Genomic DNA, 57671 nt, shown 5'->3' with positions numbered 1-57671 from the left:
CCACACCCTGGCCGCCGGCCTGCTCAGCACCACCACTTGTGCCCTGCTAAAAACTATAGGCACACTCACAGACGTGGGTCGCAACTCCCTTACGGTCGGTGGCAGGTTCAACGCTCGTAACGACCTCGTCAGTGTAGGAGGTTCGCTATGCTGCCCGTCGCTGTCGAATTCGCACTGCTGCTCGGATGCGTCTGGGGACTCGCCGCCTGGCGTGTGCCCGGGTGGGTCTGGCTGACGGCGGGCGCGCTCTACCTGCTGAGCTGGGGCCTGTGGCGTGATGGCAATGCCGTGCTGCTCACCTTCGCGTGGGTCGCCTTCCTGCCCGTGGCCTGTCTGCTCGGCATCCCCCCCTTGCGACGGCGCTTCATCAGCGGACATCTGCGGTCCTGGTTCGCGCGCGTCAGCCCCGAGATGTCGATCACCGAGCGGCAGGCGCTGGAGGCCGGCACGGTCTGGTGGGACGGGGATCTCTTCAGCGGCGCCCCGGACTGGCAGCGTCTGCTCGGGTTTCCCGCCCCGGTTCGCAACGCGCAGGAGCAGGCGTTCATCGACGGTCCGGTCGATGCACTCTGCCGCATGCTGGATGACTGGCAGATCACCCATGAACTGCACGACCTGCCACCGCCGGTGTGGCAGTTCATCAAGGACAACGGTTTCTTCGGCATGATCATCCCACGCCGCTACGGCGGCCTGGAGTTCAGTGCGCTGGCGCATTCCGATGTGGTGATGAAGATCGCCAGCCGCAGCATTACTGCGGCCGTCACCGTGATGGTGCCCAACTCGCTGGGACCGGCCAAGCTCCTGCTCCACTACGGCACCGACGCGCAGAAGGAACATTATCTGCCACGCCTGGCGCGCGGCCAGGAGGTGCCCTGCTTTGCGCTGACCGGGCCCGAGGCCGGCTCGGATGCCGGCGCGATGCCGGATACGGGCAGTGTCTGCCGCGGTGAGTTTCAGGGGCGTCCGGATGTGCTGGGCATTCGTCTCGATTGGGACAAGCGCTATATCACCCTGGGACCGGTGGCGACGGTGCTGGGCCTCGCCTTCAAGCTCTACGATCCCGATCATCTGCTGGGGGAACGCGAGGAACTCGGCATCACGCTGGCACTGATCCCCACCGACACGCCGGGTATTCGCATCGGGCGTCGGCATTTCCCGCTGAACGCGGCGTTCCAGAACGGTCCCACGCAGGGGCACAATGTATTCATCCCGCTGAATTGGATCATCGGGGGGCCGGAACGCATCGGCCAGGGCTGGATCATGCTGATGGAGTGTCTGGCCGATGGCCGCTCGATCTCCCTGCCGGCGTTGAGCACGGGCGCCGGCAAACTCGCCAGCCGGGCGACCGGCGCCTACGCCGCGGTGCGCAAGCAGTTCAAGCTGCCGATCGGCCGCTTCGAGGGCGTGCGCGAGCCGCTGGCGCGGATCGCCGGCAACACCTATCTGATGGATGCCGCGCGGGAACTGACCTGTACGGCCGTGGATCTCGGCGAACGCCCGTCGGTCGCCTCCGCCATCGTCAAGTATCATCTCACCGAACGCATGCGCAGCCTCATCAACGATGCCATGGACGTGCAGGGCGGCAGTGGGATCTGCCTGGGACCGCGCAATTTCCTCGGCCGGGTCTACCAGGCCCTGCCCATCAGCATCACCGTCGAGGGCGCGAACATCCTCACCCGCAACTTGATTATTTTTGGTCAGGGCGCGCTGCGCTGTCATCCCTATGTACTGCAGGAGATCCAGGCCGCCGCGGATGCCGATCCCGTCCGCGGCGTGCGCAATTTCGACCGCGCCCTGTTCGGCCATGCACGGCTGCTGCTCAGCAATGCCAGTCGCACCCTCTGGCATGGCCTGACCGGCGCGCGCCTGGTCCGGGCGCCTGATAAAAACCATGCAACGAAATGGTATCGTGAGTTCGGCCGTATGAGCACGGTGTTCGCCCTGTTCGCCGATGTGTCCATGTTGCTACTGGGCGGCGATCTGAAGCGCCGGGAGCGCCTCTCCGCGCGGCTGGGGGATGGGCTGAGTTTTCTCTATCTGGGCTCGGCCGCACTGAAACGATTTCATGACCAGGGCGCGCCGGCGGGTGATCATGCCTTGCTGGACTGGAGTTGCCAGACCTGCCTGTTCGACATGCAGCAGAGCCTGCTCGCGTTGCTGGAGAACTTTCCGTCGCGGGCCGTCGCCCATCTCCTGCGGCTCTGGGCCTTTCCATTCGGCCGGCCCTATCAGCGCCCGAGCGACCGGCTCACGGACGCCGTCGCGGCCTCGATTCTGCAACCCGGCGAGGTCCGCGAGCGTCTGACGCGTGGCCTGTTCGTGCCGACGGATCCACTCGATCCTCTGATCCGCCTGGAGGATGCGCTGGTGCAGACCCTGGCGGCCGAGCCCATACTCGTGCGCATCCGCGCTGCCATGCGCGCGGGGCGGCTGCCCCCCGGAGATCCCGAAGCGAGTGTCGATGCCGCGGTGCAGGCCGGCCTCGTCAACGCCGACGAGGCCACGATCGTGCAAGCGGCCATCGCGGTGCGCCGCCAGGTCATCGCAGTCGATGATTTTCCGCCGGAATACCTCAGCCCGGAGATGTCACCATGGAACAGCGACCCGCAGGATACGGCTTCGGCCGCCCGGTCTATGTAGTCGATGGCGCACGCACGCCCTGTCTCAAGGCGCGTGGTGTGCCGGGGCCGTTCAGCGCGGCCGAACTGGCCACCCAGGCCGCCCGCAGCCTGCTGCTCCGGCAGCCGTTTGCGCCGACCGCCTTCGATGAAGTGATCGCGGGCTGTGTCATGCCGGGCCCGGACGAGGCCAACATCACCCGCGTCGTGGCGCTGCGTCTTGGCTGCGGCGAACGCGTCCCTGCCTTCACGGTGCAGCGCAATTGCGCCTCGGGCATGCAGGCCCTCGACAGCGCGGCGCGCAATATCGGCAGTGGCCGCGCCGAGCTGGTGCTCGCCGGTGGCATCGAGGCCATGAGCCATGCACCGGTACTGCTCGGCAACGCCATGGTGGCCTGGCTCGCCGGCTGGTCCCGCGCCAAGGGCATGGCCGCCCGCGCCAAGGCACTCGCGCGACTGCGCCCGGCGTACTTCACGCCCGTCATCGGGCTGCTCCGTGGGCTGACGGATCCCGTGGTCGGTCTCTCCATGGGCCAGACGGCCGAGATCCTCGCCCACCGCTTCGACATCGGCCGCGAACAGATGGACGCATACGCCCTGGCCAGCCATCAGCGGTTGGCGGCCGCCCAGGACCAGGGTCATCTCGACGAGATCGAAGTCATCTACGCCCGGGACGGTACCTGCTACGGTGCCGATGACGGGCTGCGCCGCGAGACGGACATGGCCGCGCTCGGAAGGCTCAAGCCGGTGTTCGACCGGCCGTTCGGCAAGGTCACGGCCGGCAACAGTGCGCAGGTGACCGACGGTGCGGCCTGGCTCATCCTCGCGTCCGAGGAGGCGGTTCAACGCCATGGATTGCCGGTGCTGGCGCGCTTGGTCGACAGCGAATGGGCGGGGCTCGATCCGGCCCAGATGGGGTTGGGCCCGGTGCATGCGATGGCGCCCCTGCTCATGCGGCATGGGTATGACAGCGGCGACATCGACTACTGGGAGATCAACGAGGCCTTTGCGGCCCAGGTGCTGGCCTGCCTGGCGGCGTGGAACGATGCCGCGTATTGCCGCGAGCAGTTCGCCCGTGAGGCACCCTTCGCGCCCATCGATCGGGCCCGGCTGAATATCGATGGCGGGGGTATGAGCCTCGGCCATCCGGTCGGCGCCAGCGGCGCGCGCATCACCTTGCATCTCATCCATGTCCTGCGCCGGCATAACGCGCGGCGGGGCATCGCCAGCCTGTGCATCGGCGGTGGACAGGGCGGCGCCCTCCTGGTGGAAAACGTCGGGGGTGGGGTATGAACGATCCTCACACTCCAACGCACTGGCAGCTCGACACCGATGCCGACGGACTGGCCTGGCTGACGCTCGACCGACAGGATGCCAGCACCAACGTGCTGACCGAGGAGGTGCTCGATCAGCTCGTTGCGCTTCTCGAACAGCTCGAGCACAGCCCACCGCGCGGACTGGTAATCCGTTCCGGCAAGACCAACGGCTTCATCGCCGGGGCGGATGTGCATGCCTTCACGTCGCTGGAATCCCGGGAGCAGGCCCTGGCACTGATTCAGCGGGGGCAGGGCATCTTCGACCGTCTCGACGCCCTGCCCTTCCCCACCCTCGCGCTGATCCACGGTTTCTGTCTCGGCGGCGGACTGGAACTGGCGCTGGCCTGCCGCTACCGCATCGCCCGCGAGGACGATGGCACGCGACTGGGGCTGCCCGAGGTGCGCCTCGGTATCCATCCGGGATTTGGCGGCAGCCTGCGCGCGGTGCGCCTGCTGGGCGGCCTGAAGGCCCTGGACCTGATGCTGAGCGGCCGCAGCGTCTCGGCGCGGCAGGCGCGGCGTCTGGGGCTGGTCGACTACGCCGTGCCGGAGCGGCACCTGCAGACCGCCGCACGGCAGACCTTGCTCGATCTGCCGGCCCCGCACCGCCCGGCACGACTGGATCGCCTGTCCAACCATGCCTGGGCCCGGCCGCTGCTCGCGTCCATGCTGCAACGCCGGGTCGCACAGCGTGCGCGCCGCGATCACTATCCGGCGCCGTATGCACTGATCGATGTATGGCACCGGCATGCGGACGATCCACGCGGCATGCTCGATGCCGAAGCGGCGTCGGTGGCGGATCTCATCATCGGGCCGACTGCCCAGAATCTCGTCCGGGTATTTTCCCTGCAGGAGCGCCTCAAGGCGCTGGCACGCGCGACCGACAGCGGCATCCGGCATGTGCATGTGATCGGTGCCGGCGTCATGGGGGGCGACATCGCCGCCTGGTGTGCGTTGTCCGGCCTCACAGTGTCGCTGCAGGATCAGACACCGGAGCGCATTGCCCCGGCGATGGGGCGGGCAGCGCAGCTCTATGCGCGCAAATTCAAGGATCCGCGACGCATTACCGCGGCCTGGGACCGATTGATCCCCGACCATCGCGGGCGCTGCGTGGCGCGCGCCGATCTGGTCATCGAGGCCGTCTTCGAAGACATCGAGGTCAAACAGACGCTCTACCGCGACCTCGAGCCGCGGCTGCGGGCCGATGCCCTGCTGGCGAGCAATACGTCGAGTATCCCGCTCGAGGAACTCGCCCCGGCATTGGAACGCCCGGAACGCCTGGTCGGCCTGCACTTCTTCAACCCGGTGGCCAAGATGCAACTGGTCGAGATCGTCCGTGGCAACAACAGCTCGGAACAGGCCGTGCAGCAGGCCATGGCCTTCACGCGTGCCATCGACCGGCTGCCCTTGCCGGTGACCAGCACACCGGGGTTTCTGGTCAACCGCGTGCTCATGCCCTATCTGCTGGAGGCCGTGCTGCTCGAGACCGAGGGTGTACCGGCCACGCTCATCGACCGGGCGGCGGTGGAATTCGGCATGCCTATGGGACCGATCGAACTGGCCGACACCGTCGGCCTGGATGTCTGTCTGCACGTGGCGCGGATCCTGTCCGCGGATGGGCCTGTCGAGTTGCCCGAACGCCTGGAGGAACTGGTCACGGAGGGGCGTCTCGGCCGCAAGAGCGGGATCGGCTTTTATCCCTGGCGCAAGGGCAAACCCGTCAAGCCCCGCCCTGACGCCGACTATCGTACACCGCCCGACCTGACGGACCGGATGGTGCTGCGTCTGCTGAACGAGGCGCAGGCCTGTCTGCGTGAAGCTGTGGTCGCGGATGCGGACCTGCTCGATGCCGGCATGATCTTCGGGACCGGTTTCGCGCCGTTCCGCGGCGGGCCACTGCACCATGTCCATACGCAAGGCGAGATGACGCTCTACCGGAGACTGCAGGAATTGACCACGCGCTACGGTTCGCGCTTTACTCCGGACCTGGGATGGAACGACAACACGGAATAGCCTATGTCCAATCACTCCGCCGGTCGATCGACCGACATCATTCTCCCCGAGCAGGCGCAGACGCTCGCCGGCCTGTTGCGCGAGCGGGTGCGGCGCAGCCCCGATGCGGTGGCCTACCGCCAGTTCAATCCACAGACACAGCAGTGGGAGGATATGCGCTGGGGTGAACTGGGGCAGATGGTGGCGCGTTGGCAGGCGGCCTTGGTGCGCGAGGGCCTGGAGCGCGGCGACCGCGTGGCGGTCATGCTGCGCAACTGCCGCGAGTGGGTCATGTTCGATCAGGCGGCAGCAGGTATGGGCCTGGTGGTGGTCCCCCTGTACACCGACGATCGACCGGAGAATATCGCCTATATCCTGCAGAATGCCGGCGCGCGGCTGCTGCTCATCGGTGGCAAAGACCATTGGGCACGCATCGCGCAGGTGCGCGATCAGCTCGGTTTTCTGCTGCGTATCGTCAGCGTCACGCCGGTGCCGGATGCGAGCGATCCCCGCCTGCTGTCGCTGGACGCATGGCTGCCCGCCGGTGACTATGCATTGCAGGTGGAGGACGGCGGGGGGGATGCCCTGGCCACGATCGTCTACACATCCGGGACCACGGGGCGCCCGAAGGGCGTCATGCTCAGTCACCGCAACATCCTCTGGAATGCCTACGCGGCACAACTCAAGATCAGTGTGTATCCGGATGATCTGTTTCTGTCGTTTCTGCCGCTGTCGCATACCTTCGAGCGGACCGTGGGCTATTACGTGCCCATGATGTGCGGCGCAACCATCGCCTACAACCGTTCCATACCGGAACTCGCCACGGACCTCCTCACCATTCGACCGACCATCCTGGTGTCCGTACCGCGCATCTTCGAGCGCATCTACAACAAGATCCAGGCCGGCCTGACGAAGAAAACGCCACTGGCACGCCGCTTGTTCACCACCGCTGCCGATATCGGTTGGCAGCGCTTCGAGTGCCAGCAGGGTCGTGCCGCGCGCAGTGCTGGCCTGCTGCTGTGGCCTCTGCTGAACAAGCTGGTGGCTGCGAAGGTCATGGCCAGGCTCGGCGGCCGGTTGCGGTTTGCGGTCTGCGGCGGCGCACCGCTGCCTCCCGCCATCGCCCGTCTGTTCATCGGCCTGGGCCTGCCGCTGGTGCAAGGCTATGGACTGACGGAGACCAGCCCGGTGCTCGCCGCCAACAGCATCGAGGACAATCAGCCGTTCAGCGTGGGGACGCCGCTGGCCGACGTGGAGGTGCGCATCGGTGCGGAGGATGAACTCCTGGTCCGCAGTCCGGGCGTCATGGTGGGCTACTGGGATGATGCCGGGGCGACCGCGGCGATGATCGATGCCGAGGGTTGGTTGCACACTGGCGACCAGGTACGCATCGATGACCAGCGGCATGTCTTCATCACCGGCCGGCTCAAGGAGATCCTGGTGCTGGCCAACGGCGAGAAGGTCCCGCCCGCCGACATGGAAATGGCCATTCTGATGGACCCCTGGTTCGAGCAGGTCATGGTGATCGGCGACAACCGACCGTTTCTCAGTGCGCTGATCGTGTTCAATGCGGAACGCTGGCCGCTGGAGGCCGCGCGCCTGGGGCTCGACCCGGAGGCAGAAGACGCCCTCAACGACGAGCGCGTCTGCGCCGCGGTGCTGCGCCGTGTGGCCGAGTGCATCCGCGAATTTCCCGGCTACGCGCAGATCCGCCGGGTGGCCTGTTACCGCGAACCGTGGAGCGTAGACGCCGACTTGATGACCCCGACTTTGAAACTGCGCCGTGCGCGGGTGCTCGAGCACTGCCGCGACGACATCGAGCGGCTGTACGCCGGCCATTGAGCGATGACGACGGCCTCGAGGGATGATCGCCAGCCCACCATCCGGCTCGTCGCGCGGCCGGCGGACACCAATGCCGGCGGCGATATCTTCGGCGGCTGGATCATGTCCCAGGTGGACATCGCCGGCAGCATCGCGGCCTATCGGCGCGCCCAGGGCCGGGTCGTCACCGTCGCGGTCGATTCGCTGCAGTTCCATCAGCCGGTGCTGGTGGGCGACCTCATCAGTTGCTACGCTGAGGTGATCCGGGTGGGACGTACCTCCATCACCGTGCAGGTGGAGGTCTTCGCCGAACGTGACTGGGACGGGATTCAGCACCTGAAGGTCACGGAGGCACGCGTCACCTACGTCGCCATCGATGAGGCACGCCGGCCGCGGCCGGTACCGCCGCTATGAGATAAAGGTACCGTGAGTCTGTGTTGCAGAATCACGCCCAGCAGTTGCCTCTCAAGCACACAAACAACGCTGTGTACTCCCTGATCGAGGCAAACATCCTATCCTGGAACTGCAGATAGTGGGGCAATCCGCTGCCTAGCGCGCAGGCAAGCGAGTCGTGCTCCGCAAGGAGGAGGGGTGGCCGAACAACCGGAAGTAATTCTCGGTGGTCGTCCGGGCCAATTCCTCGAACGGTTCCTTGCACAGCTCGGCCATGAATTCGGCCACATAGCGGACGTAGGCCGGTTGGTTGGGACGGCCGCGCTTGGGTACCGGGGCCAGGTAGGGGGAATCGGTCTCCACCAGCAGGCGGTCGGCGGGCACCTTTTGCGCGACCGCACGCAGGGCGTCGGCGTTACGGAAGGTGACGATGCCGGAAAAGGAGATATAAAAACCGAGATCCAGGGCCGCCCGGGCGGTGTCCCAATCCTCGGTGAAGCAGTGCATCACCCCACCGACGTCGGCTGCACCCTCCTCCCGCAGGATGCTCAGCGTATCGGCACGCGCGTCGCGGGTATGCACGATGAGGGGTTTACCGACTTGGTGTGCCACCTGGACATGGGTGCGGAACTCGGCCTGCTGGTGCTGTTTGTGCTCGGCCCCGTAGTAGTAATCGAGCCCGGTCTCGCCGAGTGCCACCACCTGCGGATCGGAGGCCAGCACGGCCAGTGTCTCGGGATCGGTGGCCTGCCCGTCCCCGCCGGTCGGATGCACGCCCACCGAGACGGCGACTTCAGGGAAAGGGTCCACCAGCGCGCGCATGGCCGGATAGGCGTCAAGGTTTATCGCGACGCAGAGAAAATGCTCGACACCGACGGCATGCGCCTCACGCAGGGCGCCGGCCAGTCCGTCCGGGGTCTGGCTGAAGTCCAGGCGGTCGAGATGACAATGGGAGTCGACGAGCATCGGTATCGCAGCAGTGGTATGCAGGGCCGCCAGCTTACGGAACCCGGAACGGCCTGCCAACCATCTCCGGATGAATCATCCTGAAAAACTCATCTCAGCCACGGAAGTACACGGACGGAATCTTATTGGCCACGGAAATGCTTATCAGGATGAAGAACTTCATTTGCCACGGAAGCACACGGAAATACACGGAATGTAAAAATCCACCGCATCCCCATCTTCCGTGTATTTCCGTGTGCTTCCATGGCTAAAAAAGGGTTTTCAGAATAAAAATCTTTCGTATGTTTCGTGGCTGACAAGGTCTTGTGCGTGTTTCCCGCACGCTTCCGTGGCAACTGTGCTTTTTTGGAATAATTACCCCGGCCAGGCCAGAGGATTCACATCGTGTGGGTCGGTCTTTCGGCCTGCAGGGCGCCCGCGAGGTAGGTCTCGATCTTGCGTCGGGCGTTGCCGCCGTCCTGATCGCTGAACTGCACGCCGATGCCGGCCGCGCGGCTGCCCTGGGCGCCCTTCGGGGTGATCCAGACAATCTTGCCGGCGACCGGGAGCTTGTCGGTCTCCTCCATCAGGGTGAGGAGCATGAACACCTCGTCACCGAGCTGATAGACCTTGTTGGTGGGGATGAACAAGCCGCCATTCTTCACGAAAGGCATGTAGGCCGCGTACAGGGCCCCCTTGTCCTTGATCGTCAGAGAAAGGATCCCCTGTCGTGCGCCCTTCATGGGTTGATTCATCATGTACCTCGTGTATTTCCGTGTTCTCTAGGCGGAGTGCCGTTGCCGGCGTCCCGCCCGAAACCAGGGAATCAACAGTTCTTCCAGCAAGAGCTGCCGGTTGACACTCGACCGCCCCGCCAGGATCCGAGCGTGCTGGATCCGTTCCAGGCGCAGATGCAGATCCGGTTCGGACACGAGTCTATGTGTATTCTCAAGAATATCTTCCAGATCAATGTTTTTGATGAAGTCTTTCGAGCCATTACACAAGCGGATCAAGTCCGCGACGAAACTGCCCAGCCAGTATAGCGGCCGCAACTCGGGATCGCCCACCCAACGCTGCGCCACCGCAGACGGGGTTGATTGCCCGCGCAAGACCGCCACCCATTCCTCCAGCCAGCGCCGCCGTTCTGTCAGGATATCCTGCCGGGCCAGGTCCAGGGCGCGTAGCGGGGCGCCATCGGCAAGCCGTAGCAGCAGGCCCGCGTGTTCTCCTCCACCCTGCCCTGCCAGCCACTGTTCAGAGGCAGCGGCGCCCGGGATCGGGAAACGCAGCTGTTGGCAGCGGCTGCGGATCGTCGCCGGCAGGCGGCCCGGCTGTTCGGTGATCAGCATCAGCAGGGTATTAGCGGAGGGCTCTTCGAGGGTCTTGAGGAGGCTGTTGGCCGCGGCAGCGTTCATCTGCTCCGCGGGTACGATGATCACCACCTGATAGCCACCGGCATGGCTTTTCAGGGCCAGGCTGGCACACAGATCCCGGATCTGATCCACCACGATATGCTGCTTCTCCGGCAACGGACCCACCTGGAGAAGGTCCGGATGGGTGCCCGCCTGAATCAGCCGACAGGCCTCGCACGCGCCGCAGGCCTGCCCATCCCCTGCGGGCCGGCGGCACAGCAGCGCGGTAGCGAAGGTCGTCGCGAGCTGGCGTTTGCCGATACCGGCGGGACCGCTGAACAACATCCCATGCGGCAACTGGCCGCGTGATCTGCGGGCCTGGAGTTGCGCCCAGTGTGGTTCAAGCCAGGGGTAGATCATTTATATAAACCCAAAAACTGCCTTTGCCACGGAAGTGTGCGGGAAACACGAACAAGACCTTGTTAGCCACGAAACATACGAAAGATTTTTATCCTGAAAATCCTTTTTAGCCACGGAAGCACACGGAAATACACGGAAGATGGGGGTGCGGTGGATTTTTACATTCCGTGTATTTCCGTGTGCTTCCGTGGTGAATGAAGTTCTTTTATCCTGAAAAGTATTTTCGTGGTTAACAAGATTCAGTCCGTTTGCTTCCGTGGCTTAGGTGGTGTTTTTAAGTAAATTCAGATAATTACACTATATTACTTATCCAGAATCATAGATAAGGTGTGGTCGATCTGCTCCTGCACCTCGGACAATGGGCGGTCTGCGTCGATCACGGCATAACGCTGCGGGGCCGCGGCGGCGCGCTCGAGGTAGGCCGCACGCACCCGTTCGAAAAAAGCCGCCTCCTCCTGCTCGAAACGATCCAAGGCGCTGCGTGCCTCGGCCCGCGCCAGACCGATGTCCACCGGCACGTCCAACAGCAGGGTGAGATCGGGGCGCAGATCGCCCTGGACCAGTTGTTCCAAGGCCTCGATCTGCCGCCGTGGCAGGCCACGTCCGCCACCTTGATAGGCGTAGGTCGCGTCCGTGAAACGATCGCACAGCACCCACTCCCCGGTCGCCAGGGCCGGTTCGATGACCTTGGTCAGGTGCTGGGCGCGGGCGGCGAACACCAGCAACAGCTCGCAGTCCGCGGCCATGCCTTGATGGGTGGGGTCGAGCAACAGCTCGCGGATGCGTTCGCCCAGCGGGGTGCCGCCGGGCTCGCGGGTGACGTGGACGGTTTTACCGGCACGTTCCAGGGCGCAGCGGATGTAGTCGAGGTTGGTGGTCTTTCCCACCCCTTCCCCGCCTTCTACAGTGATGAAACGTCCGCGCATTATCCTCGCCCAAGTCCGACAGGTTCCTAGTGTAGCGGCGGGCGACACAGGGTGCACCCCGCTTCAGATATGCTCCAGAATCCGGCAGGCGCCGCTGGGAAGACCCTCAAGCGTCCAGTCGTCGATACGCCAGCGGACCAGCCGCAGGGTCGGAAAGCCGATGTGGGCGGTCATGCGCCGCACCTGACGGTTACGGCCCTCGGTGATCACCAGCCGCAACCAGTGGGTCGGGATCGCCTGGCGGAAGCGCACCGGCGGGTCGCGCGCCCAGAGCGCGGGCGGCTCGATCAACGCAACGCGGGCCGGACGCGTCGGGCCGTCCGGCAGCGAGACGCCGTGCCGCAACCGGTCGAGATCGGCCTCGGTCGGCAGGCCCTCGACCTGGACGAGATACTCCTTTTCCTTTTCGAAGCGCGGATGGGCGATGCGCTGCTGCAAGCGACCGTCGTCGGTGAGCAGCAGCAGACCCTCGCTGTCGTAGTCCAGCCGCCCGGCCGGATACACCCCGGGTAGATCGATGTAGTCCTGGAGCGTGCGCTTATCGCCTTCCCGGCTGAACTGTGACAGCACCCGGAAGGGTTTGTTGAAGAGGATGAGCATGAGGAAGCGGGAGATTGCCGCGCGCGTCAGCGCTTGAGCTGATATTGACGCACGGCACGGTTGTGCTCCTCCAGCGTCGCGGAGAAGACATGGCTGCCATCACCCTTGGAGACGAAATAGAGTGCCTTGCCATCGGCCGGATGCAGCGCTGCATGGATAGCGTCCGTGCCTGGCAGGGCGATCGGCGTCGGCGGCAGGCCGCCGCGGGTATAGGTGTTGTAGGGTGTGTCACGGCGCAGGTCGGCGGAGCGGATGTTGCCGTCGAAATCGGTGCCGATACCGTAAATCACCGTCGGGTCGGTCTGCAAGCGCATGCCCTTCTGCAGACGGCGTACGAACACACCGGCGATGCGCGCCCGCTCCTCGGCGACGCCGGTCTCCTTTTCGATGATCGAGGCGAGAACCAGCGCCTCGTACGGTGACTCCAAGGGTAGCCCCGGGGCCCTGGACGCCCATTCGCGCGTCAGGGTCTCCTGCATGGCGGCGTAGGCGCGCTTCAGGAAGGCGGTATCGGTGGTGCCGCGGGGGAAATGGTAGGTGTCTGGCAGGAAGCGCCCTTCGGGATGCTCGCCGGGCTGCCCCAGCGCCATCATGATGGCCTCGTCGGATTGATCCTGCAGCGTGTGCTGCAGTGCGTCGTTGCTGTGCATCGCCTCGAGCAGCTGTCGAAACGTCCAGCCCTCCACGATCGTCAGCCCATACTGCACCACGCGGCCCGCGATGAGCTGCTGCAGAAAGGCCTCCGGCAGCAGGCCCGGTTCGATGCGGTATTCGCCGGCCTGAAGTCTTGCCGCCGCGCCGGAGTGTCGCGCCATCCATTCCAGAAACTGTGGCTGCCCGATCAGCCCGCGGCGTTTCAGGTCGCGGGCGATAGCGCGCACCGACCGGCCGGCGGGGATGTCGATGACCAGCCCTGTGGCCGGAACGGTCAGCGGTGTCTGAGTGAAACTGCGGTATTCCATGAACATCCAGGCGGCCGCCACGCTCGCGATGATGATCAGCAGTCCGGCGAATCGGAACAGCCGACCCGCGAGGCCGCGCCGTGGGCGTGAGACGGGTGAAGGTTCGTTGCTCATAAGATCTCGGGGCCAGAGTCGAATGGCGCTTACTGAAGCCGATGTGTTGGATAAATGGTCACGGAATCGCCGGAATGATACGGAAGGAATTTACTATACAAGCCCAGGATCATCACTTCCGCGATTCGGTTCCCGGGCTTTAGACAAGCATGCCTTTTTCCGTGTCATTCCGTGGATTCCGTGGCCAAAAATGGTTTAGGTAAGTGCCAAAGGGTCAGCGGTGGCCCTGTAACGTATCCAGGACGGCCTGCAGGCGGCGCGTGACCGGTCCTGGCGGGCGTTGCCAAGCCTCCAGTCGACGCACCGGCCAGATGCCGATCAGACTGTTGGTGAGGAAGATCTCGTCGGCGGTGTACAGGGCATCCGCATCGATCGGTGCCACTTCACAGACTATACCTGCGTCACGCGCGATCTCCATGACGACGGCGCGCATGATGCCGGCGACGCCGCAGTGCTCCAGAGACGGTGTGCGCAGGCGTCCCGCCTGGACGCTGAACAGGTTGGTCGAGATGCCTTCGATGACATGGCCCTGCGGATCACACAGCAGGCCCTCGGCGATGTCGGCATCGTCCCATTCCAGGCGAGCCAGCACCTGTTCCAGCCGGTTCAGATGTTTGATACCCGCGAGCGCCGGCTGGCTGCCGAGACGCTGTGCACACAGCCGCACTGCGACACCGGCAGCCTGCCAGTCAGCGGGATAGTCCGGCCATTCTGACAGTGTCAGGATACGTGTCGGTACCACGGCCTGTGGTGGCCGGTAGCCGCGGCCGCCGCTCCCGCGGGTGACGATGATCTTCAGAACGCCCTGCCGCACGTCGCGCACGAGCCTGTCCGCCTCCTCTGCCAGCAAGTCCATCGGAGGGGCGGGCAGGTGCAAGGCGGCGCAGCCCATCATCAGGCGTTGCAGATGCCGGTCCCAGAACTCGCAGCGGCCTGCGCGCACGGCCAGCGTCTCGAACACGCCGTCACCAAACTGCAGACCCCGATCGGTGATCGCGATGCTGTCGCCGGGGGCTCCGTTGATGAGGCAGCGGTTGTACATGCGGCGTATTCTAGTGTATCTGCGCTAATAGCCCTTCCACGCGAAGGCGCGTGAAAAGGATCTTATTGGCCACGGAAGTACACGGACAAGATCATATGCTTCACACAACAGCCCACGTCACCCGCGAGGCGCTGAGGCGAGGTCTCGCGACGCGGTTTCACTTCGGTGTACTTCCGTGTATTTCCGTGTATTTCCGTGGCTGACGGGTTTTGTAGCCAATAAGGTTCATCCCGCGTCCTGCGCATTCCCCGCTGATCCGCAGTCCGACGGTTACTGCAGCCGCCGCAGGACGATGGTGCCGTTGGTGCCGCCGAAGCCGAAGGAATTGGACAGGGCGATATCAATCTTCATCTCGCGCGCCGTGTTGGGCACGTAGTCGAGATCGCAGTCCGGGTCCGGCGTCGTGTAATTGATCGTTGGTGGGGCGACCTGATCACGTACGGCCAAGGCGGTGAACACCGCCTCGATGCCACCGGCGGCACCAAGCAGGTGGCCCGTCATGGACTTGGTGGAACTCATTGCGACCGCTGTGGCCTGGCTACCCAGCGCGGCTTTGACGGCCATCGTCTCGGCCTTGTCACCCGCCGGCGTCGAGGTGCCGTGGGCATTGATGTAGTGCACCTGAGCGGGGGTAGCGCCGGCGTCCCGCAGCGCATTCAACATGCAGCGCTTGGCGCCCTCGCCGCCGGGGGACGGCTGAGTCATGTGGTGGGCATCGCCGCTCATGCCGTAGCCGACGACCTCGGCGTAGATCTTCGCGCCGCGCTTACGCGCATGCTCGTATTCTTCGAGGACCAGCACGCCGGCACCGTCACCGAGTACGAAGCCATCACGGTCCTTGTCCCATGGCCGGCTGGCTGTGGCCGGATCGTCGTTGCGGGTGGATAGCGCACGGGCTGCGGCGAAGCCGCCCAGGCCCAACGGCGTGGTGGCCATCTCGGCACCACCGGCGACCATCACATCGGCATCGCCGTAGGCAATGATGCGTGCGGCGTCGCCGATGTTGTGCGTCCCGGTCGTGCAGGCGGTGACGATGGCGATGTTCGGGCCCTTCAGTCCATGCATGATGGACAGATTTCCCGAGATCATATTGATGATGCTGGCCGGTACGAAGAACGGCGAGATCTTGCGGGCACCGCCATCCAGCAGTTGTGTATGTTGCTTCTCGATGGTGTACAGCCCACCGATGCCTGAACCGATGGCCACGCCGATGCGCTCGGCATTGGTCTCCGTCACCTCCAGCCCGGCGTCCGCGATTGCCTGGCAGCCGGCAGCGATGCCGTAGTGGATGAAGGGGTCCATCTTTTTCACATCTTTGGGAGGGATGTACTGGGCCGGATCGAAGCCGACGACCGTACCACCGAAGCGTACCGGGAAGGCCGATACATCGAAGTCCTCGATCGGCCGGATGCCGCCCCGCCCCGCGAGGATGTTCTGCCAGGCCTCGGCCACAGTGTTGCCGACCGGCGAAATAATACCTAATCCCGTGATGACGACGCGCCGCTTAGACACCGTTCAGTCCCTCTGTTGCCAGAATCCACTCAGAATCCCTGCTGGCCCATTACTTTTACCCTGAAAACACTCATCTCAGCCACGGAAGCACACAGAAGACATTGAAATGAAACTACGTCACGAAGTTCTACCTCAGCACTGGGCGGGTGACGTGGGATGTCGTGTGAAGCCTATAATCTTGTCTATGTTTTATCGTGTGCTTCCGTGGCAAATGCAGTTTTTGGGCTTACGGGACAGCAGTGACTCAGAATCCACCTGGAATCCGGGCTCCGCCCGGACCTTCCAGAAAAAGAAAAGGCCGCGACCACGGGCGTGGTTGCGGCTTCTTTTTGCAGGCCGAAAGGTTCAGCCCTGGTGTGCGTTGATATAGTCGATCGCCTGCTGGACGGTGGTGATCTTCTCGGCCTCTTCGTCCGGGATCTCACACTCGAACTCTTCTTCGAGGGCCATCACCAGTTCGACCGTATCCAGTGAGTCGGCGCCGAGATCGTCGACGAAGGATGCCGCATTCGTGACTTCTCCTTCTTTGACACCCAACTGTTCCACAACGATCTTCTTGACGCGTTCTTCGACATTACTCATGACGGGTATTTCCTCCAGAAATCAGGCCGCACAGGCTGCGGGCGGTATTGTAGTGAAAAGCCAGGGGGCGTGCCAGCGAAAGTCGGGCCGCCAATGGAGCCAGACAGGTCTGGCATTCGACATAAAAATATATTCCATTACAAATAGCTACGAAGTATTTCCAAAAATAACATCAAGCCATGTACATACCGCCGTTGATGTGCAATGTCTCACCCGTGACATAGGTCGCGGCGTCGGAGGCCAGGAAGGCGACGGCGTGGGCGATGTCCTGGGCGGTGCCGAGACGTCCCAGTGGAATATTCGTCAGCAATGCGGCGCGCTGTTCCTCTGCGAGTGCGCGGGTCATGTCGGTGTCGATGAAGCCGGGCGCGACCGTATTCACGGTGATGCCGCGCGAGCCGACCTCACGGGCCAGCGACTTGGCGAACCCGATCATACCCGCCTTCGCCGCCGCGTAGTTGGCCTGGCCGGGATTGCCAGTTGCACCGACCACCGAGGCGATGTTGATGATCCGCCCCTTGCGGGCCTTCATCATGCCGCGCAGACAGGCCTTGGACAGGCGGAACACCGAACTGAGATTGGTATCGATGACGGTGTTCCAGTCCTCGTCCTTCATGCGCATCAGGAGCGTGTCACGCGTGATGCCGGCGTTGTTGACCAAGATGGACAGCGTGCCGAACTCGGTCTCGATGGCCTTGATGAGCGTCTCCACGGAGTCCGCTTCGGTGACGTTCAACACCTTGCCCGCGCCCTTGATGGATGCCGCGGCCAGTGCCTCGCCGATAGCCTGGGCGCCGCCCTCGGTGGTGGCGGTGCCGATCACCGTTGCGCCCTGACGGCCGAGCTCCAACGCAATGGCCTGGCCGATGCCACGGCTCGCGCCGGTGACAAGAACAATTTCGTTGCTCAGTGACATAGCTTCCTCCCGAAAATCTCAGCCACGAAATCCATCTTCAGCCGACTAGCGCCGCAGCCAGCGATGCGCTATCGAAGGCCGCCAGTGAGGCGATGTGCTTGTCGATGCGCTTGTTCAGCCCGGTCAGCACCTTGCCGGGGCCGGCCTCGATGATGTGCGTGATGCCCTGCCCAGACAGATACTGGATGGTCTCGACCCAGCGCACCGGAGTATAGATCTGGCGGATGAGCGCGTCGCGGATGGCGGCGGGGTCGGTGTAGGCCGCGACATCCGCGTTGTGGATCACCGGGATCCGCGGCGCCTCGATGCCGGTGGTCGCGAGCGTCGCCGCAAAGGCCTCCGCCGCGGGTTGCATGAGACTGCTGTGTGACGGCACGCTCACCGTCAGCGGTACGGCCCGTTTGGCACCCATCGCCTTGGCACCCGTGCAGGCGCGCTCCACCGCAGCCTTATGGCCGGCGATGACCACCTGCCCGGGCGAATTGAAATTCACCGCCTGCACGACCTCGCCCTGCGCGGCCGCACTGCAGGCCGCGCGCACCTGGTCATCATCGAGTCCGAGGATCGCGGCCATGGCGCCGATACCCGCCGGGACCGCCACCTGCATGCGGCGGCCACGCTCGGCGACCAGACGGATGCCGTCACTGAACGCGAGGCTGCCGGCGCACACCAGTGCCGTGTACTCACCAAGGCTGTGCCCGGCCAGGAAGGCCGGTGCCGCCCCGCCCTGTCTGGTCCAGATGCGCCATACGGCGACACCGGCGGCGAGCATGGCCGGTTGCGTGCGATCGGTCTGATTGAGATCGGCCTCCGGGCCATCCTGCACGAGCGCCCAGAGATCATATCCGAGGACCGTAGACGCCTCGGCGAAGGTAGCCTCCACCTCGGAGTGCGCACCGGCAAGTTCCGCCAGCATGCCGACAGATTGCGAGCCCTGACCGGGAAAGACGATTGCGAGTTGTTTGTTCATGGATGTCTGTGTTTGCAAAAAATGAACTTTAACCACGAAGGACACGAAGGCGCACAAAGGAAATCATCAATAAGTATTAAACCTAAAACATTCATTTCAGCCACGGAAACACACGGAAGCACACGGAATGCAGAACCCGCCGTACCCCCATCTTCCGTGTATTTCCGTGTGTTTCCGTGGCACATGCAGTCTTTGGGCTTTTTTCAAGATTTCCTTTGCGCGCCTTCGCGTCCTTTGCGGTAAAAGTGCCTTGCGGTTTCCTTTGTGCGCCTTCGTGTCCTTCGTGGTTAAAAAATCCCTGAAGTCCGTATCTGTTAAAACTTGACCAGCGCCGAGCCCCAGGTGAAGCCGCCGCCGAAGGCCTCCATCAGCAGTATTTCACCACGTTGAATACGGCCGTCGCGGACGGCGGTGTCGAGTGCCAGCGGTACGGAGGCGGCCGACGTGTTGCCGTGCTGGGCGACGGTCATGACCACACGCTCGGTCGGCAGTTTCAGCTTCTTGGCGGTCGCCTGGATGATACGGATGTTGGCCTGGTGCGGGATCAGCCAATCGACATCGGACTTCTTCATATGATTGGCGGCGAGCGTCTCGTCGACGATGCGGCCGAGGGTGTTGACCGCCATCTTGAACACCTCGTTGCCCTTCATCTCGATGAAGCCACCGCTGCTCGCCAGACGATCATAGCCTTGTGACACGCCGGCATTCACTGTCAGGAGGCTCTCGTAGCGGCCGTCGGCGTGCAAATGGGTAGAGAGGATGCCGGGCTCCCCGCTCGCCTCCAACACCACCGCACCGGCGCCGTCGCCGAACAGTACACAGGTACTGCGGTCGCTCCAGTCGACGATGCGCGACAGCGTCTCCGCACCGACTACCAGTGCGCATTTCGCCGCACCGGTACGGATGAACTTGTCGGCTATCCCCAGGGCATAGATGAAACCGGTACATACTGCCTGCACATCGAAGGCGGCGCAGCCGTGGATGTCGAGACGCTGCTGCAGCAGACAGGCGGTGCTGGGGAAGATACGGTCGGGGGTGGTCGTCGCGACGATGATCAGATCAACATCCTGAGGTGTGCGGCCGGCCGCCTCCAGTGCATGGCGTGACGCCTGTTCGGCGAGGTCGCAGGTCGTCTGATCAGCGGCCGCGATGTGGCGCTTCTCGATGCCGGTGCGTTCGCGGATCCAGGCGTCGCTGGTGTTGACCATGCGTTCCAGATCATGGTTGGTCAGCACCTTGTCAGGTAGATAGCTGCCGGTCCCCGTGATTCGTGCATGCATCAGTCGGCACACCTTTCAGTCAGCACAGATTCCAGAAGATGATCGATGCGATCCGGAACGGCCTTCTGCACCTCGAGGACGGCCACATTGATCGCGTTTTCGAATGCCAGTGCATCGGCACCACCGTGGCTCTTGATCACGATGCCGCGCAGTCCCAGCAGGCTCGCACCATTATACCGCCGAGGATCGATGCGCTGGCGGAATGCCCCCAGCACCGGCATGGCGATCAGGCCAGCCAGCCGGGTCAAGAGGTTGCGTTTGAATTCCTCGCGGATGAAATGGCCGATCATTTTCGCAACACCTTCGCTGGTCTTCAGAGCGACATTACCGACGAAGCCGTCACAAACCACCACGTCGACCCCGCCCTTGTAAACGTCATCGCCTTCCACGAAGCCGGTGTAGTTCAGCGAGCTGGCCGCCAGCAGCCGCGCGGCCTCCTTGACCTGGTCGTTGCCCTTGATCTCCTCCTCACCGATGTTGAGCAGGCCGACACGCGGGCGCTCGAGACCATGTACCGCGTTCGCCAGCACCGAGCCCATCACCGCGAATTGGAACAGGTGCTCGGCACTGCAGTCGATATTGGCGCCGAGATCGAGCATCAAGGTATGGCCTTTGACGTTGGGGATGGAGGTCGAGATCGCCGGCCGATCGATGCCCGGGAGGGTTTTCAGTACGTAGCGGGCGGTGGCCATGAGCGCGCCGGTGTTGCCCGCACTGACACAGGCCTGAGCGGTACCACGCTTGACCAGATCGATGGCCACGCGCAGGGAGGAATCTTTCTTCAATCGCAGGGCGCGTGACGGCGATTCGTCCATGCCCACGACCTCTGCTGCATGGTGGATGTGCAGGCGGTCAGCCACCGCCTGATGGTCTGTTTGCTGCAGGCGCTGCTGCAGCTTTGCCTGATCGCCGACCAGGATCAAGTGGAGATCGGGCCGGTGCTTGAGGGTGTTCAGTGCTGCAGGGACGACCGTATCGATACCTTGGTCACCACCCATCGCATCCAAAGCGATCGTTATATCCGAACTCATTTGGGTCAGGTGCAGGAGGTCCGTGAAGCCACTATCGATCGGTAGCCACTGCTATCGATTGGCATGAATAAAAAACATCCACCGCTGCACCGAGCCCGTGGAAAGGCTCGTTGCAGCGGTGGATGTCGGGTGTCGGCCTCAGTCCTCGTTACGGGACAGGACCTTGCGGCCGCGATAGTAACCATCCGCGCTGATATGGTGACGCAGATGGGTCTCACCCGTGGTGGGTTCGATCGACAACGTGGGGTTTTCCAGGCGGTCGTGTGCCCGGCGCATGCCACGCTTGGAAGGGGTTTTACGGTTCTGTTGAACGGCCATGGACTAGACTCCTGACACAAAAGCTATTTACGTTTCAAAGTGGCCAGCACCGCGAACGGGTTGGGTTGGTCTTCCGTATGCGCGCCGGCCTCCTGTTCCGAATAGGCCGGCAGGGCGCAGCGCGTATCCGCATGCTGCGGGAAATCTGGCAGCGTCAGCAGCAGTTCATCCTCGATCAGGTCGCGAACCGCGATGCGCTCGCTGCCGATCAGCAGCGGCTCATACTCCCCGCCGAGACGATCGGCCTCGGTCTCGCTCTCCACCAGCGCTAGGCTGAAGTCCAGTAGCAGCGGAAAATCCAGTGCCGCGAGACAGCGTTGACAGCGCAGATGCAAGAGCCCGTCGATGTGGCCGGCAACATACCGTCGCCCCTCCGCATCGCGTCCGGCGAACAGCCGCACATCGAGATCCGGCACCTCATTATCGTGCACCAGTGCAGCGAGCCGTTGCATCCCCGCCGTTGCCAGCCTGCCGCGATATTCACGGCCTGCGGACGTCAGGGATTCCGGGTCCAACAAATCCGGCAGCCGATCTCGCATAAGCCGCGCATAATAACCGTGACAAGCATTTGTGTCAAAACAAAAAATGGGGAAATGCCACGCTCGGCGACCGCCCCTGCGGCGATTGACAGCGGGGCGGATATTCCGTAGAAATCAGCCTCATTCCGGTCTCTAACTACTTGCCGGAAAGGACTTTCCGTTGTGCCGCTGCCCCATCGGGACAGCGGCCCTCTCGTGGACTGCCGGTGATCAAGAAGATCCTCATCGCCAACCGTGGCGAAATCGCAGTGCGTATCGGCCGGGCCTGTCGTGAGATGGGCATCCGCTCCGTGGCCATTTTCACCGCGGCCGACCGCCATGCCCTGCACGTAAAAAAAGCCGACGAGGCCTATAATATCGGTCCCGATTCCGTGGCCGGCTATCTGAATGCTCACCGCATCGTGAATCTGGCCGTGGCGACCGGCTGCGATGCCCTGCATCCGGGTTACGGCTTCCTGTCCGAGAATCCGCTGCTGGCGGAGATCTGCGCCCGCCGTAACATTCGCTTCATCGGTCCCAATGCCGAGGTTATCCGGCGCATGGGCGACAAGACCGAGGCACGCCGCTGCATGCAGGCCGCCGGCGTACCGGTCATCCCGGGCAGCGACGGCAACCTCGCGGGGCTGGACGAGGCGCGGGCCCTCGCCCGGGAGATCGGTTATCCCATCATGCTCAAGGCCACCTCAGGTGGCGGTGGTCGTGGCATCCGCCGCTGTGCCGATGAAGAGGCCCTGCAGCGCAGCTATGAGCGGGTACTGTCCGAGGCGACCAAGGCCTTCGGCAGCGCCGACGTGTTTCTGGAGAGATGTGTCACCCAGCCGCGGCACATCGAAATACAGGTGCTGGCCGATCGTCATGGCAATGTCGTGCAGCTGTTCGAGCGTGATTGCTCCATCCAGCGCCGTCATCAGAAACTCATTGAGATCGCGCCGTCACCACAACTGAACGATGCCCAGCGGGATCTGCTCGGTGACTACGCGATCCGTGCCGCGCGCGCCGTCGGCTACGAAAACGCCGGGACCGTGGAATTTCTCATGGATGCGGACGGGAACTTCTATTTCATGGAAATGAATACCCGCCTGCAGGTGGAACACACCGTGACTGAAACGATCACCGGTGTGGACATCGTACAGGAACAGATCCGTATCGCTGCCGGCCTGCCGTTGCGCTACCGCCAGGACGAGATTGCCCGGCGTGGCTTCGCCATCGAGTTCCGCATCAATGCGGAAGATCCCAAGAACGATTTCCTGCCGAGCTTCGGCCGGATCACCCATTACTTTTCCCCCGGTGGTCCGGGCGTACGTACCGATGCGGCCATTTACACCGGCTACCCGATTCCGCCCTACTACGATTCCATGTGCGCCAAATTGACGGTATGGGCACTGGATTGGGAACAGTTGCTCAACCGGGCGGCGCGCGCGCTCGAAGACATGGCCATTTATGGCGTGAAAACGACGATCCCCTACTATCTGGAGATCCTCAAGACGGAGGAATTCCGGTCCGGGCGGTTCAACACAGGCTTCGTCGAGACGCACCCGGAACTGGTGGAATACCCTGCCAGCCGCCCCACCCGTGAACTGGCCGCGGTGATCGCCGCGGCGGTGGCGGCGCATCTGGGGAACTGAATGTTCAGTGGCTAGTATAATTTCAGGAAGCCAAGCGATGTCGAAGGTCAATATCACTGAACTGGTTCTGCGCGACGCGCATCAGTCGCTTATCGCCACCCGCATGCGTACCGCGGACATGCTGCCGATCTGCGAGCGGCTGGACCGGGTCGGCTACTGGTCGCTGGAGGTCTGGGGTGGCGCCACCTTCGATGCCTGCCTGCGCTTTCTGAAGGAGGATCCCTGGGAACGCCTGCGCACCCTGCGCAAGGCACTGCCGAACAGCCGCCTGCAGATGTTGCTCCGGGGGCAGAATCTGCTCGGTTACCGCAACTACTCGGACGACGTCGTGCGGGCCTTCGTCGCCCGGGCTGCGGACAATGGCATCGACGTATTTCGGATCTTCGACGCCCTCAACGACAGCCGTAATCTCCAGGTCGCCATCGATGCCGTCAAACAGGCCGGCAAGCATGCCCAGGGTACGATCTGTTACACCACCAGTCCCGTGCACGGTATCGAGCAGTTCGCGGCCATGGCGCGGGAACTCGTGGCGCTGGGCTGCGACAGCATCGCCATCAAGGATATGGCAGGATTGCTTACGCCCATGATCGCCGGCGAGCTGGTCCGGCGGTTGCGTGCCGAGGCGGATCTGCCCATCCATCTGCACATGCATGCCACGGCCGGTGTGGCCGAGATGTGCCAGCTCAAGGCCATCGAAAATGGCTGTATGCATATCGATACCGCCATCTCCGCGTTCGCCGGCGGTGCCAGCCATCCACCGACCGAAAGCATGGTCGCCGCCCTGGCAGGCACCGAATATGACACCAGGCTGGACCTGCATCTCCTGCAGGAGATCGGCTTTTATTTCCGCGAGGTGCGCAGGAAGTATCACCAGTTCGAAAGCGAATTCACCGGTCTGGATACGCGGGTGCAGATCTATCAGGTCCCCGGCGGCATGATCTCCAACCTCTATACCCAGCTGCGTGAACAGGGCGCGCTTGGCCGTATGCAGGAGGTGCTGCTGGAGATTCCCCGGGTGCGGGAGGACCTCGGCTATCCACCGCTGGTTACGCCGACCTCGCAGATCGTCGGCACGCAAGCGGTGTTGAACGTGCTCACCGGCCAGCGTTACAAGACCATCACCAATGAGGTGAAGCTGTACCTGCAGGGCCGCTATGGTCGCGCACCGGGCGAGGTGAATTCCATTGTGCGCCAGCAGGCCATCGGTAACGCGGACGTGATCGATGTGCGTCCTGCCGACTTCCTGGACCCGGAAATGGAGCATCTGCGCGGCGAGATCGGCAAACTCGCCATGAGCGAGGAAGACGTTCTGACATTTGCGATGTTCCCGGAGATCGGTCGAGATTTCCTGGCCAAACGTGCCGCCAACGCGCTGGTACCCGAGCCGCTGGAGCCGCCCGAGTCGACCCAGCCCGCGGCCCTGGGCCGACTGACGGAATTCAATGTCACGCTGCATGGCGAGACCTATCACATCCGTGTCACCGGGTCGGGGCATCCGCAGCAGGACCAGCGACCCTTCTATCTCACCGTCGACGGCATGCCCGAGGAGATCCTGGTCGAATCGCTGGAGGAGATTCCGGCCGTTGCACCCGGGGACAACGCCGGTCCACGGCCACACAAGGGCAGCAAGCGGCCGCGTGCCAGTCAGCCGGGCCACGTGACGACCTCCATGCCGGGGACCATCGTCGATGTACTGGTCGGGGTCGGGGCAGCCGTGCAGGCCGGGGATCCGCTGCTGGTCGCCGAGGCGATGAAGATGGAGACAGAGATCCAGGCGCCCATCACCGGGACCATCATCGCCATCCACGTCGCCAAGGGTGACAGCGTCAATCCGGACGAGACGCTGATGGAGATCGGTTAACCCCGGCCTCTACCCGATCCGGCCCACTGCACCCGCGATACTGTACGGATACTGTACGGAGATATTCCCATGACGACTGCCCTGCCCCTCATTCTTGCCTCCACATCGCCCTACCGACAGAGCTTGCTGGAGCGGCTGGGCTTGGAATTCTCCGTCTGTTCACCGGCGGTCGATGAGACGCCGTTGCCGGGTGAGGCACCCACTGCCCTTGTCCATCGTCTCTCGGAGGCCAAGGCACGTGCCGGCGCTACGCGGGCAGGCCAGGGGCTGGTCATTGGATCGGATCAGGTCGCAGTGGTAGGTGATGAGGTTCTGGGCAAGCCGGGCGATGCCGAACATGCCTGCGCGCAGCTTACGCGCCTGTCTGGTCAGCGCGTGGACTTTCTGACCGGGTTGTGTCTGTTCAACAGCGCGGATGATCGCATCCAGCTGGACGTAGTGCCTTTCAGTGTGATCTTCCGGCACCTGTCTCCGGCGCAGATCGAAGACTATGTCGGTCGCGAACGACCCTTCAACTGCGCGGGCAGCTTCAAATCCGAAGGACTCGGCATCGCGCTGTTCGAGCGCATGGAAGGTGATGATCCCAGCGCGCTCATCGGTCTGCCGTTGATCCGGCTAGTGGATATGCTGGAGACAGAAGGCGTCACCGTGCTGGGCTGAGCACTGCAATACCATGCAGAAGAACCACTGGATTCTCAGCCTCCGTAGACGGTCGCGATGACCTCATCCGAATTGCCACTGCGGTTACCATAGAAGTCTTCCGCCTGCAGGGTAATGTACCAGGAGGCCGAGGTCAGTGTCTCGATGGTATAGCTGCACCGTTGAATTGCCCCGCATGCGTTGGAATCTGCCGTCGTTGTACAACTCACCTGTGGGGTGTCGACCTGCAGGCTGGTCGAATACAAACCGGGCGCCAGTCCCATATTGATACGGTAACCTCGCAGGCCCGCTGTACAGCTGCCATCGACGTTTGTCGGATTTGTCGACCAGGCAAGGGTCACACGCCCTGTCCCGCCCAGATCCGGTGCATCGCTCTGCCCGCTCACGACAGCCGGAGAAGCCGCCGGTGCAGAGGCATCGGTACTACCGCCCCCTCCTCCTCCGCAACCTCCCAGCATCAAACCAGCCCCAACTACAACCCACACAGCACCTTTTGCGATTTTCACGTTGAACTGTCGCTCCCTTCAGAAATGGCGATGAGCCGACCGGTCCTGACGGCCTGGCCTGGCTCTCCTTCCGATCCGCGGATAAGGATACGGATTGAGCCAGCCCAAAATGCGCGACGAGTCACAGATTTCAGCATGCATCCAAAGCCAACGAAGCACATTATCTGAGCTTTTTAGAGGCATTTTCCTTACCAGCGACACACATCTCCGAAGCCTCGTAAATGGCCATCCAGAGGTTTTCGGCCTAAAGGGAATTTTCTTTTGGGCCACCGAAAGAGCGCGGTATCTCCATGAGGCTCAGATCCATCACCAAGCCTGCAGGCGTGTTGTGACCGGTTTACGGGTTTGCCCCATTCATTCTCAATACTATTGCCAATTGTCAGGCCTCCACTGTCGGCACGTAGTTCTTTTCTTAATGTGTGAATGCAGTCGCACCCCTTCTGCGACGGGGACCCCGAACGGTTTCACTCATGTCGCCGATGCTATGTACAGCCGGACACGAAGTGCAGGGAGCCTTTTCAGTGATGGATACACACGAGTTCGATTTGCAGGTAATGATCGGGGACTCCTAATGCGGAATCATGTGCGGAATCACGTAGCAACGCTCGCCACCTTCTCGAAGCTCGCCCTGGGGGGCGCCATCCTCTCGATGCTCGCGGCCTGCGGTGGGGGGGGCGATAGCACCGACGCCACGGCCAGCACGAGTGATGAATTCGTATATGTGGGCAGTGTCGGCGATGGGCCCATCGTCAATGCCGAAATCTTCATCTATGATGCAAACGGTGGGTTGATGGCGACTCAGCGCAGTGACGCCTTCGCCAACTACGAGGTGACGGTCAAACCTGGCAAGAACCCGTTTCCAATCATGCTCGAGGCTATCCGTGGTACCGACCTGGTGACCGGATTGCGGCCTGACTTCACACTCAAGGCCGTTTCCCTGTCGCGGAGCAATACACAAGTGAACCTCAACCCGTATTCGACATTGATCGTTGAGGCAGCACGGGCCATGCCGGAAGGTCTGACGGCAGCCAATGTCGACGCGGCAACCGAGATAGTTCTACGGGAGATGAACTTCGGCCTCGATACTGCGGGTGTCCCCAACCCGGTAACGACCAGCATCGACGAGAAAAATATTGCCAACATCGTGCGTGGCTCAGAGGCACTCGGTGAAATGATCCGCCGTACGCGTACAGGTCTTACCAACGCCGGCTTTATCCGTTCACATAATGACATCGTTAGTGCGATCGCACGTGATCTCGTGGACGGACGTCTGGATGGTCGTGGCGCCGCCGGTACAGATGCACGGATCAGCGCAGTGGCGGGCACCGTTGCTGCCCAGGTTCTGGTTGAGCAGTTCACCAACAGCCTGCATGTGAACGGCACGCCGGCTACCACCGCCATGGATAGCGCAATCAATACCACCCTTCCGACTACACCTGCCAATGCATTGACCGGTAGTGTGGCCATCCCGCAGGCCATGATCAGCCAGACGGAGCGCCTTTTGAATGCCCTGCAATCCGTGGATGCCCGGCCTGAGATTGCGGCGCTCGCACAGACGGTCACCAGAATCCCGGCTGGCAGCACAACTCGGGCCGCCGGCGCCACCCTGGGTACCAGCCAGAGTCGCTTGCTGGATGTCACGATAACCAATGTGGCACAGGCGAGCACGGAGACGATTGAGGCGCTGACGGGAACCCTGGCTGGAGATGTTGCTGCACCTACGCCCGCCGAGCCCACCGATCCCGCCACACCAGCGAATCGGGCGCCATCCATCCGTGGTAGCGCCATGACCAGCGTCACTGCCGGTACTGCATATGCATTCACGCCGGTGGCAGCCGATGTGGACGGCGATCAACTGACCTTCAGGATCGCAAACCGTCCCGTGTGGGCCGCCTTCGATGCCCGGACGGGTCGTTTGTCCGGCACCCCAGGCACGTCCCACATCGGAAGCCATGGCAATATCGTGATATCCGTCTCCGACGGTACCGCCTCCGCCTCACTAAATGCCTTCAGCATCCGAGTGGTTGCGGGCAACGCTACGCCGAGTATCAGTGGCCAGCCACAGACTGCGGTGATCGCGACGAATGCCTACAGCTTTACGCCGTCGGCCAGCGATTCCAACGGTGACACGCTGACGTTCAGCATCCGCAACCAACCATCCTGGGCCACCTTCAGTGCCACGACCGGCCGCCTCTACGGCACCCCGAGCAACAGCGATGTCGGCAACCATGGCAATATCGTCATCACTGTGAGCGATGGTACGGCCACGGCGTCCCTGCCCGCCTTCGGTATCACGGTGTCCCAGTATGTCGCCCCCAACAGAGCGCCCGTGATCAGTGGCTCCCCGCCGACCACGGTGGCCCAGGGCTCGGCCTACTCCTTCCGGCCAACGGCTAGTGATCCAGACGGCAATCCGCTGACATTCAGCGTTTCCAATAAGCCGGCATGGTTGAACTTCAACAACGGCACCGGCCAACTGTCCGGCACGCCCACCAACAGTGATGTCAGGACCTACAGCAACATCATCATTCGCGTGAGTGACGGCACGGCCACTGCCGCTTTGCCGGCCTTCAGTCTCACCGTTACAAACGTCAATGATGCACCTACCATCACGGGTTCACCCATCACGAGTGTTGGCGCCGGAGCGGCCTACAGTTTCGCGCCGACTGCCATGGATATCGATGGTGATACGCTGACTTTCAATGTCTCCAATCTGCCTTCGTGGGCAACTTTCAACAACACGACGGGCCGCATCAGCGGGACTCCCAGTGAATCGAATGTCGGCACCTACGAGAATATCATTGTCAGGGTGAGTGATGGACGAGCGAGTGCTCAGCTCGCACCGTTCAGTATCACCGTCAACAGCACTCAGCCTGCAAACCGTGATGTAACACTGCGCTGGGTTGCACCGACGACCCGCAGCGATGGCAGTGCCATTCCGCTGAGTCAGATCGCTGGTTTCCGTATCCACTACGGTACGGCGCCGGGCAACTACACCAGCACCCTCAATATCAACGATGGCAGCACGACCAGCTATACCGTCCGCAATATGACGCCCGCGACCTACCACTTCGTGGTCACTACGATCGATGCGAACGGCCAGGAGAGCGCCCACTCGAGCGCGGTATCCACCCAGGTTCGATAAGGGAGGCAGTGTTGATCCCGGCGCTTGAACGCGCCGGGATTATTGTTTTCTTGAGAATATTGCCGAAGGCTGCCGCCGGTGCCCAGAGATAGCGGACTGGGAGCGGATTTGAAGGGTTCGCTATTTCACTTGCTGTGTGATAGTTGTCGCCACATCCATCGTGGATCTCATACTCCTGCAAGAAGTGTTAGGCAGCGTTCGCCGTGTTGTTCGTCATACTAGCCACCCGTTTGGTATGTTGTCCAGCCGCTATGTCGCGACATTGAATCGTTCGCGCCAGATGAGGAAATTCATCGCAGTCCATAGCAGTTCCGCATGGTTTTTAGCGCCACTTCGGTGTTCTAGCCAAAGCCTACGCAGTTGTTTCTCGTTAAAAACGCCGTCGTCCACATCGGAATTAAATACTTTTTTAGCGAGCCCTCCGAGGCCTTCATCATCCTTCAGCCAGGACCCGAGCGGTACTCCAAATCCGGATTTTCGCCGGTACACAACCTCATCCGGGAGATATTTACGGGCAACGCGCTTTACCAGTTCCTTGCCACGCAGCCGTCGTGTTCGGCATGACGACGGCATCGAATTAGCAAATTCCGCAATTCGATAGTCTAGAAAAGGAACACGTGCCTCGATGCTTGCGCCCATGCTCATCTTGTCCTGACGATTCAAGATAGAGACGAGGTAGGTATGTTGATCTTGAAACGACAGACGTACTCCTATATCAGAAATATCGCGATATTGATTCAGCACCTCTTCCCGGTATCGCTGTATCTGCGGGATTCCCGGAGCAAGTAACGAGTCGACGTTCTCCCGTTCATTGGTTGCAGAATTGGTACATATGGCGCTGTCCATATCCTGGTCCAGAAAGTATTCCAATTTTTGAATACGATGGTCCCCGCTTGCGCGTCCGATTACCCCTGCCAGAGGTTTGAAAAGTGTTCTCACATACCGTAGGCGGTTTAATATTTGTGGAATTTGATATCTGGGATAGCCAAGAAAAAGCTCGTCGGCGCCTTCGCCTGTCAACACTACTGTGACGAATTGTTTGGCGAGCCGGCTTATGGCATAAATTTGTACTGAATTAGCGAAATGTAACGGTTCGTCGTTTAGCCAGATCAAGTCTCCGAGATGCTCGGCAAACTCCTTATTTTCAACGACGAGTTCATGGTGCTGCGTACCATACTGCCGGGCAACCAGGCGTGCGTAGTGGGTTTCATCATAAGCCACCTCACTGAAGCCGACAGAAAACGTGTTGACACCCTCGCCTAGATGACGTGCGGCGAGTGCTGTCACCAGGCTAGAATCGACACCTCCTGAGCAGAATGTACCGAGTGGAACCTCGCTCATCAGGCGGATCCGTACTGCATCTGTCAATAGCTCCTCGAGTTTGGTTACGCTGTGGTCGAGCGAGCACGGCACTGGGAACTCGGGGTGCCTATGCGGCCAGAATCGGTGGCTTTCCGTCCGGTCCTGACTGATACGCATCCAGTGTCCGGGTAATAACGATCGGATACCTGAGAATAATGTATTTTCGCCGCTTATACCGCGATACAGGAAATACTCCCATATGCGATCTTGATCGAGTTTGGCGACTACCTGACCGCTGGCGAGGATTGCTTTTATTTCAGATGCGAACACGAACCCATCCGGTCCGTCGTAATAATACAGCGGTTTGATGCCCAGGCGGTCACGTGCCATGAACATACTGTTTGTCAGGCCATCCCAGATGGCGAAGGCAAACATCCCGTTCAGTCGTTGTACGCACTGCTCGCCATATTCAGCATAGGCATTGACGATCACTTCTGTATCGGATTCCGTGTGGAACTGATGCCCGCACCGCTCAAGATCGTGTCGAAGCTCCCGGTAATTGTAAATTTCACCATTAAAGACGATCCAGTGGTGCGGGTTGCTTCCATGCATTGGCTGATGGCCGGTACTCACACCGATGATGCTGAGGCGTCGATGGGCCAGGCCAACGGGGCCATCGGTATATATGCCCTCATCATCCGGTCCGCGGTGCACCATGGTGTCACGCATGCGGGCGAGCATGCCGATCTCGATCCGCGTGTCTGCCATCTTGAGCAGTAGTCCTGCTATTCCGCACATAGGTGATGTCACTGTCCAAGCAGAGTGATAGTTACGGTGTCTTGATGGACACCGATCTCGACTACGTGGTGACGCTTTTTAACTCGAGCCTGTGGAAACGGCACTGCCGCCTGGCTGTCTCTGGGTCACGATATGTTGATACAGGCTCTGAAGATCCTCGCCGATGGCTGACCAATCGTAGCGCGATACGGCAAGTTGACGGGCAGCAAGGCCCAATTTCCGGCGCATTTCAGAATCCGAGAACAGCGTACTTATCTGCGCAGAAAAACGGGCGGGTTCATCCTCGATCAGAATATCTTTTCCGGGCGTTACAGCTATACCTTCGCACCCTACGGTGGTGGATACTATCGCCTTTCCCTGTGCCAGCGCATCCAAAACCTTCAAGCGCGTTCCGCCGCCCACCCGAAGCGGGACTACGTAGACGGCACACTTACGAACATAAGGGCGTATGTCATCAACAAATCCCGTCACGACGATGCTCGAGTCACGCGCCGCATGATCCCGAAGCTCTCGTGGTGGATCCTGTCCGATCGCATAGAACTTTGCACCAGGGTGATCGCGCAAGACCGCTGGCCATATTTCGTGTATGAAGTACAGTACAGCATCTTTATTGGCGTACATGTTCATCCCACCCGTGTAGATAGCCGCGATCTCATGGTCATCCACGCCAGGCAAAAAATAGGACACATCCACACCATTTGGGATGACTGCTGTGGCAACGCCCGGCGCGATCTGACACAGATCGGCCTGATCATTCAGGGAGACCATGATATTCGTATCGAATGATGGGCTCTGCTCTGCTTCATAGCTACGCAGCCGCCTGGCCTGAAGATCGGTGTAGAATTTCCGCACCAGATTGTCTTCTGTCTCCGCACGCCGCTCCATCAATCGGGACTCTATATTGTGGTGAGTCAACACGCTAGAGATGTTCGGAGCGAGCCGTCGGTACGGTGCCAAACCAATGGTATCGACATGCAGCAGATCGATAGTCTCACGCTCGAGCGTTGCACGGACGGCATTGCGATATGCCGCCGAACGATGAGCCATAACGCTGAATGGTAATGGGTACAGTACACCGGCACCGAAAGCGGCAAGCTTGTGGGCGAGGGATTGCTTCGGCCAGAGAGGAAAATATTGGATCGTAGCGCAGTATTTCCCGAGTTCCTGTCGGCTCTCATGGATGAGCTCCGGAGTGCTTTGTGTGTCGGGATGAATGAAGGCCAGCAAGTGCACACGGTTATATCGCCCAATTTCGCGCAGAATGTTGTAGCCGCGCTGAAGCACCCCACCATGTGGTGGATAAGGAACAATCTGGGATAGAAAAAGTATATTCATGCGGGTTTGTACCCAAGTGCGAAGCGGTTACGCTTCCGACGTGCGAGCACATTGTCATAGAGTTCCATATAATTGTTCGCCATGACTTGGGCGGTGAACTCGGATTGGTAACGTTTCGCCGCCGCGGCACCTAGCAAGGCGCGCAAACCAGAATTAGCCAGCAACCTAGTTATTGCCGACGCCATCGAAGCGACATCGCCCGTATCCACCAGCAATCCCGACATTTCATTTTGGATCACCAATGGCGCTTCTCCTACGCGAGTGGCGACAATGGCGCGCCCTGCCGCCATGGCTTCCAGGAGCACCATGGACATAGCCTCCCAGAGAGAAGGCTGAAAGAATATATCGATATGATTCATCATGACTCGGGGTGCATCCTGTATCCACCCGAGGAAAATCACATCTTCGTCGACGCCAAGCGCGTGCCGCCGTTCCTCCAAGGCCGGCCTCAGGTGGCCTTCACCGGCAACCAGGAAGACATGATCTTTAAGACCCTGCCGCTTTAGCAGGGCCGCAGTCTCCAGCAGATGAAACATGCCCTTCTGTTCTATAAGCGTGTTTATACAGCCGATGATCGTCTTGCCTTGTTCCCGATATTGTCGTATGAAAAGCGGCTCAGTCCCAGAGGCTTGCCGGTCGACACCGTTTCTTATGACTGCGAGCCGCCCTTTCGGGATACGATAAAAATCACTGATCTTATCCTTCTGAATACTTGAGACGGCGACTGGCTGATCCACAAATCGCCAACACAGCGATTCAATTGTCCGCGCCGTTTTGTCACGACTTGGATACCCACCATAATGAAAGGTATGGACCGTACGTGTATCAGATGTCATCAGGCGGCAGATCGTGGTATCGGATAATGCATGAACATCATGTGAGTGCAGAAGCCTAATCTGGCGCTTTCGAACTGCTCCACACAATGCGAGGGAAGTGAAGTAATCAGCCTTGAATCGGCGACTGTGCGGGATCGTGAACACCTCCGTCCCCTCTGCTGCGATTTTTTCACCAACCATACCATTTTCCTTCAGGCAACAGACGACGACATCGAATCTGGCGGCGTCTATGTGCCGGCAGAGGGTAGCGGTAACCTCTTCCGCGCCTCCGATATGCAGTGTCGAGTGCACGATCAGAATCTTGGGGCGATGAAAATTTGTCATTGGACTATGGTCAATTTCTTGGAATCACCGGTGCCCCACACAAGCCGCTCGGCACGCTGTTCCGCATCCTCATCAGCCAAGGATTGATGATTTTCTGGTTGGCCAATATGTGCATGCTTATTAATAAAATAGGCAGCTGTCCAGATGCCGGTCAACACATAGAGGTGTGGATAATATGCGACTGACAGGAATGCACCTCCGATGGCAAATGCGATAAGACTGGCGTTGAGTATGAGGAATAGGTTTGCTAAGTCGGATGATCGCATCCGAGCATCACGCATTAGTTTATTGTTAATGAGGTAATTTCCGATCAGCATCGCAAACAGAAACGTGATGCCAGGTATTCCGAGCTCACCCAGGAGCAAGAAGTACATGGAATGCGCAGTGAGCCAGGGAAGATTTCCAACACCGAATTCAGGTGGCCTGAACTCAGTCCCTAACTTGACGGCAAAATGACCACTCCCAACCCCGAGCAGAGGGTGTTTTTCAGCCATACGAACAGCTGTCTTCCAAGCCGTAATTCGACCCATGGCGGACCCTTCTTCCTCGTAATGGGCGATGGTGTCGATACGTTCAAAATAAATATCGGGGGCATAGCTGACGATGCCTGACACCAAAAGCGCAATCAATGCCAAGCCGATTATCTTTTGGCGTCCTTTCCACCACAGGAATAAGAACACGCAGGCCAGTGCAATGGTTGCCCCTCGTGATTGAGTTCCGACGACGCCCAGAATCAATCCTGCCAGCGCCAGCCCCCAGAATAGGCGCATCCACAATGCCTTCGCGCGCATAATGAGATACAGGCACATCGGTATGGCGATTGTTACAGACAAGCTGTAATCGTTGCCATCGCCGAGAAACGTGTTTCCTTGTATGTATGAGCGCATCTCAGGGTGGGTAATCAGTTGCGGATTCAACACCAGAAGCAGCGCGTGAGACAGTACGAGCGTGGCGAACAATGCACGCATACGCTGTTCCGTCGTTACGAGTCTGACGATGATGTAATACCAGAAGACGAAACCGAGCACAGTTGTCAGCATATTGAACGAATAATGCGTAACATCTGCCGTGAAGACGGAGATCAAAAGAAGTACAAGGAAAAATAGCAACCAGCGGGAATTCCGGTTGTTGAAAACATCCTGATCGCTGACATCACTCTTGTGAAAAATAGTAAAGAGCAGCACGGTTAGCGGCACTACACTGTTGAGTTTGACCGCCTCGATAATAGGCAGATAAGAGCCTGGCCGGACGTAATCCAGAAATATTGAAAATAGGAATCCGGAGTAGAGCAACATGAAATACTATCCCTGGCCTTCCATTACGTGATCGTAGACATCCATGATGCGCTGCAGGCGAGTGGTATGATTAAAATAATCCCGTACATGCTTTTCTCCGGCAGCGGCCCAACCGGTCGTCTGTTCCGTAGTGGTGAGGGCCTCCTGCATAGCCGCGGTCAGTGCCCGTGAGTCGTTGGGGGTGATCAGCCGGCCGGACACACCATCCGTGACGATCTCAGCCGTCCCTCCCACGTCAGTCGCCACCACCGGGACGCGCATCAACAACGCCTCCAGGACCACATTGGGCATACCTTCCGTGCTGGAGCTCTGCACGACCAGGTCCAGGCTGTTGTAGACCCGCTGCATGTCCGCTCGGTAGCCGGCGAATACGACATGATCGACTATACCCAGTTCTCCGACCAGGCGGCGAAGGCGGTCTTCCTCGGGACCGATGCCTACGATGACGAAGCTGACGTCTGGCATTTCAGGGATGATTTCTGCTGCAGCACGAAGAAATAGATCCTGACATTTCTCGAGGCTCAGTCGGCCGATGTTCCCCACCACTTTGTGATATGCGGGGATACCGAGTTCGGCCTGCACGGACCGGTCGCTGCGATCCGGCCGGTAGTCCTCCACAATCAGGGCGTTCTGTATCACGGCCAGCTTTCGGGCCGGAATACCGTGGGTAGACAGATGCGCCTGCATACGCGCACTGACGACGATGGTACGGTCGAAGAAACGCAGGAGAAATTTGTCGACGACTGTGTAGATCCGCCCCTTGAGGTCGTTGGCGATCCAGCCGTGGCAGGTTGACACCGCCGGGATACGAAGTCGTCGTGCGGCGATCAGCCCATAGAGATCCGAGCGGAAATCGTGGGTGTGGATGATGTCGATAGCGTTGTGTCTGCACCAGTCCACGATCTGACGCAATACATCGGGGTCGATGGCACGGCGCTCGGCGATGGGATAGGTCTCCAGGCCTCGCCGGGTCGCCTCGCTGAGGTAGGCATGCTCACCGTGCCGGTCACCGGAGAATGCACCGACCACGATGTGGTAGCGCTGCGGGTCGACCATAGAGGCGGTATCGAGGATGGTGCGCCCTGGTCCGTCGACCCAAGGGGAATCGCGCAAGTCGAGTACGCGTCGGGCCAAGGATGATACCGTTGCGGGTGGCATAGCCGGATCCGGAAGCGCGACATTCATTGGAACCGTCGCAGCCAAACGCACGACACGCTCAACATTTCGTTGAACCAGTCCGGGTGTGCCAGGATGTGGTTGGCCTTGTCGATGACATGAATATCCACCCAGTCACGATGTTTGGCAAGACGCTCGGGGTCACGTTCCTGGAACTTCTCCTTGAACTCCGCCGCCAGCCGATCGGACCCGCTGAAGATATGCAGCATCGGGCGCCGGCTCTGCGACATGGCAAAGAAGGCCGGTGCGAATCTCGGATTGGTGTTGTCTGTCGGCTGACCATTCGGGGTAGGTGCGACCGGTTTAGGTGCATTGCGCTCGAACAGGCGCTTGATCGATTTCCAGATCACGCGGTAATCACTCTTGAACGACAACAGCCGCAGCCAGGATGCAGGATCCCGTAGTTTGCTCAGATAGCCCTGGCGCAGCTGATCCAGCTGTCCGCGGGTCAGATGCGCCGACCACTGCGCATCGCCGACATCGAGAGCCACCGGGATACCCAGCGCCAGCAGACCGACGATGCGCTGGTCGTGCTCCGCTGTCAGGAGGCCGGTGAGTGCACCGCCGCACAACCCGCCGGCGATACAGCGGCTGAAGCCATGCTCGGCCTGCAGCCAGTCCAGCGCAGCGCGGGTATCATCAATGTAGCAGCCGAGTTGGATGCTGTTGTAGATGTGGCTCAGCTGGGTATGCTTGATCTCACCCTCGGCGTCACCGAGTCCGGAAAAATCGAACCGTAGTACGGCGAAGCCCTCGCGCACGAAGGCCTCCGCCATCTTGTTGTACATGCGATGCGGCGCGACGCGCATCTTCACGCCCGGTGACAGCAGCAGGATGCAGGGTCGGCCGGCGACCGGGACAGCGGGCAGGTGCAGCATGCCGACCAGCTGCTGCCCCTCACCATTCCTGAAGCATACCGGCACGATCTCAGGCACGGGCCGCCCCCAGCCAGGTCCGTGTGGCAGCCGACAGCGCCGGCGAATGTCGTGCGAATTGTTTGATCTCCCTCCAGAACTGCAGCTCCTCGACACGTTGCATGTCAGCCTCCGGGAAGGCGGCAGCGAGCGCCTGCAGATCGGCGCGCGGCGCCTGTGAGGCCCGCGCGATGGCGATGATCTGCACGGGTCCCCGCACCCGCGTGGCCGCCTCGAAAAGTCGGATCGCGCAGCCCTGATCGAAGAATGGATTGCCTAGATCATAGCCGTCGATATTCACGAACTCGCCGGCGCGGATCCGGCTCACCAGTTCGTCGCGGTTGGCGATCACCTTGCCATGCAGGACCATCTGCGTGGTCAGGTTGCTACGCAACTGATCCTGGAGATATTGCGCCATGTCGATGACCGGGTCCCACAACACCAGACGCCCGATGGCCGGGTTCTCCGCCGCCGCCAGCACTGCCAGAGTGGCACCATAGCGCAACCCCAGGAGGTGGATGCGGCTCACCGTCGGCTGGCGGCGTTGCAGCTCGGCGACGGCCGCGTGGATGTCAGCCACATGGTCGGCCGGGGTGAACTGCTCGAACTCACCCTCACTGTCGCCGTAGCCACGGTAATCGAAGCGCAGCACAGGCATCCCCTCCCCGGCCAGATCCCGTGCCATGGAGACGAATACCCGATGCGCCCAGAGTTTCTCCTCGGCGAAAGGATGGCAGAACACCCAGCCTACAACTTCGGGCTCGACGGTATCCGGTTCATGCAGCAGCCCGAACAACCGCTGCCCGTGGCCAGCGAAGAAAAACGGTGTCTCGTTCACGGTGTTTCCTTCATGACACGGCGTTCGGACGGTGTCCACAGTTCCTGGCGCTCACCTTTGAGGTAGCGAAACCACGCGATCAGGATCGCCACGTTCGCCATGACGAAGAACAGTGCGATCCTGCCCAGGGGATTGTCGTGAAGTCCAGCAACACCACGGTAAGCCAGTGCCGCCAGCCCATAGAAGCCGATCTGCAGTACCAGCAGGACCCCGTAGAGCCCCGTGTCGGTCAGGGCGATATTGCTCAGGAGGGCCGCGATCAGCATGAACGGCACCAGCCAGCGGATGAGCTTGTGCGACAGCAGCAGCCAGGCGAAGCGTCCGTAGCGCAGCGGGTTCATCAGGGCCGGCTTGGCGAACAGCGTGGCGATACCCCTCAGCAGGGTTCTGACCTTGCGCTGGAACTCCTGCTCCGGGCGGGCGACGGCGGTCATATGGCCGCGGGCGGCCGGTTCGGTCTGGGCACGGTAGCCCTGCTCCACGGTGTTCAGGACCGACAGGAAATCGGGCGCCAGCCCGGGCTGGAAAGGCTGCACCAGCGCACGACGCTGGGCATAGAACGAGCCGCTGGCACCGACGATGGAGGCCACTGCCGACTCCTGGTTACGCAGGTACAGTTCATAACGGCCGTACAAGCCTTCGCCTGCCCCCCCTGCGATGTGGTCTTCTCCCGATACGCAGCCCACGCCCGGATCCGCGAACGGCTGCAGCAGCGCGCTCACGGCGCCGGGTTCCAACAGGATCGAGGCATCGGTGAAAATGATGATCTGGCCGTCGGCGGCCTCCAGGCCGGTGTTCAGCGCGTGGGCTTTGCCGGCGCGTTCCGGCACCTCCAGCACCACGAGCTGGAAGGGGAGGTTCGCTGCCGCGTCCCGCAGCAGTTTCAGGGTGCCATCCGTGGATCCATCGGAGACGAAAATAACCTGGAGATGATCATGGGGATAATCCAGGGCGGCCAGGTTCTCAAGCTTGGTGGGCAATATCCGCTCTTCGTTGTGTACTGGGATGATCATGGAGACGGACTCCGGCGCCTGTTCGGTGACCGGGGTCGGTGACCGGGTCGCCAGCCGTGCCAGTACCGCCAGTAGCGCCGGATAGAGGAAATAGGCGTAGATCACGCCCAACAGGCTGGTCCAGAAGATGATTTTCATCGTAGCAAGCGGTGGAAGACTGGCATCTGGCGAGGGATCTTCCCCTTCATCGAGCCCCGCCTACCGTAACCAACGTCCCCCATTGGATGGTACAACATATTGAAATATTAGCTTAAATCAATGCAGGATGTAAGCAGTGTGTGATAATCGCCGCGGCCGCTCGCCCTTCTGAACGGAGAGGGCCGGCGGGGGTTCGTCATCCAGGCCCGAGGCAGCGTACCTGAGCGGGCAGTATTGGCACAGAGGCCAAACCCAATAGGCATGAACAGACAGATCCCCGCGGTCGCGTAAGCGATTGCCTACATCCAAACCGTCGGATGTAGTGGTATTGTCGCCCTGTCGCTCAGCACCCGCCGATGCCATAACAATCCCTGCGAATGCAAGAATATAGGCAAGTGATACGCATGTCCGGACAGCCTGTCATCGAGAGCCCCCCCTCCCATCTCAGCCATCCCCGCCATCGTGCTGCACCCCTTGGCGTGCTGTCGTACCACATCGAGGAGGCCACGGAGATCAATGCCGTCGACTGGGATGCCTTTCTCCAACGTACGCCTGGTGCAAATTTCTACCAGGCCTATGGCTGGCGCCGGGTCAACAACGGGCAATTCGGGCACGACACCCATTATCTCGTGGCACGCAGTGCATCGGGCGGTGACATCTGCGGGGTGTTGCCCCTGGTGCTGCTGAAGAGCCGGCTGTTCGGGACCATTCTCTGTTCCATGCCATTCGTCAATTTCGGCGGTCCCTGCGCGGCCAATGCCGACGTCGCTCAGGCGCTGCTGGCGCGGGCCACGGCGCTCACCCGGGAACTCGGCGCCGACTATACCGAGTTGCGCGTGCTGCAACCCATTCAGGACGATCTACCCACGACGCAGAACAAAGTCAGCATGACCATCGATCTCGATGCCGACCCCGATCGAGTATGGCAGGCCTTCACCAGCAAACACCGCACCAACATCCGCCGCGTCTACAAGAATGACATCGAGGTACGCCACGGGCGGCAGGAACTCCTCGGCGATTTCTACCACCTCCTGGCGCTCAGCTGGCAGCGCCTGGGCACGCCGATCTACCGTAAGGCCTACTTCGCCGAGATACTGGAGCACTTCCCGGAGGCCACGCGCATCTTCATCGCCTATCGGCATGCCACGCCGGTCGCCGCCGCCTTCAATGGCTACTTCAAGGATACCGTCGAAGGTATGTGGGCGGGCACGTCGCCGGACCACCAGAAACTGCAGCCCAACTATGTACTGTACTGGGAGATGATCCGGCATGCCTGTGAGAACGGCTATCGGCATTTCCATCTGGGTCGCTCCACGGTCGACAGCAACGCCGAGCAGTTCAAGAAGAAGTGGAATGCTCATGCGCAACAGCTCTATTGGCAATATATCCTGAACGGTCGCGAGGATCTGCCGGAGCTGAATGTGAACAATCCCAAGTACCGCTTGGCGATCGCGCTGTGGCAGAAGCTGCCGCTGTCGGCGACCCAATGGTTCGGCCCCCTGATCGCACGGTCGATACCCTGAGATCATGCGGTTGCCAAGATACATTGCGCCGGCCGGAACGCCGATCCCCTTCACCACGCTTATGTCCGCGGGGATTGATCAGCTTCGTGGACAGGACACGGGAGAGGCGCTCGCCGCGGCGATCCAGGAGCGTTACGGCGTGCGCCACTGCCTCACGCTATCTTCCGGGCGAGCGGCATTGACACTCATCTTCCGCACACTGAAGACGCTGGCCAACGACCCCCGGCGCAACGAGGTCATCGTGCCGGGCTATACCTGCTATTCGGTTGCGGCCTCCGCCATACTGGCAGGGCTGCGGCTGCGCATCGTAGACATCGACCCTCAGACACTCTCCTACGACCAGGAACTGCTGGCAGGCGTCGATTGCTCGTGTGTGCTGGCGATCATCTCCGCGAACCTCTACGGCCTGCCGAATGACCTCGACGCCATCGAGCAGTTGGCACAAACGCGCGGGATCTACATGATCGATGATGCCGCACAGGCCATGCACGCGACGTTTCGGGGCCGTAACGTCGGAACATTCGGTGATGTCGGCATCTACAGCTTCGACAAGGGTAAGAACATCACCTCGCTGCAAGGCGGTGCGATCGTCACCCGCGACGATGGCATCGCGAAGGCCTTGGCCACGGCGATCCGCGAGCTGCCCGGGGAAGCGCCTGTGACAACGGCCGCGGCATTCGTGAAATTAGCGGTCTATACTCTGCTGCTACGGCCCTGGCTGTATTGGATACCGGCCAACATCCCCGCTCTCGGCCTCGGTAGAACCGTCTACACGACCGATATCCCGTTACACCGCTCAAGCAGCATGGCGACCGGTCTGGTATTGCGCCTGCTCGGCCGGATCGATGCCATCACCGCGGCGCGGGTACAGGCTGCCGCACGCGTTGCAGACGCGCTGACTGGTATTGACACAGTGAGCGTCATCTCCCCACTCCCTGGCAGCGTACCGGTATACCTGCGCCTGCCTTGCCTGGCGGCCGATGCCGATCAGCGTGATGGCCTCATTGATTCCCTGGTACACGCTGGTATCGGTGCCACGCAGTCTTTTCCATGCGCCCTGGGAGACCTGGTAGAGATCGCAGATCACAGCACAGTCGAGCGCGACGTCATGCGTGGGGCCCGCGACGTGGCCACACGCATGATCACCCTGCCGACCCTCGCCTACCTACGCGATACGGACATCCGCCGGCTGGCCGCGGCTCTCCCCACAACCCGATCCCAAGCGATCTGAGCGGTCATGCTGCGTAACCGAATAAAAAATCTGCTCGCGGATATTTTGTACCATTCCGGCCTCTCAACGCTGCTGGTACGCCGGATGTTCAGGCATCGGATGGTCGTTCTGACCTATCATCGGGTGCTGCCGTTGGCCGACAGGGATACGAGTTTTTCCCACGCTGCCATCATGATCAAACCCACTACGTTCGCGCGTCACCTGGCCGTCCTGACCCGCCATTTCGACTGCCTGAGCCTCGACGGGTTCAATGCTGCCATGCGAACCGGGGCGATATCCGGGATACCGAGATGCCTCATCACCTTCGATGATGCATGGCAGGACAATTACACTTACGCCTTCGATCTTCTGAAGAAATGGCATGTACCGGCAGTCGTTTTCGTACCTACGGACTACATCGGGACAGAAAAACTCTTCTGGCAGGAGCGGCTCGGTCATCTAGTTGAACGAGTCTGTGCCAGCAAGTCGGCCGACGCGGTACGTCTGCTAGGGAAATACGAATGGTCTTACCTGGTGGCCATTCCGCTACCCCAGCGGCGTGAGGAGATAAAAACGGCCATACGTGCGATCAAACACAAGACATACATGGAGATCGATCAAATTATCGCCGATCTGACCGCAGCCCTGAACCACATCGAACCGGATTATGGGCCTGACCGATATCTGTCCACAGAACAGATGCGGGAGATGATGAGACACGACATCACTTTCCAGTCTCACGGTTGCACACATCGTGTGTTTCCCAGTTTGCGTGTGGAGGAACTGTCCGGGGAACTTCAGCGGTCACGCCATTGGCTCCAGGAGCACATGAATGCGGAGCCAATAGCGCTGGCGTACCCCAACGGCGACCATGACTCCACCGTTCAGCGGGAGACGCGACAGGCCGGCTACGCGCTCGCCTTCACGACCATCCCCGGTCAGGTCGACATCACCAGTGATCCGTTGGCGATCCGGCGCATTAATATCAACGACAATGTAGCGGGGAGCGAGGCCCGACTGCTGATGGCCTTGCTGCTTTCAGGCAGATAACCGGACATGAAGATCCTCGTTACCGACGGCGACAGTCGAGCCGCCCTTGCGATCACCCGCAGTCTGGGGAGGGCTGGTCATGAAATCATTGTGGGCTCTAAGCGGATCCACAGCCTGGCGGGTGCGTCTCGCTTCTGCGGCGCCCGGGTGCGTTATCCCGATCCGGATAGCTGTGGGCCGGCATTCATGGATTTCATCGTTGACTATGTCGCCCAGGAACAAGTTGAGGTGCTGCTACCGGTTACGGATATCACGACCTTGATTATCGGTGCCAATCGCCATCGCATACCGGAAGGATGCAGCCTACCCTTTCCAGATATCGACACCGTTCGGGCTGCGGCCGACAAGGACGCGACGATGGCGCTTGCACGCAGGCTCGATGTCGACATACCGCAATCCACCATCATCGATACTCCAGCCGACGCCATAACCGATGCTGGTCGGCTCGGGCATGGGCTAGGCTTTCCGCTCGTCATCAAACCGTTCAGATCACGTATCGATACCGGGACTGGGTGGATCTACACCGCGGTGAGCTACGCGCATGATGAGTCGGAACTGGCTCGCATCCTCGGAGACCTCGATCCACGTGCCTTTCCGGTGATGCTGCAGGAGAAGATCATCGGTCCCGGTATCGGGGTATTCATCTGCGCCCATCAGGGCAAGGTCTTGGCGGCCTTCTCCCACCGGCGGCTGCGGGAGAAGCCACCTTCGGGTGGCGTGAGTGTGTTGCGGGAGAGCATCGCTTTGGATCCTCTGGCGTTGGATTTTTCTGAACGCCTGCTGCGTGAACTCGGCTGGACCGGGGTAGCGATGGTCGAGTTTAAACAGGACCGGCGGGATGGCCGTCCCAAGCTGATGGAAATCAACGGTCGATTTTGGGGATCGTTGCAGCTGGCGATCGACGCAGGCGTCGATTTCCCACGATTGCTCATCGACAGCCTCACGCGCCCACATATGCAGCCGGTATTCGATTACCAGATCGGTGTGCGGACGCGTTGGCTGTGGGGTGATATCGACGCCCTCCTCCTCCGCCTGTTCAAACCCGAGGAGAGCCTCGACCTGCCACCGGGGTTCCCGTCCCGAGGACGTTATCTGGCGGAGTTCATCAAGTCATTCAACCCCGCAACGCGACTGGAGATCGAGCGGCTGACCGATCTCAGACCTGCTTTGCACGAAAGCGTACAGTGGTTTCGTAACCTGCTCAGGACACTGCTGCCGTCTGCATGAGCCGATCACCGAAAGCGGCACAGGCCGCGTGGAGCTGGCGTGCAATGCGCAACTGTTTCTGCGGGGGTTGTTTGTAAGGGTCCTTGATGATGATCGGGGTTGCAGTGCTGACGGCACCCAACCACATGCACTTCTCCAGGTAAGTATAATAATGTTGATGCATGAGCCGGTAATTATGACCATCCATTATCAGAATGAGATCGGCCCAGTCCAGATCATCACGGTTGATACACCTCGAGCGGTGTGGCGCGAGGTCGATACTGAAGGTCTGTGCCATGTGCTGGAATGCCGCCTCGACCTCCCTGCCCGCGCGTGGATGGAAGCCTGCCGATCGTATTTCGAGCATGGCCGGCTTGGTGCAGGTGGTCTTCAGACACGCCTCAGTGAAGGGGCTTCGGTAGATATTGCCATAACAGATAACCAGTATCCGATGCACCGGGGGGCCCTTAAGTAGCGCAGTCGCAGCCGCCCGGGCCCGAAGCCGCGCCAGGGCGTAGTCGCGCCACTTGATGAGTTTGCGTGGCAGAATCGGGGTCATCGGCTCACTGGCGCTCCGCGGATGAGCCGAGCAGCACCGGACTGGCGTGCAGATAGGCGGTCGTGGAGCGCTTCTTGCGGATGTCCTCGAAGACCCATTCCGCTTGTTCCGCGGAGATCCCGATGGCCCGCCCAAGCGCCTCTGCCCCGACTCCATGGTTCAATGCCCACAGTGCCAGGTCCATCTGCTGATACGGCAGTGCGAAATAGAACTCGTCCTGGCCTTGGGGAAGGCTGTAGGTGTCAGTGGTGGGGACCGCCGACGTGATCTCGCCCGGTAATCCAAGCGCCTTGGCCATGGCGTAGACCTGTGTCTTGTAGAGGTGCGCGATGGGCTTGATATCCGCAGAACCGTCACCATTCTTGACGAAAAACCCCTGATCGTATTCCAGGTAGTTGGGCGTCCCGACCACGGCGTAGTTGAGCCGGTCCGCATGGAAATACTCGACCGTTTTGCGGATACGCTGCTTGTAATTCGTCGCGGCGACGATCTGCAGGTATTCTTTCAACGGCAGACGTTTCTCCTGACGATTTCCCGACGGGTCCTCCACCACCAGTAAAAAGTGATTGACCCCCCCTTGAATACCGCCGGAGATCGCGATTTTATTCTTCCAGTCGATACCGTAATCCGGGAACACACTGCGGATAGCCGAATCGCGCCACTCGTAGCAGCCAATCGCGTCCAATGTCGGCGCGATGTCATGCACGGTGTATTCGATGCCCAGATGTTCCGCGAGTGTCCGACCACGAGTGCCGCTGGCCGATGAAGAATCCCGTTCCGGCAGCAACAGACCGAAGACTTTCCTGGCACCCAGCGTCCGCACCGCCAGCGCCGCGCAGACCGAGCTGTCGATGCCACCGGATATGGCAACTACTAGCCCCCTTCGATTGAGCACATCGCGCAGCGCTGCACGGATGCCATCACCGATGCGATCGGCTTCGGCCAGATAATCAATATCAAAAACAGTTGAATCTATGGATTGGTTCATACCTTGTTATCCCATCCTACTGAAGCTTGAAACGCTGCACCTTCCCGGAAGCTGTGCGGGGCAAAGAGTCGGAGAATTCTATGAACTTGGGGACTTTGTAGCTCGCCAGATTCTGACGACAGTGCCGCTGGATGCCTTTCATGTCCAATTCAGCTCCTGGCTTCGGCACCACGATGAGTTTTATCGCCTGACCGAGCATCGGATCGGGCACGCCGATGGCCACCGTTTCGGCTACGCCATCGAGTTCCAAAACGACTTCCTCGATCTCCTTCGGGCTGATGCGATGTGCGCCCGTCTTGATCATGTCGGTGGCACGGCCGACGATGTACAGGTACCCGTCCTCGTCACGGTAGGCGATATCCCCGGTATGCAGCCAGCCGTTGCGGAGTACCTGCTGCGTCGTTTCCGGGTCGTTCCAGTATCCATGCATGATGTTCTGGCCTTGCGCACGCAGTTCCCCCGGCACGTGTGGCTCCAACTCGCGATCATCAGGGCCGTGAATCTCGATGCGAACACCAGGGACGGGCACGCCGATGGAGCCAAGCTTGTCGACCAGTTTCTCGGGCGGCAGGTAGGCCAGTCTGGCGCTCGCCTCAGTCTGACCGTACATGACGAAAAACCGAACCTTCGGCAGCATTGACACCAGCCGGTGGACGTCCGCCGGTGCCATCGGTCCACCCGCCTGGGTCATATAGCGAAGACTCGAGAGATCGAACTGCCCGAGAGTGACACGATTGAGCAGGATGCTGTAGGTGGATGGCACACCCGAAAATCCGGTTACCCGTTCTTCGACCATGCGATTCAGCACCTGTACGGGATAGAGCATGGATTTCTCCAGCACAATGCGCGCGCCGACCGCCAGATGCGTGTGGAGAATGGAGTTACCGTAGGAATAGAAGAACGGCAACACATTGACGATGCTGTCGTCCGGCTGAAGTCTCAGATACTGCAGAATGGACTGCGTGTTACTGCAGAGATTGCGGTGCGTGAGTGTGACGCCCTTCGGATTCCCCGTCGTACCGGAGGTATATATGATCGCGGCCAGCCCATCCTCCAGGAGATCCCCAGGGTGTTGTACCGTCGCCTTGGCCGTCGTCGCCTGCACCCAGGCGTATCGATTCGGCGCGGACGCAGTATCCTGTCCCAGTGCGATGATCGGCAGTGTGGGGGCCATCCGTTCCAGGATCGCGGCGTATTCCGGATGATTGGCATCTGCAATCAGGAGGCTGGCATCGGAATGCCGTACCCAGGTATCGATGTCGCGCGCCTTCGCTGCCGTATTCATTGCCACAACCACACCGCCGCTGAGCAGGACGGCATAATAGGCGACCACGTAATCTACGGAATTGTCCAGGAACAGGGCGACACGATCTCCCTGGCCGATATTCATTTCCGTCAGAAATCCTGCAACAGTCCTGACCCGCTCCCACAGCGTCGCATAGTTCACTCGCGAACTGCCATCGACAATGGCGACCGCATCTGGCTGCTGTTCCACGGAACGCAACAGTAATGCAGGCAGGGATGTGCAGGTCGTGGACATCAGGCGGCGACGCCCTTGCGCGCAAGAAAGGCCGAAATGCGGTTCACCGAGTCCAGGTTGTCTGGGATCATCTCCTCGTCATTCACCTTGATACCGAATTCATCCTCCAGGAAATAGATGACTTCCAGCATGCCGGTCGAGTCCAGGATATTCTTCTGCAGAAACGAATCGTCGCTCCCCAACATGCCCTGGTCCTCCGTAAACAGGTAATTTTCAAGAATGAAATTTCTCAGCTTGGTTTCAACAGACATGTGTTGCCTCGTTCAGATTGCCTTCATTTCCCATCGCCCAACGATCGGCTCGGTTGATTATATTGTCGGTGTAACCCTCTACATAGAGGTGATGCAGCGCCTGGGTCGATAGGATGCCGATGAATGCCATGTTGTCCTTGGCGCTGCTGGCCCGTCCGGCCCTCACCTTCTTGTACAGGAGGGATACCTTCTGCGCATCAAAACAACCTACCCGGCCGACATAGTCGGGATCGAGCAGATGCTCCACATAGCCAGCCTTGTCCACATCACGGAAACTCTCGGCATCCGGCGCGCGGTAGGGCTGCTTGTGCCGCCTCAGTATAGAGCGTGGAATGCGGTCTGCCATGGCACGCTTCAAGAGATATTTCTCATTCAGGACCTTCATCTTTAACCGCGGATCCAGCCGGTTGGCGAATTCGATCACACGATGGTCCAGATATGGAAAACGGCCTTCGATGGAATTCTGCATCAACATCCGATCGCCTTGCGATGACAGGAGATAGCCCGACATCAAGGTCTTCGACTCGACATACTGGGCACGGTTGAAATAATCCCAGCTACCGATACCTGCAGGCAGAATGCCGGCGACTGCCGCATAAGGATCTTCTCGCAGGCTGTCGTTCATGTCACTCGAATAGAACGTCTTGCACTTGGCTGTGGTGACCCAGCGAGGAAGATGTGAGAAATACGCCAGATCCGGATTATCCAGACCGACCCCGAAGAACGATTGCAGGTACGCTTGCCCCTGTACCTTCGAAAAATCGAGATAGGGATACAAGCGTTTCAGCAGCAACGGTCGCAGCCGCGAGCCCGGATTGGCTGACCAGAAACGCCGGATCTTGGTCTCTTTGAAGATATCATAACCACCCAGAACCTCGTCGGCACCCTCCCCCGTGAGCACGACCTTGTAACCTTGTGAGTGTACGAGGCCCGAGAGGATTCCCATCGGCACCGGGGCCGTCCGCAGAATTGGTGATTCAATATGCCATATGGCGTTCAGAAAACCGGCAGCGACGTCGTCTGGTGTGCAAGTGATCCGGCTGTGTTCTGCCGTCAACCGGTTGGACATCTCGTCCTGATACAGTCGTTCATCGAGATCGCTGCCCGGGAACGTAATCGAAAAGGTTCGCAGTTGTATGTCGGTCATACCAGCAATCAAACTGACCAGTACTGACGAATCCAGGCCGCCAGACAGGTAGGCACCTACCGGCACATCCGAGCGGAGGCGGATCAAGGTCGCATCAAGCAGCAACTCGTGCAGTTGTCCGGCCAACTCCGTTTCGCTTGCGGAGTGATATTCACTCGGTTGGCAGAACGTCCAGTCCCAGTAGCGGTGCTTTCTGCAGCGCCCCTTCTCCACCACCATCATTTCACCCGGTGCGAGTGTTTTGATTCCCTCGAATGCCGTTCTGGGTGGGATTACGGACCAGAAGGTCATGATCTGATCCAGGGCCACCCTATCGATGGCTGGTACACACTCCATACCAGCGAAGATTGATTTCATCTCCGAGGCGAAATACAGGCGGCCATCATGTTCCGTGTAGAACAACGGTAAGATGCCCGGACGATCTCGTACCAGTACCAGACGCTTGTTGGCGATATCCTGCAGGGCAATCGCGAACTGACCGTTGAGGTGTTGTACAAAATCGTCGCCATACTCTTCATACAGGTGGACGATTACTTCGGTATCGGTATGGGTATAGAATCGATGTCCTTTGGATTCCAACAGTTTCCGCAGTTCGATGTAGTTGAATATTTCACCATTGAAGACCACCCATATGGTGCGATCTTCGTTGTGGATCGGTTGATGGCCGCCTGCGAGGTCGATAATGCTCAATCGCGTATGCACCAATCCGAAGCCGTCCCCGCGCAACATCCCATGGTCGTCCGGCCCCCGGTGCTCGAGTAAGGCTGCCATACGCAGCAGGGTCCGCTCCGGGATCGGCGCAGTGGATGACATATTGATGATCCCGGCGATTCCACACATGGTTTCAAGAGAGATATCGTGATGCGATTGATCGGCTGGTCATCAAGCGTGCGGCTGCACAGGAAGCAGGCCAAGGTCCATCAGGACATCCCTGGCTGGTTGGAATCTGAAGTCGGCCAACAACGCTTTGAGCCGCGTCTCGCAACGATCGAGATTGTTGTAATGTCTGAACCTCGAGAACCAGGTGCCGTCCAACCTGGGCTGGTCGACATCGAGCTCCCACGGATGCAGGTAAAATATGAATGGCGCACACCTGCGGTCATTGATCCACTTCAGGCCGGCTCGGGTCAACCAGTAGGGAAAGAGCCGGAAATATCCACCACCACCCAACGGCAGTGTCCCCACGCGCAGGTCGAGTGTCGTCACTGGGAACTCGATCAACTCGGCGCCCTTGGGGGTGATCTTCTTGTGAGGCGCCGGTTCGGCACCGGGGATTCCGTAGCGATCGTGGCGGATCGGGAAAATACTCGAATCGTACACGAAGCCACACTCGTGCAGGATATCCAGTGCCCATAGCGACTTCTTCGTGATGGAGTAACTTGCGGCACGGTAGCCGAGCACGGCTTTCTGAGCCTGGTCTTCGAGCAGATGCTTGGACTCAAGGGTCTCGCGTTTGAACTCGGTTGGATCCTGCTGGTATATCAACCGATGGCTATAGCCATGGCAGGCGATCTCGTGGCCTTGGGCAATGATCTCCCGGACGATTATCGGGTGTCGCGCCGCAACCCAGCCGAGTACGAAGAAGGTGGCCTTGACGCCAGCTTCTGAGAACAGCTCAAGGGTGCGGAACGTGTTTTTTTCGACACGGCTTTCGTGCTTGTCCCAGTCTGAATATTCGATGATATTCGAGAAGGCCGCTACTTGGTAGTAATCTTCGACGTCGACCGTCAGTGCGTTGGCAATCATTTTTTTTGCGCAAGATGCACGTTGGTGGCAGGTCTCACACCCAAACCGTCCTGGATATCATCTGACCACTCTTGACAGGCTTCGTCATCGTCATCCGATACGATGGCGTCCGGACCCCGTCTTTCCTCCAGCAATGATTCCAAACGTTGCAATTTCTCGTCTACAGCGCCCATCCGGGAGGACATATCACCCAACAGGCGCAGTACGAGCGAAAATAGGTCCGCCCATTGTTCATGACCCGCGCTGAAGGCAGGTGCTTTTCCCTCATTTTGTCGGCGCAGCGCAGCGTCGATGGCAGCAGTCACGGATTGCTCACCATGAGACTGCATTGACTTGTGCGGCTTGGTGGCAACGGGTTGCCATTGCAGTTCGCCGATTGCCTCTTGCATGACGGTCTCGTCGACACACTTCACTGAATCCGCGAAGGCGCAGATGAGCGCGGTATCGCATAAGATATTTATCTTGCGCGGGATTCCGCCGGTATACCGATACACTACAGAAAGCACTTCCTTGGCAAAGATATCGCCATCGGTGCAGCCGGCTATTTTCAGCCGATGCACGATATATTCCCAGGTCTCGTCTTGCGACAATGCCCCGACATGGAAACGGAGTCTGATGCGCTGCACCAGCTGCTCCATATCCGGGCGGCTGAGCGTATCATTGAGTTCCGGCTGTCCCACCAGAATGATATTGAGGATCTTCTCTTTTTCCGATTCCAGACCGGAGAGCATGCGGATCTCTTCCAGTACTTTCGGACTGAGGTTTTGTGCCTCGTCCACGATCAGAACAATATGCTTTCCCTGCGAATAGCTCTCCAGAAGATAGGTATTCAGGAGCGATAGCAACTCGACCTTGCCACGGTCCTTCAGGTCCCCCGAATCAAAGTCGAGTTCGACCAGCATAGCCTGCAGGAACTCGACCTCGTCGAGCTGGGTCTGAAAAATACGGATCAGCTTGACGTCACCCTCGACTTCGGACAGAAGCTTATGGATCAACGTCGTCTTGCCAGCACCTATTTCACCGGTGATGACTACGAAGCCATCCCGCCTCCACACGGTATAATCCATGTATGCCTTCGCACGCATGTGCCCGCCACTCAGGTACAGAAAATGTGAGTCTGGCGTGAGCTGGAAGGGCTGCTCTGTCAGGCCGAAGAAATTGAGGTACATCGCAGTTTCTCTGGATCAGCGGAAGGCGCGTGGGTCCGTCCTGCCGTAATAGATCAGGAAAAGGACACGATTCTCGTCATAATCTCCGCCTACCAGGTTGCTGTCACGCGTGTTGAAGATGTAGTCCAAGCGGGCGGTGAGGTTTCGACCCAGCTGGCGTTCGAGGCCCAGCCGGTACTCCGCATCCTTATTGAGCTGAGTGGTATCCAGGTAATCCTCGCGCCGCAAAAGGACATGGGCGTTCAAATACGTCGATTGAGCGATGCCGCGATGATAGAGGAAGCGTGCTGAATAGGTTTCGCGGTCCAATGGGAGAAGTTCATAATCCTCATCACGCAACAGTGCGTGGACCTCCCAGTTGCGCTCCGATGTACCGCGGCGGTAACGGGCTTCAATGCGCCGTTCGAAAAAGATATCCCCACTGACGATCTCGCTGCTGCGATCGAGCTCGAACGGGCGCGCGCCAGCCATGAGGAGATCGGTACCGGCATCGGTGTATTGGCCAGATGCTTCGATATAAAACTGTGTATTGACGCCGACCTGGCGTACCCAGCCGAGCCGCCCCAAGAACCCATCCAGACGCTCTTCATTGTCACGATCGATGCGTGTCGCACCCACGTCCGCAACCAGGGTCGACCGACCTTGGCGCATATCTGCACGAACGAAGTAGTCGATACGCTTGAAATCGTTATTTATTTCTTCAGCGAAATCCGTGTCTGCATACGCCACATTGGCCGATAGATCGAAGCTCGGCCGAAGTGCGCGCACCCAGCCGACAGTGGCGATATTGCGGCTACTGTCGACGTCGGTATCCTCGAAATAATACTCCGCGCGACGGAGTGAGGTTTCCAGGGTCGTCGCCGGTCCGAGTCTGAAGAAAATATCAGGGCCGGTCGCAAAGGCGTTGGTGTTGATGCGGTTGTCAGGGGTCTCTGGCGCTGCGGCACTGAGGGCCGTCTGCGTGAAATAATCCTCAAGACGCCAATGGAACTGCCCAGGCAGGGGCCGCCATTCGAGATCTGTGCGTAACGAGCCCAGGGTCTCATCGTCGAACACGTTGTTCAAATAATTGGCGTAATCAAAAAGTGCCCGAACATCAGCGTCAAAGGCAGCGGAGGTATGCTCCAGCGAAAATGCGAGGAGCAGCGAGAGGCCGATTTCGTCCTCTTCGGCATTTTCCGTGAGCGCCATGTTGTCGCTGTATTCCGCTTCAAAGCCGATGGCATAATCGCTTCGGAACGCCTGTGAAACAGGAGTATGTATGACGCACACTACGGTAATAACCAGGCGGGTTACGGTACGCAACAGTGCGGCGACTGGTGCTGGCCGCAGGGCATTACACTCTTGATCGCTACACATCACCACCACACCCTCGGCAACTCGGGCTTGTCATTGAAAACGATACCTAAAAATTTCTCCTTGCCAATCGCTTTTGCCGACTGAATGATATGCTTTGTCGTTGTCCTCCCGAACGGCACAACCAGCACGACATGGTCACAGACGTCCGCAAGAATACGGGCATCAGCAGCGTGCATAATCGGTGGTGCATCTACGATGATGTACCGTTCTGGATAGCGCTGCTCCAACTCTTCCATCAGCTCTCTTAGCCTGATGGATGTAAAGAATTCCCGCATTCCCTCCATATCGTTACCTGCGGGAATGATGCGTAACCGCGCGATACCTGTTCTGTGAATGATGTCCTCAGCGCTGAGCTCGGGGTTCTTGAGAAATTCGCGCAGCCCGGGCCTGTCCTCGCCCAATGCCAAATGACTGGCAGAGGGGCCTCTCAGGTTGCAGTCGACAATCAGCGCTGTCTTGCCTTCATCCAGCGCTATGGCAGCAGCCAGATTCCTGGCAACGAAAGTGTTGCCTGCCCGCTGGGTCGTGGACGTGACCATCACGATTCGTTTGCCTTCATCGAGACGCTGCAGAATTGAGGTGCGCAGTTCGCGAATGGCATTCAGGACCAGACCATCAGACATCGCGCCACTGATGGTGCGCAGGGCAACAAGTTCGGTCGGCGACCGATAGCTCTGTTCCCCCATGAGTGTGATTTCTGCGGCACCGCCCCCAGCATTCGGCAGTGTTTCTGTATTAGCCTTCAAAGCGCGCCCCGAAATGGCGGGAGACGGTGTTTTCCGCGGCGGCAGCAATTCCTGGCCAGCGCGGATTTTGTCTAATGCTTCTTGTATTTTACTCATTGCATCATCCCTGTCCGCTGACCCGCTGTATCACGATGACTGCCATCACCGCAATTCCGCCCAGCAGCAGCAAGGACAGCAGCAGCGAACTGGCTACTTCGCGCTTTCCCTCAATCGGCACCAGCATATGCGGTAGCACACCCAGTACCGGCAACCCCAGTTCCTCCACGATGCGCTCCTCCGAGCGGATACGTGGATCCAGTTTCCGCAAGGCCACTACTACCCCTATCGGGAGTAACAGCGCCAGAATCGGCCCACCTATGGCAAAATGAACGAATTGCAGCCCGCTCGGCTTATGCGGTACGTAAGGAGGCTCGTCTATGCGCATCGTCAGGCCCTTCTGCTCACGGTCCAGATTCATCGACACGCGGGCAGATTCTCGCCGGCGGGTGAGATCCGCGTAGATCTCCCGGTTGACTTCGTAATCGCGGGTCAATTCCGCCAGCCGGGCCTCGTAATCCTGAACCCGTTTGCCAAGCTCCATCTGTTCTTCCAGCGACCGTTTGGTGTTCTCATACCTGGATGTCAGTGTTTCGATCAGGGTATTGGTCTGATAGAGCGTTCGTTGCAGTTCCTGATAGACGGGATTCGCCAGAACACGCTCATCAATTACTGTGGAAGATGTTCCCTGGCCCCTCGTGCCTTGGGTATTACCCTCACGCGCGATGGCTGAGCGCAGATCTTGTATCTGAGCCTTCAGGTGGATGATGTCCGGATAGGTCTCGTGATAGCTCAGCCGCAAGGTATCGAGCTGAGACTGCAATTCGGCAATACGGGTCTTATTCTGCTCCGCGCGGGAGAAGTTGGTGGCCATTTCCGCCTCCCCGGAGAGCTGTCTCACCAGCGATGCCCGGCGGATACGTGCTTCGCTCAGGTCTTGAGATATCTGTTCCAGCTGGGCGGACAGTGCAGCATTTCTCTGGCCGATCTCCCCAATGATACCCGGCCTGGCTTCCAGATTTTCGGCCCGGAAATTCTTCAATTCCTCCTCCGACTGGAGCAGCTTTTGTTTATATGCCTGTGCCTGGCTTTCGATGAACTCGAAGGCCCCTTCGCTCTCTCTGGCCTTGTCCGCAAGGCTCTCGGCGATAAAGAAATTGGCAAGATATTTGGTTATCGCATAGGCAAGTTCGGGGTCACTGTCTCGATACTCGATCGTAATGAGGTTGGGGCGTCCGGTTACGGTGGTGCGTTGCCGGATACCTTCCATCATCCGTTCCAGATCGGCGGGATTTTTTGCCTGGGTATCCAGTCCCGTCTTCTCCAGGACTTTGAGAAGAATCTTGCGCCCATCAATGATTTCACGCGCGATCCTCGACCGGTCCAATACCTCCGTCTGCACCGCTGCGCCCTGCATCAGTGGCCCCATGATGTTCTGTTCCTGGACGTAGATGGAGGTCGACGAGGTGTATATCTTGGGCCAGTTCATGCCGACATACAGCGCGACCAACATCAACGACACGAAGCTGACGACTACGAACGCCCGATGGCGCGCAGTCTCGATCAGGGTGAAACGGATAAAACTTTCAAGCGGTGTCGCCACGCGATTAGCCTCAGCTGCCGATTCTGGATGTCAAAACAGGCGCTCGGGAACCGTAATGATGTCACCCGGCTGCAATGTATAATTGGTCGCCAGCTTGCCCTCCTGCAGGATACCGCCGAGATCGATCGGATAGACCTTCGTCTCGTTGCCGATCTTCCTGTACAGCTTGGCCCGACTGGGCGCCGCAAACTCGTTGATGCCACCGGCCTGCAATACGGCGTCCAGAACCGTCATCCCCTGCCGGTGGGCGATCGATGTCGGCGTCTGTACAGCGCCCGTCACGCGGATACGCGAGATATATTCGTGGGTCCGTAATTCAGTGATGATCACCGTAACGTTGGGGTCACGTACGTACTGAGACAGGCGTTCACGCACCTCTGTGGCGACCGCCGACGGCGTCCGGCCACCCGCCTGCACATCGCCGATCAGCGGCAACGAGATCATGCCGTCCGGCCGCACCGGCATGCTCATCGACAACTCGGGATTGCGCCAGACATTGACCTGTACTTCATCATCGACACCGATGAAATATTCCGACGCCTGAGCGCCCCCCTCGCCGGTCTGTGCCGGGCCTTCTGTGGGGGGCAGCGGGACGGTAGTGCACCCCGCCAGCGTCCAGAGCATCAGCATGAGCCACAAGCCACGTATGCGCATATCGTTCCCCTGCTGTGTAGCACCGTTCATTATGGACTAGCCAGTGGTAATAAAATGGCTAGCAAGATTCCACGACAACCATACGCCGCCACCCTGCCGGGACGGCGCGTGTTCGGATCGGGCATCGAGAATCAATGATAAACACTTGATATTGAATATTTAGTACGCCAGGTACGGCGCTGGTATAGGACAAATTGTCGTGCTACCCGTACGCAATGGTGGCGCCGTTCCCCGTGCTCCTAATGAGCACCCCTTCTCAATAATACGACCTCGGCCGTCTGAAATAATATCAGTAAGTCCAAGAATATACTGTAGTTTTTTACATAATAGAGGTCGTATTGGAGTTTCTTGACTGCATCGTCCTGGCTGGCGCCATAAGGGTAACGGATCTGCGCCCATCCAGTCAGTCCGGGTTTCACGCGATGGCGCTCGCTGTAGTAGGGGATATTGTTGCGCAATTCCCGGGTAAACTCCGGGCGTTCCGGACGGGGGCCGACGAAACTCATCTCCCCCTTCAGGACGTTGTAGAGCTGGGGGAGCTCATCCAGCCGGGTGCGGCGAATGAACGAACCGACAACCGTGATACGCGCATCATTCGCGCTCGCCCAGCGCGGACCATCCGATTCCGCATCGACGCGCATGCTGCGGAATTTGACTATTTGAAACAACTGACCATGCTCACCGACCCGCGTCTGGCGATAGAGAATCGGACCGCGTCCACCGCTTTCCAGGAATACCGCCAAGCCGGTCATGAGCATCAACGGCAGCGCGATGGGCAGCATGAGCAATACAATGCTGATATCGAAAATCCGCTTACTCACCTTGCGCAGGGCGTTCAGACGAAAGCCGTCTGAGAGAAATAGCCAACTCGGCTGCAGGATATCGAGGCGCACCTTACCTGTTTCACGCTCGAAAAATGTGAGGAGATCAACGACGCTTATGCCACTCATTTTGCAATCCAGAATGTCGCGTACTGGCAGCGCCTTCCGGCGATCATCCACCGCGAGCACGATCTGATCCACGTCAGCCTTGCTTATCATATCGACCAATGACTGGTCGTCGGACAGAATATCGCCCTTGCGCGGTGCCCCCGTTTCGGTGGTGAGTCGTACGAAGCCAACGACATTCAGTCCATTCAGCTCACCGCCCTCAACTGCTTTGCGGATGAGGTTGGCCCGTGAACCGGTGCCGAGGACCAGAACACGCGACTTGAAGCGCTCCTGATCAGCGAGCCGATCAAAGGCCAGTCGTGTGATGACAATGAGAATGAAACTGAGGATCACGGCGAGACCCAGCGCACCGCGCCCGAGAAAGAACAAGGGGGCGAAATAGTACAGAAACGCCAGCGGCAACATACCGAGCACAAGGGCGCTTGCAACTTGGACCACCATGGCGACGAAACTCTGGTTGGTGCCACGCTTGTAGGCTCCCATGGCGATCAGCGAACTCAGCATCACAAGAGAAAACAG

Annotated in this window: 49 protein-coding genes (1 of these 49 cut by a window edge); 13 read left to right on the top strand and 36 right to left on the bottom strand. The window is 59.9% G+C overall.

Annotated elements, in window-relative coordinates:
- Positions 1 to 147 precede the first annotated feature (147 nt).
- From K8I04_06345 to K8I04_06325, 5 genes are read left to right on the top strand one after another with little or no spacing between them, the layout of a single operon-like run.
- Entirely contained in the window at positions 148 to 2640 is a 2493-nt protein-coding gene (locus K8I04_06345; GenBank protein MBZ0071330.1) for an acyl-CoA dehydrogenase, read from the top strand.
- Positions 2592 to 3911 (top strand): acetyl-CoA C-acetyltransferase, encoded by a 1320-nt coding sequence (locus K8I04_06340; GenBank protein ID MBZ0071329.1) that lies wholly within the window; start codon positions 2592 to 2594, stop codon positions 3909 to 3911. The genes K8I04_06345 and K8I04_06340 overlap by 49 nt, the downstream gene beginning before the upstream one ends.
- A complete protein-coding gene (locus K8I04_06335) occupies positions 3908 to 5947 on the top strand; it encodes an enoyl-CoA hydratase/isomerase family protein (protein ID MBZ0071328.1) in 2040 nt (679 codons plus the stop codon). The genes K8I04_06340 and K8I04_06335 overlap by 4 nt, the downstream gene beginning before the upstream one ends.
- 3 nt (positions 5948 to 5950) lie before the next feature.
- The gene (locus K8I04_06330; protein MBZ0071327.1) at positions 5951 to 7768 is read left to right on the top strand and encodes an AMP-binding protein; all 1818 of its coding nucleotides are present in this window, start codon (positions 5951 to 5953) and stop codon (positions 7766 to 7768) included.
- A gap of 3 nt (positions 7769 to 7771) precedes the next feature.
- Complete coding sequence (locus tag K8I04_06325; GenBank protein MBZ0071326.1) at positions 7772 to 8161, top strand: acyl-CoA thioesterase; 390 nt, start codon at positions 7772 to 7774, stop codon at positions 8159 to 8161.
- A gap of 135 nt (positions 8162 to 8296) precedes the next feature.
- Here the strand turns inward: K8I04_06325 and K8I04_06320 are convergent, their stop codons facing one another.
- The 15 genes from K8I04_06320 to K8I04_06250 all read right to left on the bottom strand — a co-directional run bounded on the left by K8I04_06320 (position 8297) and on the right by K8I04_06250 (position 21562).
- Complete coding sequence (locus K8I04_06320; GenBank protein ID MBZ0071325.1) at positions 8297 to 9106, bottom strand: YchF/TatD family DNA exonuclease; 810 nt, start codon at positions 9104 to 9106, stop codon at positions 8297 to 8299.
- 377 nt (positions 9107 to 9483) lie between these two features.
- The gene (locus tag K8I04_06315; protein MBZ0071324.1) at positions 9484 to 9843 is read right to left on the bottom strand and encodes a PilZ domain-containing protein; all 360 of its coding nucleotides are present in this window, start codon (positions 9841 to 9843) and stop codon (positions 9484 to 9486) included.
- A 24-nt stretch (positions 9844 to 9867) separates the two neighbouring features.
- A complete protein-coding gene (locus K8I04_06310) occupies positions 9868 to 10857 on the bottom strand; it encodes a DNA polymerase III subunit delta' (GenBank protein MBZ0071323.1) in 990 nt (329 codons plus the stop codon).
- 302 nt (positions 10858 to 11159) lie between these two features.
- On the bottom strand, positions 11160 to 11783 hold the full coding sequence (gene tmk, locus K8I04_06305) for a dTMP kinase (GenBank protein ID MBZ0071322.1): 624 nt from the start codon (positions 11781 to 11783) through the stop codon (positions 11160 to 11162).
- Between the two features lie 63 nt (positions 11784 to 11846).
- Entirely contained in the window at positions 11847 to 12383 is a 537-nt protein-coding gene (locus K8I04_06300) for a pseudouridine synthase (protein MBZ0071321.1), read from the bottom strand.
- Between the two features lie 26 nt (positions 12384 to 12409).
- Positions 12410 to 13459, bottom strand: coding sequence for an endolytic transglycosylase MltG (mltG, locus tag K8I04_06295; GenBank protein MBZ0071320.1), 1050 nt, complete (start codon positions 13457 to 13459; stop codon positions 12410 to 12412).
- Between the two features lie 214 nt (positions 13460 to 13673).
- On the bottom strand, positions 13674 to 14501 hold the full coding sequence (pabC, locus tag K8I04_06290) for an aminodeoxychorismate lyase (GenBank protein MBZ0071319.1): 828 nt from the start codon (positions 14499 to 14501) through the stop codon (positions 13674 to 13676).
- Between the two features lie 270 nt (positions 14502 to 14771).
- Entirely contained in the window at positions 14772 to 16013 is a 1242-nt protein-coding gene (fabF, locus tag K8I04_06285; protein ID MBZ0071318.1) for a beta-ketoacyl-ACP synthase II, read from the bottom strand.
- A 345-nt stretch (positions 16014 to 16358) separates the two neighbouring features.
- Entirely contained in the window at positions 16359 to 16595 is a 237-nt protein-coding gene (gene acpP / locus K8I04_06280) for an acyl carrier protein (GenBank protein MBZ0071317.1), read from the bottom strand.
- A 172-nt stretch (positions 16596 to 16767) separates the two neighbouring features.
- Positions 16768 to 17511, bottom strand: coding sequence for a 3-oxoacyl-ACP reductase FabG (gene fabG / locus K8I04_06275; GenBank protein MBZ0071316.1), 744 nt, complete (start codon positions 17509 to 17511; stop codon positions 16768 to 16770).
- Positions 17512 to 17548: 37 nt separating this feature from the next.
- Positions 17549 to 18481 carry an ACP S-malonyltransferase gene (gene fabD / locus K8I04_06270; protein MBZ0071315.1) on the bottom strand — a complete coding sequence of 311 codons (933 nt, stop codon included), beginning with the start codon at positions 18479 to 18481 and terminating at the stop codon, positions 17549 to 17551.
- Positions 18482 to 18795: 314 nt separating this feature from the next.
- On the bottom strand, positions 18796 to 19764 hold the full coding sequence (locus K8I04_06265; GenBank protein MBZ0071314.1) for a ketoacyl-ACP synthase III: 969 nt from the start codon (positions 19762 to 19764) through the stop codon (positions 18796 to 18798).
- On the bottom strand, positions 19761 to 20792 hold the full coding sequence (gene plsX / locus K8I04_06260) for a phosphate acyltransferase PlsX (GenBank protein MBZ0071313.1): 1032 nt from the start codon (positions 20790 to 20792) through the stop codon (positions 19761 to 19763). Before plsX ends, K8I04_06265 begins: the two co-directional genes overlap by 4 nt.
- Positions 20793 to 20930: 138 nt before the next feature.
- Entirely contained in the window at positions 20931 to 21110 is a 180-nt protein-coding gene (gene rpmF / locus K8I04_06255; GenBank protein ID MBZ0071312.1) for a 50S ribosomal protein L32, read from the bottom strand.
- Positions 21111 to 21133: 23 nt separating this feature from the next.
- Positions 21134 to 21562, bottom strand: coding sequence for a YceD family protein (locus K8I04_06250; GenBank protein MBZ0071311.1), 429 nt, complete (start codon positions 21560 to 21562; stop codon positions 21134 to 21136).
- Between the two features lie 293 nt (positions 21563 to 21855).
- Between K8I04_06250 and K8I04_06245 the strand changes: the two genes are divergently transcribed.
- The 3 genes from K8I04_06245 to K8I04_06235 all read left to right on the top strand — a co-directional run bounded on the left by K8I04_06245 (position 21856) and on the right by K8I04_06235 (position 25795).
- Positions 21856 to 23274 carry an acetyl-CoA carboxylase biotin carboxylase subunit gene (locus tag K8I04_06245; protein MBZ0071310.1) on the top strand — a complete coding sequence of 473 codons (1419 nt, stop codon included), beginning with the start codon at positions 21856 to 21858 and terminating at the stop codon, positions 23272 to 23274.
- Positions 23275 to 23311: 37 nt separating this feature from the next.
- Positions 23312 to 25135 (top strand): sodium-extruding oxaloacetate decarboxylase subunit alpha, encoded by a 1824-nt coding sequence (gene oadA, locus K8I04_06240; GenBank protein MBZ0071309.1) that lies wholly within the window; start codon positions 23312 to 23314, stop codon positions 25133 to 25135.
- Between the two features lie 81 nt (positions 25136 to 25216).
- On the top strand, positions 25217 to 25795 hold the full coding sequence (locus tag K8I04_06235) for a Maf family nucleotide pyrophosphatase (GenBank protein ID MBZ0071308.1): 579 nt from the start codon (positions 25217 to 25219) through the stop codon (positions 25793 to 25795).
- A 35-nt stretch (positions 25796 to 25830) separates the two neighbouring features.
- Here the strand turns inward: K8I04_06235 and K8I04_06230 are convergent, their stop codons facing one another.
- A complete protein-coding gene (locus K8I04_06230) occupies positions 25831 to 26058 on the bottom strand; it encodes a hypothetical protein (GenBank protein MBZ0071307.1) in 228 nt (75 codons plus the stop codon).
- A gap of 814 nt (positions 26059 to 26872) precedes the next feature.
- On the opposite strand from K8I04_06230, the gene K8I04_06225 reads away from it, so the two are divergent.
- Entirely contained in the window at positions 26873 to 29446 is a 2574-nt protein-coding gene (locus K8I04_06225) for a putative Ig domain-containing protein (protein ID MBZ0071306.1), read from the top strand.
- Positions 29447 to 29695: 249 nt separating this feature from the next.
- On the opposite strand, the gene asnB (K8I04_06220) is transcribed toward K8I04_06225, so the two are convergent.
- The 8 genes from asnB (K8I04_06220) to K8I04_06185 form a co-directional block, all read right to left on the bottom strand.
- Positions 29696 to 31516 (bottom strand): asparagine synthase (glutamine-hydrolyzing), encoded by a 1821-nt coding sequence (gene asnB, locus K8I04_06220; protein ID MBZ0071305.1) that lies wholly within the window; start codon positions 31514 to 31516, stop codon positions 29696 to 29698.
- A gap of 108 nt (positions 31517 to 31624) precedes the next feature.
- The gene (locus K8I04_06215; protein MBZ0071304.1) at positions 31625 to 32881 is read right to left on the bottom strand and encodes a glycosyltransferase family 4 protein; all 1257 of its coding nucleotides are present in this window, start codon (positions 32879 to 32881) and stop codon (positions 31625 to 31627) included.
- Complete coding sequence (locus K8I04_06210) at positions 32878 to 34041, bottom strand: glycosyltransferase family 4 protein (GenBank protein ID MBZ0071303.1); 1164 nt, start codon at positions 34039 to 34041, stop codon at positions 32878 to 32880. Before K8I04_06210 ends, K8I04_06215 begins: the two co-directional genes overlap by 4 nt.
- Complete coding sequence (locus K8I04_06205; GenBank protein MBZ0071302.1) at positions 34038 to 35336, bottom strand: O-antigen ligase family protein; 1299 nt, start codon at positions 35334 to 35336, stop codon at positions 34038 to 34040. Before K8I04_06205 ends, K8I04_06210 begins: the two co-directional genes overlap by 4 nt.
- A gap of 6 nt (positions 35337 to 35342) precedes the next feature.
- The gene (locus tag K8I04_06200; protein ID MBZ0071301.1) at positions 35343 to 36449 is read right to left on the bottom strand and encodes a glycosyltransferase; all 1107 of its coding nucleotides are present in this window, start codon (positions 36447 to 36449) and stop codon (positions 35343 to 35345) included.
- A gap of 68 nt (positions 36450 to 36517) precedes the next feature.
- Positions 36518 to 37447: an alpha/beta hydrolase gene (locus K8I04_06195; GenBank protein ID MBZ0071300.1), complete on the bottom strand. Its 930-nt coding sequence runs from the start codon at positions 37445 to 37447 to the stop codon at positions 36518 to 36520.
- Positions 37440 to 38264 carry an alpha/beta fold hydrolase gene (locus K8I04_06190; protein ID MBZ0071299.1) on the bottom strand — a complete coding sequence of 275 codons (825 nt, stop codon included), beginning with the start codon at positions 38262 to 38264 and terminating at the stop codon, positions 37440 to 37442. The genes K8I04_06195 and K8I04_06190 overlap by 8 nt, the downstream gene beginning before the upstream one ends.
- Positions 38261 to 39415 (bottom strand): glycosyltransferase family 2 protein, encoded by a 1155-nt coding sequence (locus tag K8I04_06185; protein MBZ0071298.1) that lies wholly within the window; start codon positions 39413 to 39415, stop codon positions 38261 to 38263. The genes K8I04_06190 and K8I04_06185 overlap by 4 nt, the downstream gene beginning before the upstream one ends.
- Before the next feature lie 404 nt (positions 39416 to 39819).
- Here K8I04_06185 and K8I04_06180 point away from each other — a divergent pair, with 404 nt between their 5' ends.
- From K8I04_06180 to K8I04_06165, 4 genes are read left to right on the top strand one after another with little or no spacing between them, the layout of a single operon-like run.
- Positions 39820 to 40938 carry a FemAB family PEP-CTERM system-associated protein gene (locus K8I04_06180; protein MBZ0071297.1) on the top strand — a complete coding sequence of 373 codons (1119 nt, stop codon included), beginning with the start codon at positions 39820 to 39822 and terminating at the stop codon, positions 40936 to 40938.
- Between the two features lie 4 nt (positions 40939 to 40942).
- Positions 40943 to 42169 (top strand): DegT/DnrJ/EryC1/StrS family aminotransferase, encoded by a 1227-nt coding sequence (locus K8I04_06175; GenBank protein MBZ0071296.1) that lies wholly within the window; start codon positions 40943 to 40945, stop codon positions 42167 to 42169.
- A 6-nt stretch (positions 42170 to 42175) separates the two neighbouring features.
- The gene (locus K8I04_06170; GenBank protein ID MBZ0071295.1) at positions 42176 to 43198 is read left to right on the top strand and encodes a polysaccharide deacetylase family protein; all 1023 of its coding nucleotides are present in this window, start codon (positions 42176 to 42178) and stop codon (positions 43196 to 43198) included.
- Positions 43199 to 43204: 6 nt separating this feature from the next.
- Entirely contained in the window at positions 43205 to 44425 is a 1221-nt protein-coding gene (locus K8I04_06165) for an ATP-grasp domain-containing protein (protein MBZ0071294.1), read from the top strand.
- Here the strand turns inward: K8I04_06165 and K8I04_06160 are convergent.
- The 12 genes from K8I04_06160 to K8I04_06105 all read right to left on the bottom strand — a co-directional run.
- Positions 44400 to 44963, bottom strand: a complete 564-nt coding sequence (locus tag K8I04_06160) for a hypothetical protein (protein MBZ0071293.1) — start codon at positions 44961 to 44963, stop codon at positions 44400 to 44402. The genes K8I04_06165 and K8I04_06160 overlap by 26 nt on opposite strands.
- A 4-nt stretch (positions 44964 to 44967) precedes the next feature.
- Positions 44968 to 45951 carry an NAD(+) synthase gene (nadE, locus tag K8I04_06155; protein MBZ0071292.1) on the bottom strand — a complete coding sequence of 328 codons (984 nt, stop codon included), beginning with the start codon at positions 45949 to 45951 and terminating at the stop codon, positions 44968 to 44970.
- 16 nt (positions 45952 to 45967) lie between these two features.
- Positions 45968 to 47446 carry an acyl--CoA ligase gene (locus tag K8I04_06150; protein MBZ0071291.1) on the bottom strand — a complete coding sequence of 493 codons (1479 nt, stop codon included), beginning with the start codon at positions 47444 to 47446 and terminating at the stop codon, positions 45968 to 45970.
- Between the two features lie 44 nt (positions 47447 to 47490).
- Positions 47491 to 47742 (bottom strand): acyl carrier protein, encoded by a 252-nt coding sequence (locus K8I04_06145; GenBank protein MBZ0071290.1) that lies wholly within the window; start codon positions 47740 to 47742, stop codon positions 47491 to 47493.
- Positions 47732 to 49729, bottom strand: a complete 1998-nt coding sequence (asnB, locus tag K8I04_06140) for an asparagine synthase (glutamine-hydrolyzing) (GenBank protein MBZ0071289.1) — start codon at positions 49727 to 49729, stop codon at positions 47732 to 47734. Before asnB (K8I04_06140) ends, K8I04_06145 begins: the two co-directional genes overlap by 11 nt.
- 42 nt (positions 49730 to 49771) lie before the next feature.
- Positions 49772 to 50635: a DUF3473 domain-containing protein gene (locus tag K8I04_06135; protein ID MBZ0071288.1), complete on the bottom strand. Its 864-nt coding sequence runs from the start codon at positions 50633 to 50635 to the stop codon at positions 49772 to 49774.
- Entirely contained in the window at positions 50632 to 51804 is a 1173-nt protein-coding gene (locus tag K8I04_06130; GenBank protein MBZ0071287.1) for an AAA family ATPase, read from the bottom strand. The genes K8I04_06135 and K8I04_06130 overlap by 4 nt, the downstream gene beginning before the upstream one ends.
- Positions 51805 to 51819: 15 nt before the next feature.
- Positions 51820 to 53109, bottom strand: coding sequence for a hypothetical protein (locus tag K8I04_06125; protein ID MBZ0071286.1), 1290 nt, complete (start codon positions 53107 to 53109; stop codon positions 51820 to 51822).
- 53 nt (positions 53110 to 53162) lie between these two features.
- Complete coding sequence (locus K8I04_06120; protein ID MBZ0071285.1) at positions 53163 to 54005, bottom strand: AAA family ATPase; 843 nt, start codon at positions 54003 to 54005, stop codon at positions 53163 to 53165.
- Between the two features lie 4 nt (positions 54006 to 54009).
- Entirely contained in the window at positions 54010 to 55548 is a 1539-nt protein-coding gene (locus K8I04_06115) for a hypothetical protein (protein ID MBZ0071284.1), read from the bottom strand.
- A 30-nt stretch (positions 55549 to 55578) separates the two neighbouring features.
- Complete coding sequence (locus K8I04_06110; protein ID MBZ0071283.1) at positions 55579 to 56178, bottom strand: polysaccharide biosynthesis/export family protein; 600 nt, start codon at positions 56176 to 56178, stop codon at positions 55579 to 55581.
- Between the two features lie 263 nt (positions 56179 to 56441).
- Positions 56442 to 57671 carry the 3' portion of a TIGR03013 family PEP-CTERM/XrtA system glycosyltransferase gene (locus tag K8I04_06105; GenBank protein MBZ0071282.1) on the bottom strand. It continues 135 nt past the right edge of the window, so only the last 1230 of its 1365 coding nucleotides appear in the window; its start codon lies off the right edge, out of view; it ends in the stop codon at positions 56442 to 56444.

Source organism: Gammaproteobacteria bacterium (assembly GCA_019911805.1).
In the GTDB taxonomy this organism is placed as follows: Bacteria; Pseudomonadota; Gammaproteobacteria; order Thiohalobacterales; family Thiohalobacteraceae; genus JAHJQQ01.
Note: the sequence above shows the minus strand (reverse complement) of the source record. Positions and strands in the feature narration are given on the sequence as shown.

Excerpts from the sequence above, each read along its gene's own strand:
- K8I04_06215 (MBZ0071304.1), bottom strand. The coding sequence starts at position 32,881 with ATGAATATACTTTTTCTATCCCAGATTGTTCCTTATCCACCACATGGT.
- asnB (MBZ0071305.1), bottom strand. The coding sequence starts at position 31,516 with ATGGCAGACACGCGGATCGAGATCGGCATGCTCGCCCGCATGCGTGAC.
- K8I04_06310 (MBZ0071323.1), bottom strand. The coding sequence starts at position 10,857 with ATGATCTACCCCTGGCTTGAACCACACTGGGCGCAACTCCAGGCCCGC.
- K8I04_06120 (MBZ0071285.1), bottom strand. The coding sequence starts at position 54,005 with ATGAGTAAAATACAAGAAGCATTAGACAAAATCCGCGCTGGCCAGGAA.
- K8I04_06185 (MBZ0071298.1), bottom strand. The coding sequence starts at position 39,415 with ATGAAAATCATCTTCTGGACCAGCCTGTTGGGCGTGATCTACGCCTAT.
- K8I04_06135 (MBZ0071288.1), bottom strand. The coding sequence starts at position 50,635 with ATGATTGCCAACGCACTGACGGTCGACGTCGAAGATTACTACCAAGTA.
- K8I04_06165 (MBZ0071294.1), top strand. The coding sequence starts at position 43,205 with ATGAAGATCCTCGTTACCGACGGCGACAGTCGAGCCGCCCTTGCGATC.
- K8I04_06225 (MBZ0071306.1), top strand. The coding sequence starts at position 26,873 with ATGCGGAATCATGTGCGGAATCACGTAGCAACGCTCGCCACCTTCTCG.
- K8I04_06345 (MBZ0071330.1), top strand. The coding sequence starts at position 148 with ATGCTGCCCGTCGCTGTCGAATTCGCACTGCTGCTCGGATGCGTCTGG.
- K8I04_06335 (MBZ0071328.1), top strand. The coding sequence starts at position 3,908 with ATGAACGATCCTCACACTCCAACGCACTGGCAGCTCGACACCGATGCC.
- plsX (MBZ0071313.1), bottom strand. The coding sequence starts at position 20,792 with ATGAGTTCGGATATAACGATCGCTTTGGATGCGATGGGTGGTGACCAA.
- asnB (MBZ0071289.1), bottom strand. The coding sequence starts at position 49,729 with ATGTGTGGAATCGCCGGGATCATCAATATGTCATCCACTGCGCCGATC.
- nadE (MBZ0071292.1), bottom strand. The coding sequence starts at position 45,951 with ATGAACCAATCCATAGATTCAACTGTTTTTGATATTGATTATCTGGCC.
- K8I04_06330 (MBZ0071327.1), top strand. The coding sequence starts at position 5,951 with ATGTCCAATCACTCCGCCGGTCGATCGACCGACATCATTCTCCCCGAG.
- acpP (MBZ0071317.1), bottom strand. The coding sequence starts at position 16,595 with ATGAGTAATGTCGAAGAACGCGTCAAGAAGATCGTTGTGGAACAGTTG.
- oadA (MBZ0071309.1), top strand. The coding sequence starts at position 23,312 with ATGTCGAAGGTCAATATCACTGAACTGGTTCTGCGCGACGCGCATCAG.
- tmk (MBZ0071322.1), bottom strand. The coding sequence starts at position 11,783 with ATGCGCGGACGTTTCATCACTGTAGAAGGCGGGGAAGGGGTGGGAAAG.
- K8I04_06320 (MBZ0071325.1), bottom strand. The coding sequence starts at position 9,106 with ATGCTCGTCGACTCCCATTGTCATCTCGACCGCCTGGACTTCAGCCAG.
- K8I04_06130 (MBZ0071287.1), bottom strand. The coding sequence starts at position 51,804 with ATGTACCTCAATTTCTTCGGCCTGACAGAGCAGCCCTTCCAGCTCACG.
- K8I04_06205 (MBZ0071302.1), bottom strand. The coding sequence starts at position 35,336 with ATGTTGCTCTACTCCGGATTCCTATTTTCAATATTTCTGGATTACGTC.
- K8I04_06210 (MBZ0071303.1), bottom strand. The coding sequence starts at position 34,041 with ATGACAAATTTTCATCGCCCCAAGATTCTGATCGTGCACTCGACACTG.
- K8I04_06160 (MBZ0071293.1), bottom strand. The coding sequence starts at position 44,963 with ATGACCCCGATTCTGCCACGCAAACTCATCAAGTGGCGCGACTACGCC.
- K8I04_06170 (MBZ0071295.1), top strand. The coding sequence starts at position 42,176 with ATGCTGCGTAACCGAATAAAAAATCTGCTCGCGGATATTTTGTACCAT.
- K8I04_06250 (MBZ0071311.1), bottom strand. The coding sequence starts at position 21,562 with ATGCAACGGCTCGCTGCACTGGTGCACGATAATGAGGTGCCGGATCTC.
- K8I04_06175 (MBZ0071296.1), top strand. The coding sequence starts at position 40,943 with ATGCGGTTGCCAAGATACATTGCGCCGGCCGGAACGCCGATCCCCTTC.
- K8I04_06325 (MBZ0071326.1), top strand. The coding sequence starts at position 7,772 with ATGACGACGGCCTCGAGGGATGATCGCCAGCCCACCATCCGGCTCGTC.
- fabG (MBZ0071316.1), bottom strand. The coding sequence starts at position 17,511 with ATGTCACTGAGCAACGAAATTGTTCTTGTCACCGGCGCGAGCCGTGGC.
- K8I04_06315 (MBZ0071324.1), bottom strand. The coding sequence starts at position 9,843 with ATGATGAATCAACCCATGAAGGGCGCACGACAGGGGATCCTTTCTCTG.
- fabD (MBZ0071315.1), bottom strand. The coding sequence starts at position 18,481 with ATGAACAAACAACTCGCAATCGTCTTTCCCGGTCAGGGCTCGCAATCT.
- K8I04_06340 (MBZ0071329.1), top strand. The coding sequence starts at position 2,592 with ATGGAACAGCGACCCGCAGGATACGGCTTCGGCCGCCCGGTCTATGTA.
- K8I04_06145 (MBZ0071290.1), bottom strand. The coding sequence starts at position 47,742 with ATGTCTGTTGAAACCAAGCTGAGAAATTTCATTCTTGAAAATTACCTG.
- K8I04_06230 (MBZ0071307.1), bottom strand. The coding sequence starts at position 26,058 with ATGGGACTGGCGCCCGGTTTGTATTCGACCAGCCTGCAGGTCGACACC.
- mltG (MBZ0071320.1), bottom strand. The coding sequence starts at position 13,459 with ATGAGCAACGAACCTTCACCCGTCTCACGCCCACGGCGCGGCCTCGCG.
- pabC (MBZ0071319.1), bottom strand. The coding sequence starts at position 14,501 with ATGTACAACCGCTGCCTCATCAACGGAGCCCCCGGCGACAGCATCGCG.
- K8I04_06180 (MBZ0071297.1), top strand. The coding sequence starts at position 39,820 with ATGTCCGGACAGCCTGTCATCGAGAGCCCCCCCTCCCATCTCAGCCAT.
- K8I04_06110 (MBZ0071283.1), bottom strand. The coding sequence starts at position 56,178 with ATGCTGATGCTCTGGACGCTGGCGGGGTGCACTACCGTCCCGCTGCCC.
- rpmF (MBZ0071312.1), bottom strand. The coding sequence starts at position 21,110 with ATGGCCGTTCAACAGAACCGTAAAACCCCTTCCAAGCGTGGCATGCGC.
- K8I04_06300 (MBZ0071321.1), bottom strand. The coding sequence starts at position 12,383 with ATGCTCATCCTCTTCAACAAACCCTTCCGGGTGCTGTCACAGTTCAGC.